Source organism: Sorangium sp. So ce185, from assembly GCF_051526825.1.
Lineage (GTDB): Bacteria > Myxococcota_A > Polyangia > Polyangiales > Polyangiaceae > Sorangium > Sorangium cellulosum_D.
Genome location: NZ_CP150316.1, coordinates 3,452,386 through 3,495,000, shown reverse-complemented (window position 1 = coordinate 3,495,000; position 42,615 = coordinate 3,452,386). Strand labels below are relative to the sequence as shown.

Sequence of the window (42,615 nt, the reverse complement as noted above, 5' to 3'; positions counted from 1 at the left end):
GACCCACCTCGGGCTGGTGCTCGTGCTGGGCGTGCTGCATGTGCGCTTACCGCCCGGAGGATGGGTGGAGCGCGCGGTGGGTTATTATGGCGCGCTCTCCGGGGCCAGCAGCGCGTATTCCTTCTTTGCTCCGAGCGTCGGGCCCTTGCCCTGGGCCACCTTCGAGGTCAGGGATCGCGCGGGAACGCTGACGACCGATGTGCTGGAGACAGGAGCGAGCCGGGAAGCGGACCTCCGCGTCAAAAATATCATCGGTATGTACTGGGATGAGCAGGACCCGGCCGTGAGGCGCTCCCTGGTCGCGTCCTGGGTAGCGAAGGTGTTCGCCAAGCACCCAGAGGCGGACAGCGTCGTCGTCCGGCTCGAGAGCTACGACCTGCCCTCGATGGCGGAGGTTCGCGCGGGCAAGCAGCCGCAGTGGTATGTCGAATATCGGGCCAAGTTCACCCTGAAGGCGCAGCTCGCCGCCGGCGAGGTCAGCAAGGAGGCGACGCCATGAGGCAGCGGACCCATACCCTGCGCCTGCCGAACGCTAGAGAGGCAGCGGCGCGCCTGTGGTGCTCGATGGGGCGGTTCGCGTTCGCCCCCGCGTCGGCGCGGCCCCTGGCGGCGCTCCGGATAGGGCTCGCGTCGGTCCTCTTGACGCAGGCGGCGCTGATCGCGCCCATCGCCTCCGAGCTGTACTCGCGTTCGGGCATCGTTCAGGGACAGCTCCTCGACGGGTCTGGCGCGATCGGCTTCCCCCGGATCGGCCACCTCGTGAATGCATTTTCGCGCATCGGGGTCGGTGAGAGCTCGGTGATCGCTGGGGTGGGTGTCCTCTACGTGCTGTCGCTGGCTGGCCTCCTGCTCGGCTGGAGGACGAGGTCCTCCGCGGCGTGCGCGTGGCTCGTGCATTTCACGTTGATGGTGACCGCGGAGCGGACGAACTACGGAGCAGATCAGTTCGCGAACATCTTCCTGTTCTACCTCATATTCATGCCTTCTGGCGCTGCGCTGTCGCTCGATCGTGTCTTCGGACGAGCGCCGCCCGAGCCGAGCGCGACTGCGCGTCTCGCGCTGCGGGTGGTGCAGCTGCACCTCTGTCTCGTCTACCTTTCGAGTGGTCTGGAAAAGGCGGTGGGCTCAGCGTGGTGGGACGGCGACGCGATATGGCGCTCGCTCATGCTGCCCGAGTACCGGCGGTTCGATTTTTCGTGGCTCGCTCACCACGCGTGGGTCGCCATGGCCGCGGGGTGGATGGTGCTGCTCGTGGAGATCGGGTACCCGTTCTTCATCTGGCCACGTCGGACCCGGCGGCTCTGGGTAGCAGCCACGGTCGGATTGCACGTCGGGATCGCGGTCTTCATGAGGCTCGATGTCTTCGGTGCGATCATGTCGGTCTTCACCATTGCCGCGTTCGGCGTGGAGGCGGACCCTCGACGGGCGCGGGCGCCCTCGGCTGTGGGCGCTCTTCGGCGATGGGTTCGCGGGTCCCGTCCGCGAACGTGATCCTCCGCTCGACCGCGGTCCCGGTGGGGGTCGCCGCGTGGGCCTGGTCACGTGCCGAGCGCGGCGAGCCAGCGCAGGGCGCGCAGCCCGGGCATGAAGCAGTATTCTCCGCCGCGCGTGACCACGAACCGGGACAGACCCTGGACGCGGCGGCGGACCGGCCAGCGCGGGATGGTGAAGCCGCCGCCCCCCTCGCCGGTGCTGGCGATGGGATCTCGGTCCGCGCCGGCTCCGATGAACTCGCTGTCGTTGAGCCAGACCGACTGCACGAACTCGAACTGCCGACGCAGGTGCGCGCCGATGAACAGGAGCACCTGGCCCCGGTCGGCGCCGTCGTCCTCCAGCGCGCCGTCCGGCAGCGGCGGGCCGTAGGTCGTGCGGCGCCGGAGCACGCGGTGGATCCGCACCGTGTCTCCGCCCCCCAGCGCGTCGCGCGGGTTCGCGCGCCGGATGTGCGAGCCCGGAGGGGTCTTGTACCCCTTCGGATCGTCACGGTAGAGGAAGGCGTTGTTGCGCGTCGGGTCGGCGCCCAGGGCGGGATCGTCCTTCTCCGGGCTGAGCGCCAGCGGCGCGCCGCTCCGCCAGCGCCCCATCATCTTGGCGGCGAGCCACTCCTCTTCCTCGGGGTTCGCCGAGCTCTCCTTCAGGAACTGGCGGAACGCCGCGACGCGCTGGCGCACCTTGCGCAGGACCGCGTAGGTGCCGTTCCTGCCCAGCACCTCGGGCGTGGGCATCGGCGGCAGGCCGCCCAGCTCGTCGGGATAGCCGAGGACGAACTCACCCGGCTTCAAGGGGGGCTCGTCGGGGTTCGTGCCCGGGATGCCGCTCCCCTCGATCGCGGGCTGGCTGACACCATCCATGAACCCGAAGGGCTCCTGCCCGCTGGCGAGCACGTGGCAGTCCTCGCGCCAGATCGCCGCGAGCCCCGACAGCGCGCCGATCGCCTTCAGCGCGCGATCGATCCGCGTCGCGAGGCGCTCGGCGTCCGGCGCGATGGCGGCGAACACCACATGGACGTCCGGCGTGCCGAGCGGCGCCTCCCAGTGGGCAGGGGCGCTCTCGCCGGTGTCGCCCAGCACGGCGGCGCGCGCGGCCATCCCTTGCTGAAACTCCGGCGGGAAGCTGTCGAGCGAGGCCTGCGGCACCCCCAGCGCCCTGAGGCCCTGGAAGGTGAGGCCCACGTTCACCCACGCATCCCTGTCCGGGCTCGTCGCGCTCGCGGCCGACGCCACCAGCTCGCTCGCGCGCTGCATCAGCCTCCGCCCGTCGACCGGGTCGTCGATGCGGACGAGGAGGTAGGTCGCCGCGTAGGGGGTCGGCCGGGGGCGGAGGATGCCGCTCTGGATGTCGTCGAGCTCGAGCGTCATTGCGCGCCGCCTCCCCTCACGATGTTTCGCCAGAACTGCTTCAGGCTGTTCGTGACGCCGTACAGCGAGCTGAAGAGGGTGGAGTCTGCCACCAGCACGTCGCCGGCGCGGTCGCCGCCCGGAGGCACCCAGACGACCGCGTTGAACTCCCGGTTGCCCGCCTCCGTGAAGGGGTGCGGCGGCCTCGTCATGTCGATGGGCCGCGTGGCCAGGACACGCACTGACCTCGGGTCGTCGGTGGTCACCGCATAATGGGGCAGGTGAGGATGGTAGTTGAACACCGTGACGCCCTCGAGGAAGCCGCGCGTGTCCAGATCCCTCAGGACGCACAGCGGCGTGACGTCGCGGGTCCCCGGGACGACCGCGGACCGGAGCCCCCAGCGGTTCTCGACGGGCACCCCGAGCCCCTTCAAGAGGGCCCGGGCGTAGCCGCCGAAGCGTTGCCGGCGCGGCGTCGCGACGTCGCCGTGGTGGTGGAACTCCTTCTCGCGCTCCTCGGGGTCGTCGGATCGTCCGATGTCGTGGTGCGGGCCGACGACCAGGCAGGTCCCCTCGCGCGCCAGGAAGCGTCGGACCGCCTCGACCTCCTCCGGGGAGGGCTCCATCTGGGCGCGCAGGATCTCGGTGCCGAACACGAGCAGCGTGTCCGCGTCCGCGAGCACCCGCTCGTCGAGCGGGAGCGGGTAGCCGGCTTGATCGATCCCCTGGAACAGGGGGACCGGCTGTCCGGTGACCTCCGCGGCGAACTGCTGGAACGGCGCCCAGGTCCGGAGGATCAGCTCCAGCACCCCCGCGATGCCCTGCTGGTACGAACGTGGGCTCGCCGCCCATTCGAACTCGGGATAGAACACCCGGCGGAACTCGAACATGGTGTTGTACCGGTCGTCCAGCACGTTGACGTCCAGGTTCGCCTCCCCCGGGTACGTCCAGGAGGCGTAGATGCTGACGCGGCGCCGACCGGCGGCGTAGCTCCGGGGCGCGTGGGTCTGGTTGTAGGTCCGCGGCGCCGTCGGTGCGGTCATCTCGGCTCCCTCCGGTCTCTCACTGCATGGCGTCGAGCATCGCCGAGAACCCCTCTTCGACCTGGAGCGCCCGCTTGATCTCCTTCACCGTGACCCCCTCGTACTCCGAGTATTCGAGGAAGCTCGGGCGATGGTGCTCGCGGACGAACTTCTTGAACGCCTCGGGGTCCTTCATCCCGTTCTCCGGGAACCCCACGAGGTTCAGGAAGAGCGAGCCCATGCCGACCTGGTTGAAGATCCTGATCGCGTCTTCGGTGTACTGATCGAAGTCGGTGTCGAAGATGGCGATGTACAGGAACTGCGTGTCATTGTTGACGAGGACCCACCGCGCGAAATGGAGGGTCAGCGGCCCGAGCAGCTCGTGCAGCGGCAGCGCCGCCATCCTCCCCGCCTGCGCGCGGATCTCCGCGATCTTGTCCGGCTTGACGTCGGCAAGGATGGTGAGGCCGTTGGCCGGCGTCCTCTCGCTCGTGGACATGATCATCTCCTCAGGAAGGGGCGTCGCCGCTCCTGGGTGGCATGTAAGACGGCGTGGCGGCCGGTCAACCATGCCTCGGCGGCTGCCCGACCCGACGTCGTGACGGGGCGGAACCTGGAGGATGGGGGCGCCGATCTTCCGGACGTCATGCCGGGATCGCGCGGGCGCCCCATCCAGTCCGGGGGCGGCTCAGCGCACCACGACGGCGCGGCCATCGGCGGTGTAAATGACCGCCTCTGCCGCGGCGAGCGCGGCCGCCGTCGGCGCTGGCTCGATCGACGGGCGACGGGCCGCCACCTTCTCCACCTTCTTCGTCGAGCTCGTCGAGCGCACGAACGGCCAGAAAAGCTGCTCAGCCCAGGGCTCGACCGGCGCGTCGTCGGGCAGCCCGAAGCCCTCCTGCCGGGCATGCGGGATCATGAGCGTGCCATGGATGACATCGAAGCAGATGAGGGCGACGCCATAGTTCTTCATGGCGTTGCCGTAGCGGCCGACGCCGTGGTGGACATGGTGGGTGTCGGGCAGCGAGACGACGCGCTCGATCACCCACATGAAAGGACGCGTGAAGCGGTTGCGCTGGAGCGGCAGATCCCAGCGGAGATCGGAGTGCTCCATCAAGACCATCAGCGTCCTGAAGGCCAATCCAGCCGCGTAGGCGCCAGGCTGGCCGAGCCAGACGACGGCCGGGGCCAACCACGCGCCAGGCACCAGCACATGCCACAACCAGTTTTGCCGGTACCCGACGCCGATGTTCATGTTGCGCGGGGCGTGGTGCGGTTTGTGGACACGCCACAGCCACGGCCATTCATGGCTCTTGCGGTGGAACCAGTATACCGCGTACTCCTCGACGAGCACGTAGATCGGGAAGGCGAGCCAGAAGCTCACGCCCGCGAGCGCCCCCTCGGAGCGCGGCCAGAGGGCCTTGAACGCCCAGATCAAGGCTGCGAAGGATGCGCCACGCACCAGCAGGAAGCTGCCGAGCCCCACGAGGCTCGCGCCGAGCTCCCGCATGGTGAGCACGCCGGGGCGACGGTACAGGCCGAACGCGGTCTCCAACGCGGCGAAGATCGCGATGAGCGCGAAGGCGATCAGAGCACTTCCGAGCACGATGACCCTCCTTCCGCGCGCGGTGTCCGGGCTCTTCCGCCCGCCCGGGTGGCGAGGGCGATCGAGCCGCGGTCCAGGAACCTGTCGTAATGCAAGTGGTCCGGCGGGATCACGCCGCGCAGCACGTCGAGCGCGGCGTCGATCATCCCGGGCGGACCGCACAGGTAGGCCGCGCGATCGGCGTGGGCCGCGGCGACCTCACGGAGGTAGTCCGTGACGTGCCCCTCCCGCCCTGTCCAGCTCGAGCCTGCGGGCTCTCGCGAGAGCACGGGAACGAAGGCGAACCGCCCTCGCCATCGCTCCTCGATCGAGGCGATGGTGTCGAGCCCGTAGAGGTCCTCTTGGGTGCGCGCGCCGACGACCAGCGTCACGTCGCGAGCCAGCCCGTCCGAGATCCCTTGCTCGAGGATCGCGCTTATCGGCGAAAGGCCGGTACCTCCTGCCACGCAGAGGAGCGGCCGTTCGGCCTCGTGGTAGCGGAAGCCGCCGTGGGGCCCCGAGAAGCAGAGGCGCGATCCCGTCCGATCGGCGGCGAAGAGCCAATCGGTGAAGGCGCCGCCCGGGACGTGGCGGATATGAAAGAGCGCCCTTCGCGGCGAGGCTCGGGCCGGCGCCTCGGCGAACGAGTAGCAGCGCGGCTCGCCAAGCCCAGGGACGCCGGGCGACGTGAGCTGCGCATACTGCCCGGCCACGTAGCGGATCTCCGCGGCGAGCCCGACCTCGATCGCGAGGATGCCGGGCGCGAGCGGCGTCGCGCGCGTGATGCTCGCGTCAGTCTGCACCGGCTGCACCGACGCACGGCGCGTCGAGCGCTCGCGGCCCACGCCCGGGACCTCGACCGCCACGTCCTCCGACTCGGCCAGGCTCTGGCAGGCGAGGATGAAGCCGGCAGAGAGCTCCTCGGGCGTGACGTGGCCAGAGATGTCCTTTTTGAGGCGGACACGCCCCTTGGTGAGCCGGCACTTGCAAGTACCGCACTCGCCCACGTTGCACAGCCGGGGGAAGGGGATATTTGCGCGCGCGGCTGCGCTGAGCAGCGTCTCTCCGGGCTCGATGGCCGCCGCGCGCTCGCTGCCCAGGACATGAAGCGTCCCGCCTCGACCTCGCTTTCGGCGGACAGATGACAATCCGAACATGATGTGTTCTCTCCGTGTGGATGGCCCCCCAGGTCCGCGGCACCTGGCCGCGAGCTCGGGTCGCTCTTCGCTCGGCCGCCGCTTGCTCGTGCGGCCCTGAGCGCGCGGATTTCATGGGCGGGGACCCACGCAAAGCCCAATCAAGAAACGGTATGAGTCAGTTAACCGGCGCGAATATTCCGCGGAATCCGGGGTCGCGCCGCTTCGTGAACCAGCCCGCCCGCCGAGGACGGGTCAGACGCGGCTGCAGAGATCGGCGAGGGATCGCCGGAGCCACTGATGGGCCGGGTCGGCCTCCTGACATACGTGCCACATCATGAACAGCGGGATCGGCTGGATGGGCAGCGGACAGCTTACTACCCGGACGGGGAAGTGCTGCTCGAACAGCCGGGCCAGGGGGAGCGGCAGCGTGCAGACGAGGTTCGACTGCGAGACGATGAACGGCATCGATAGATAATGGGGAACCTGCACCTGCACGCGCCGCGATCGCCCCACGACGGCCTGGGTGTGCTCCGCCAGGTCGGTCTGGCCCTCGCGCGGCTCGAGGATGACGTGCTCGAGCGCCATGTACTCGTCGACGGTCAAGGATGGCCCCACGGTCGGGTGATCCTGGCGCACCAGCGGGACGAGCTCGACGTCGAGCACGCGCTCTCGCCGGAACCCCTCGCCCGGGATGACGACGTGATCCAGGACGAGCTCGACCTTGCCGAGCCGCATTTCATTCTGCAGCAGCGCCCCGGGCTCGCGGCAGATCTCGATCCGGACGCGAGCGCCGAGCTGCTCGAGCCACCGCAGAAACCGGGGCAAGAGAACGGCCTCTCCGAGGTCGCCGATCCCCAGCTTGAAGGTGTGGCTCGCCGTGTAGTCGAAGGCGTCAGGCTGAGCGAGCGAGGCCTGGATCAGGTCGAGCGCCCTCCGGATCGGGCCGGCGAGCGAGAGGGCGCGCGGCGTCGGAGCCATCTCCTTGCCGCAACGCACGAAGAGGTCGTCGTCGAACAGCAGCCGCATCCGGGCCAGAGCGCTGCTCACGGCCGGCTGGGTCATGCCGAGGCGCTCGGCTGCCCGTGTCACGTTGCGCTCGGCGAGCATGACGTCGAGCACGGTGAGCAGGTTCAGGTCCACGGCGCGCAGGCGCGGGAGCGGCGGTGCGCTCATGCGGAAAGGGTAGCGCGGCCCCACCACGTGCCGCGGTCGGCCCGCGGGGGGGCGAGCTCCTCCGCGCCTCCTTGAGGTCGGCGGCTCAGGGTGCTGGCCAGCGAGCCGGCCAAGGCGGCGGGCGTCGTGGGGTCGATGGCGCGATCTCTCCAGCCTGGGGGCTGGGCCGGCCGGGCCGCGCCCCGGAGCGCACGCGCGCTCCGGAGCGCCCGCCCTCGGCTCGGCGACCCTACTTCTTCGCCTTCTCGTCGAGGAAGCCGGTCACCCACGCGAACGGCGCGTTCCAGTTGATCGTGATCTCGTTGACGCTCCAGGCCTCGATGTGGTCGACGAAGCACCGCTGCGCGACGCACCCCTTGAGGCCGGCGCTCTGGACGTGAGGGTCCTGCAGCGAGGAGTTCGGGCCGCCGGACACGGCGCCGGGCGGCGCCTTTGGGTACTTGCCGTTCGCCTGGTGGGCCCAGAACCGGTGGTGCGGGTTCTCGAGCGGCTTGTCGCCATAGCCGGTCACGTACGACTGCCCGAGCGCGTTGCGCCCGAGGAGGTAGTCCATGCCGAGCACCACCCCGTCGAGGTACTTCGGCTGCTTGGTGAAGTCGTGGGCGAGCGCGACCACGAGCATGTTGTTGAGCACGAAGGAGTTCGAGCCCCACTCGTACTTGCCGGCGGGCGTCCGCTGGACGAGCGTCCGGTAGCCCTCCTTCTCGGCGACCGCGAGGTACTGGTCGGCGGCCTTCGCGATGCGGCCGCGGATCTGCTGCTGCCACGCCGCGTCGACGTGGCCGGGCACGATCGCCATCGAGATCTGGCCGAGCGCGTCCGTGACCTTCCAGTTCATCGACGAGGCCACCCCGTCGACCTCCGTCGGGAACCGCGCGTTGAGCGGCGAGGCCTGGAGGTACTGCTTGTACTCCGGCTTGCCGGTGGTGACGAAGAGCTCGGCCGCGGCCCAGTAGAAGTCGTCCTTGACGTCGGTGTCGTCGTACGGCCCGCCGCCCTTGTCGCCGCCGGGCGGCGCGTACAGGGCCGGGTTCTGCTTCGCCGCCGCCCACGCGCGCTCGGCGGCCTTGAGGCACCGCGCGGAGAACGCCGCGTCCACCGTCTTCCAGACGCGCGCGCACTGCGCCCCGACCGCAGCGACGTTGAGCGTCGCCGCCGTGCTCGGCTTGTGCAGCGAGCGCGTCATCTTGTCCTCGTGCGGCGCGAGGCCGAGGCCCGTCCACGCGTCGTCGTGCATCTTGTGGTGCACCATGCCGGCGAGCGGCTTGCCTTCCGGCACCTGCATCCCCAGCAGGAACTCGAGCTCCCAGCGCGCCTCGTCGAGGATGTCGGGCACGTTGTTCTTGCCCTCGGGGATGCTCAGCTTGCCGTCGCCGAAATCGGCGCTCGAGCTGCCGAGGTGCTTCGTCCGCTCGTGCCAGTTGAGCAGCGTCCACACCGAGATGCCGCCGTTGACCACGTACTTGCCGTGATCGCCGGCGTCGTACCAGCCGCGGGACGCGTCGAGCGCGTAGTCGCAACCGCTGCCCTTGAGGCAGCGCGTGCTCTTGTCCTGGAGGTGCCCGGCCGGGCGCGCCAGCTCGGGCTTGCCGGCATAAGGCATCTTGATCTCGATGCCGCTCCGGTTGTGATAGAAATACGCGAGCGCGTCGTACTTGAGCTTCTGGTAGATGTCGGCGCCGATGTCGAACGGGTAGCTCTTCTCCTCGCCGACCTTGAGCACGTAGCCCTGGCCCGGCGCCTTGTGGGCGGTGAAATCGACGAGGTGGACGTGATCGCCGGAGGCGCCGTCCTTCCCGAAGACCTTGGTCTGGCCGCGCGCGACCGGCTTGCCCGAGCCGTCGAGCAGCTCCCACGCGAGCGGCGCGGTCGCGGCGTTGCTCACGCTCGCGATCTTGATCGCGCCCGGCAGATACCCGACCTGGTTCACGGCGACCTTCGGCGCCGCCGCCGCCGCGTCGCCCGCGGGCGCCGCGGCCCTGAACTCCGGGTCGTCGAGGCGGATGTCGTCGATGCAGACCTCGAACGGCTCCTTGGCCGACGCCATCGCGCCGCCGATGTGGAACGCGAGCTCCGCCGTCGCGTCGTCGGCCTTCGCCATCGAGAACTTGCCGGAGAAGGTCTTGGGCTCGGTCCCGAGCTCGACGGTCTCGAACCAGTACTCGTCGTACGGCGGCCCCGACATGCCGACCTTCGGGCGCGCCTTCGTGGGCGCGGACGCCCAGGCCTTGTACTGGATCGTGTAGCTGTGCCCCTTCTGGATCACCATCTCCCGGTGGCGGAACTGGGCGTCCCAGTTGTTCGACCCCTTGTTCGTCACCGTCACGCAATAGGCGCCGTTCTTCACCTCGGCGCTGCCCGCGCCCGGCGCGGTGAACGAGGTGGTCCAGGGCAGGCTCTTGTTGTCGTTGAAATCGGAGGCCTTGAGCAGGTTGGTCTGCGCGGGCCCGGCGCTCACCGCGGCGCCCGTGTCGGCGCCCGGGGCGGCGCCGGCGGAAGGAGCCTCCGCGGAGGGGCCCTGCGAGGTCGCGCATCCAGCGCTCGCCGCGAGCGCGCCGAGCACGAGCGCGGACACCCGCCCCGCTCGGCGGAGGATCCACGGCTTGAGAAGAGAGTCGTTCATAAGTCCTCGGTTCACGGATGGGGGCAATCCGCGCTTAAAAAGCGGCAATTATGTCCATCTTGTCAAGCGCAATCCTCGCCTGCGCGTCGAATCGGCGGGCCGCTCCGTCCTGCGGATCCCCGCCCGGCTCCCCGCGGCGCGACACGGCGGCGCTGCGCCGGAGCCACGCCGGAGCCCCACGGAAAGCACGCCGGAGATCGCGAGCGCGCCGGAGGCCGGGGCGGCGCGCGTTCCATCCCCCGGGTGCTCCGGCGCCGGTCGATTCGCGCTGGTACCCCCGGCGCGGGCGCACTAGGCTCTGCGGCGCCTCGTCGCGTCCGGATCGCGACCGAGCACCCCAACGAGGAGACGACATGGCAAAGCACAGCTTCTCAGTCCCCTTCCCCGGCTCCGCTCAAGACATCGTCGCGAAGGCCAAGGCAGCGATCGAGAAGGCCGGTGGTCAGTTCAGCGGCAACGAGGGCAACGGCACGTTCTCGGTGCCCACGCCGGCGGGGACGGTGAAGGGCTCCTATGCCATCGCCGCGCAGAGCTTCTCGGTCGACATCACGGACAAACCGTTCATCGTCCCCGGCAGCGCCATCGAGTCCCAGGTGCGCAAGTTCCTCGAAAAGGCCTGACGCCCGGCCGCCTACCTACCCGCGCGCGCCCGCCTGCGCGCTCAGCCGTCGCCGCGCGAGGCGCGGAGTCGATGGCCGCGCCGCCCTGGCGCGTCGGGCTTCCTCCGCGAAGCATCCATCCACTCTGGAACGCGCCCCCCTTGGGGCGCGGGGCGGCCGGCGTCGCCCCCCCCGGGCGGGAGCTCGCCTGTCACGCGCCGTCGCCGGCGAGGTGCACCTTGAGCACGCTCTCCTCGGCGGGGACGCCGAGCCGGAGGGGGAAGCCGTAGTGCCCTGTCCCGCGGTGCACGTAGAGCCGGTCCGGGCCGCGGGCCCACAGGCCGTGATCGGGCATGTTCACGAAGAGCCGGAGGGCGGTCCACGAGCCGCCGAGGCTGACCAGGCCGAGCTGCCCGCCATGGGTGTGACCGGAGAGCACGAGATCCCCCTCGCCCTCGCCGAGGAGGCGGAACGCACCCGGATCGTGGAGCAGGACGAGCCGGAGCGCCCCGGGCGCGCGCGGGTGCCGGGCGCAGACCTCGGCCATGCGCTCCGCGCGATCGCGGTAGTGGAAGTCCATCCCGAGCACCTGGACCGGCCCCGCGGCCGTCTCGACGAGCGCCGCCTCGTCGACGAGCAGGCGCACCCCGGCCCGGGCGAGCGCGGTCGCGACGAGGCGGGGCGACTCGTGATCGTGGTTGCCATGGCACGCGAACACGCGGCCCTCCAGGGCGCGGAGCGGGGCCAGCGCCTCGGCGAGGTGCTCCGCGGTGTCCTGCGACTCCATGGTCAGGTAGTCGCCGGTGAGCACGACGAGATCCGGATCGCGCGCGACCGCGCGCTCGCAGATGCCGCGGAGCCGCGCGACGGACATGAACGGGCCGAGGTGAGGGTCGGTGATCTGGACGATGCGGAGCGGGCGGCGCGCGGGGGGCGCGCCCTCGCGCGGGAGCGGGTGGCGCTTCAGCCCGTCGACGCGCGCGCGGTCGACAACGAGCTCGACCTCCTCGCGGCGGGCGGTGAGCGACTGGAGGATGCCGACGCCGGCGAGGGCGAACGGCGCCCAGAGGCCGTACGGCGTCGCGCCGAGGGCGCCCGCGATGGCCCACGGGAACGACAGGAAGGTCGCGGCCACGAAGTAGGACGCCGGGATGCTCACGAGCGCCCGGTAGACGAGCGGGCGCATCCGCGGGCGCGAGAGCAGGAGGAAGTGCAGGTAGACCGCGCCGTGGAGGTACGCGAACGCCGGCGCGAGCGGGCCGACGTGGCGGAAGAGCGCGCACGCGATCAGCGTGTGGATGCCGAGCAGCACGCCGACGAACCGGGCGTAGAGCCGGCCGCGGCGGCGCCGCGCCGCGACGACGACGAGGAGCCAGGCCAGGAGGGAGGCCACCCAGAACAGGACGACGGGGGAGAGGGGCTTCAAGCGACGGCTCCAGGCGACGCGGGCGCGCAGAGCCACCGCGGTCTGCCCTGCCCGGTCGGACGGGCGAGTCTCCCGCGTCCGGCGCGCCCGCGCCAGGCGCCCGGGTCCGGTCGTGCGACGGGCGGGCTTACCCCCTTGGGGCCCGCGGCGTTGCGGCATAGGCCCCCTGCTGGTACGGAGGCGCGATGCGCTGCGGGGAGCGCCGCCAGGACCGCGCCCGATGATCCCGTACCCGAGGAGCGAATGGATTCACCTGCTGGTGTCCCCGCGCGGCTCCTTCTCGCCGGGCGTCATGCGGCGCGTGCTGGCCTTCGGGGTCATCGCCGCGGCGCTGTGGCTCGCGGACCGCTACATCCCGCGCGTTGGGCTCTCGATCGGCTTTTACGAGGTCGCGGGCGCGGTGATCGCCCTCATCCTCGCGTTCCGCACGAACACGGCTTACAACCGCTTCTGGGAGGGCCGGACCCTCTGGGGCTCGATCGTGAACGCGAGCCGCAACATCACGCGCATCGTGAACGCGCACGCCGCGGTGGACCCGGCCGAGGCGCGCGAGCTCGCCGTGTGGGTGGTGGTGTTCGTCCACGCCTCGCGGCGCTCGCTGCGCGGGCAGGCCGAGCGCCCCGAGATCGAGCGGCTCCTCTCCGCGGGGCAGGTCGAGGCCATGGCGGCGCACCCCCACCCGCCGCTCTACGCCGCGCAGCAGGTCTCCGAGCGCCTCGCGGCCTTCGCGCGGGCCGGGAGCCTCGAGCGCAACATGGCGGTGTGCGCCGAGGAGGAGCTGAACGTCCTCGTCAACTGCCTCGGGGGCTGCGAGCGCATCCTCAAGACGCCGACGCCGCTCGGCTACGTGCTGCTCCTCCGGCGCGGCGTGGCGCTCTACCTGGCGACGCTGCCCCTCGCCCTCATCAACGCGATCGGGTTCATGACGCCCTTGGTGACGATGATGGTGGCCTACCCCGTCCTGATGATCGAGGCGCTCGGCGGGGAGCTCGACGACCCCTTCGGCCACGAGCCGAACGACCTGCCGCTCACGCGCATCTGCGACACCATCGAGCGCAACCTCCTCGGCTCCTCGCCGCTCGTCCTGGTGATGGCGTCGAAGGCCGAGAGCTATGTGGACTGAGCGCCACGTCCCGCAAAATTCGCCCCGGCTTGCGCGGGAGCGCTCGAGCGCATGAAATCGACGCCGTCGATGTACGATCGAGCGACGGAACACCGAGGCAACTGGCATCCACCAGGCAATCGTGCGCGCGCCTTGACGGAAAGAGGCATCATCGCATCCACGCTGGAGGGCTCCTTGTTCCATTCATCACGGACCGTGCTGCTGTCGCTGGCGCTCTTCGCCCTGACCCCGCTCGCCTGCACCGAGCCCCGGTCGCCGGCGACGCCGGCGCGCACCGAGACGCAAGGCTCCGCCGCGGCGGCGCGGCTCGCGGCGCTCGCCGGCGAGTACTGGGACGGCCGGCTCGCGGCCGAGCCCGTTGACGCGACGTTCCTCGGCTTCCGCAGCCACGACGACCGCCTCCCCGACGTCACCGAGGCCGGCCGCGCGCGCGAGATCGCGCGCCTCGAGGCGCTGCTCGGGCGGGCGCGCGCGATCGACGCGGCGTCCCTCGCGCTCCCCGATCGCGTCACGCACGGGATGCTTGTCCATGAGATCGAGAGCGACCTCGCGTGGCGCGCGTGTGACCTCTCGGCGTGGACGGCCGACCAGCTCGGGGGGCCGCAGGTCGAGCTCTTCCAGCTCGCGCGGGTCCAGACGGTGCGCACGGTGGAGGAGGGCCGCGCCCTCGTCGCGCGCTGGAGCAAGATCGGCGCGTACGTGGACGCTCGCACCGACCGGCTCCGGCGAGCGCTCGAGCAGGGCAAGGTGGCCCCGCGCGCCACGGTGGAGCGCGTGATCGACCAGCTCGACGAGCTGCTCGCGAAGCCCTCGGGCGAGTGGGCGCTCATGAGCCCCCGCGACGCCGCGCACCCCGACTGGCCGGAAGCGGAGCAGAAATCGTTCGCGGCGGCGGTGGAGCAGGCCGTCGAGGGCGGCGCCCGTCCGGCCTTCTCGCGCTACCGAGAGGCGCTCGCCCGCGAGATCCTGCCGCGCGCCAGGGACCAGGCGCGCGCGGGCCTGTCCCACGTGCCCGGCGGCGAGGCGTGCTACGCGCGCCTCATCCAGGCGAGCACCTCGCTCCCGCTCTCGGCCGACGATGTCCACGCGATGGGCCTCGAGCAGGTCGCGCGCATCCGGGACGAGATGAAGGCGCTCGGCGCGAAGGCGCTCGGCACCGCGGATCTCGCGGAGATCCAGCGCCGCCTCCGCGAGGACAAGGCGCTCGCCTACGCCACGCGCGACGAGGTCGAGGCGGCGGCGTCGGCGGCGGTCGCGCGGGCCAGGGCCGCGCTCCCTGCGTGGATCGGCGCCCTGCCCCGGACCCCGCTCGTCGTGAAGCGCATGGAGGCGTTCGAGGAGAAGCACTCCCCGCCCGCCTTCTACCGCGAGCCCGCGCAGGACGGGAGCCGCCCCGGGACGTACTTCGTCAACACGTATGCGCCCGAGACGCGCCGCCGCTTCGAGTCCGAGGTCGTCGCGTTCCACGAGGCGATCCCTGGCCACCACGTCCAGGTCGCGCTGGCGCAGGAGCTCGGCGAGGTGCCCGCGTTTCGCAAGCACGCGAACGTCATGGCGTTCACGGAGGGCTGGGGGCTCTACAGCGAGCGGCTGGCGAACGAGATGGGGCTCTACTCCAGCGACCTCGATCGGCTCGGGATGCTGAGCGCCGACGCCTGGCGCGCGTGCCGGCTCGTGCTCGACACGGGGCTCCACGCGAAGGGCTGGAGCCGCGCGCAGGCCGTGACGTACATGATGGAGAACACGATCCTCGGCGAGGGCGTCGTCGTGAACGAGGTCGATCGCTACATCACCTGGCCCGGGCAGGCGCTCGCGTACAAGGTCGGGCAACTGGAGATCCTGCGGCTGCGCAAGGACGCCGAGCAGAAGCTCGGGCCCCGGTTCGACATCAAGGGTTTCCACGACGCGCTGCTCGGCGCGGGCGCGGTCACCCTGCCGATCCTCGGCGACCAGATCGCGCGCTGGGTCGCGTCGCGCGCGCGCCTCCCCTGAGCCGATCGCCACCTCGGACCGGCGTCCAGCCGTGAGGTGAGGCAAGGCGGCGCGCGCGAAGGGGCCGCTGTCGCGGGCGCCTCATCTCCCCCGGGTGGCCCGCACGATGTCGTACTGGTTTTCGGGCGAGAGGCCGGTCGGGCCGTAGAGCACGCACCCGTCGTCCGACACCCAGCCGACGGTGCGCACCTTCGGGGTCAGCGAGGGGTCGTTGAGCTCGGCGATCGGCTCCACGTCACGGAATTTCGGCACCTCCGTGCTGGGCCGCGTGGCGCGGTAGAACGTCGTGCTCCCGTCCCCGGACATCGCCGTGGAGTAATAGAGCGTCAGCCCGTCCGGGCTGATGTGGAACCCGCCTCCCGGGCGCTCTCTCCTGCCGTCGTACTCGACAGCTGGATACGGCTCGCTGAGCGGGTCTGTCGGGTCTGCGAGGAAGTAGAGCTCGTTATCGCCGGCCTGATACGCGGTCACGTAGTAGATCCCGCCGCTGACCACCTGCAGGCCGTTGAGGAAAACATCATCCGAGGTCATCAGCTCACCGGGCCCGAACTCCTCCGCCGTGGAAGCGCGCCTCGAGACGTAGGCCTGGGCGGTCGATATGTAATAGAGCGAGAGGCCGTCCGGCGACATGGAGGCGCCGTACTCGGCCGACCTCGTGTTCACGCCGGTGAGCGGCCGCGGCGCGCCGAACGCCGCGTCGCGCGACGGCCGGGTCGCGATGAAGAGCTCGTTGTCGTTGTCCTCCGTCTGCCTGGAGAAGAGGATCGTGAGCTCGTCGGCGGTGAGCCAGGGCGACAGGACGTCGCCTTCGATCTCCTCGAGCACCTCGCGCGCCCCGAACGGCTTGCCAGGGTCGCACCGCGCGCCCTGAGCATCGCCGCCCCCGGCGCCGTCGCCGCCGGCGCCTTCGTTTCCACCGCCGGCCGTCCCCGCGGAGCTCGTGCTCCCCGGGTCGTGCTCGCCGTCCGACGAGCACGCGAGGAGGCTCGCCGCGAGCAGCAGCGAGCCGCCCAGACGCAAGGGGAAGATGGATTGGATCTGGACCGTTTTCATCAGCAACCTCCGGTGAGCCTGGGCCCTGGACCGCGCTGGCGCCGGGTCGGCGCGGCGGGTCCTCGTGGAGCCTGGACGTGCCAGGCGCCTGCAACTCGTGCGATGCGCGACGTGCGACGCGCCCGGCCAAAAAAAAGTCTGGACGTGCGCGTCAGGATGCTGCTCCGCCACGCAGCGCCTGGCGGCGCCCCCTCGCGTCACGCGTTCGGTCGTCCGACTCCGTAGCGGTCTACTACGGAAGGATACGAGTCCAGCATGGAGATGAAATGCTCCTCGACGCTGCTCTTGCGCGTCGCTCCGGCGTACACGGTCTTCAGCCGCTCGCGATCGAGCTGCATCCGCGGCGCGCCCTCCAGCGCTGGGGGATCGGCGGCTCGCTTCCCGGCTCGACTCCCCGCAGCAGCGACAGCACTGTTCCACCCCTCGAACGCCGCCGTTCCAGCGCGCTGGCTGGCGACGCCCATCATGCCGCCGCACACTCTGCGCATCCAATTGCCATTTCCATCTCAACCAGAGATATCCATGAAAACGGAATGCTCGTTTCGACGTTGACAGAGTTTCCACCTGTGCAAATGATACCTCCGCGCCGGCCGACGGAGCACGGGACGGGCGCTCCGCTGCGGAGCCCGCAGCGCATCTTGCGGCATGCCCGAGATGCACCGATAAACCCCTGCGCCGACCACGCGCCTGGCTTGGAAACATAACCCATCACAACCCATTGGCGGACAAATGAAACACACCTGTCGCACGACGATCATGCGCGCCCTGACCTGCGGCCTCGCCGCCGGAGCGATCTCGCTGGGCGCACCCGCGCAAGCTCAGGCGGTGGAGTACGAAGTCTACGAAGGAGATGGTTGCCCCGTAGGATACGCACCGTTGACCCCGGTGGATGCCTTCTGGACGTTCGTCGGCCGCTGCGACGAGCTCCCCTATTCAGGAGTCTTTCGTATCGCGGACGGGGGTTCGATAGATGGCCCCTGGAACAGCTGCCAGCAGCATGCGAACGATACCCGCGAGCTGGACTACACGCTCTGCAAGCCCAACTACGAGCTCTTCGACATCGGCGGGACCACCTTTGCGGTGGTGAGAGGCGGAGAGCAGTGCATCGAGGGCTTCGAGCACGTGGATTTCGCGACCGCCTCCGCCTACGCGGAGGAGATATGCCCTCACGTCGGGCTGTGGGGAATTGCGAGGATCGGTGGAGGTGGCTCCATTGACGGTGCAGGGTACGATTGCAACGTCCGCGCGACCGACTCTCGCTCGCTCGGCGATGCCATCTGCGTAGAATCCGAGTAAATATCCCGAACCAGAGGCGGCTCCCGCAATCCCCGCCAGTCGGCCGCCGAAGAGGTGCCCGAGCAGGCTCCGTGCTCGCAGGGCTGGCGGTCCGCGGTCCCCAGGCGGGGCGCGGCGTGCCCTCGGCGCACGCACGCGCCGGCAGCGACGAGCAAGGATCCCCCGACTCCTCCGGTCTGCGGTCCGGCCCTGGCGCGCGGTCTTCGGTTATCCTGGGCGACCGATGCGTGTGTGTCGCTCCCTGCCGCTCCTTCTGGTCCTCGCCGCGTCCGGGTGCCGCGACTGCGCGCCGGATCCCTCGGCCGCGCCCCAGCCGGCGCCCGAGGCGCTCGCCGGCGCCGCGGCTCCGGCCGCCGCGTCGAGCGACGCGGCCGTCGCCCCGCTCGCCTCGGGCGGCGCCGCGGCGCTCGCCCCCACGCCCAGCGGCTCGGCCGCCGCGCTGCCCGGGTCACCTCGCGTCGACGCGGCGCCGGTGGATCGCGCGGCGTACCTCGGCGCCCTCGGCCGGGGCCGCGCCGCCGCGCGCGAGGGCCGGTACGCCGAGGCGATTGCCGCCTTCGACCGCGCGCTCGCCGCGATGCCGCACGAGCCGCGCGCCCTCGCCGAGCGCGGCCACGCCCGGATGCGCCTCGGCGCGGACCTCGACGCGGCCGCCGCCGACCTGCAGCGCGCCGAGCAGCTCGGGCCCGACGACAAGCTCGCCGCCCAGATCTGGTACAACCTCGGTCTGCTCGACGAGCTGCGCGGCGAGGCCGAGCTGGCCCGCGCCGCCTTCGCCCGGTCGTTCTTCCTGTCGCCCACGGCCGCGGCCAGGGCCAAGGCGGGCCCCGGCATGCCGTGCGGCGTGCTCGTCGAGCGCCGCGAGGCCCCGTCCAGAGGCGACTTCCTCGCGCCGAGGCTCGTCGTCGCGCGGGGCTGGCTCGACGCCTACGAGCAGCTCTACCGGGACAACGACCCGAAGGTGGAGCCGAAGGAGCCCGCGACGGAGGCCGAGGCGCAGCGCTCGCTCTGCGATCGCCACGGCGCGGATCGCTGCACGGGCCCTTCGCCGTGGCTGCTGACGCGGTACCTGAACAGCACCCAGGGCGAGATCGAGGATCACGTCCTGTCGCGGCCGGACGGCGCGCTGCTCGTGTTCCATGCGGGCATGGTGTTGCGGACGACGGACCTCACGGCGATGAACCGGATGGCGTGTATCCCCGAGGAGCGGCTCGACGTGCGGTTCGCGCCCGACGTGGTGCACGTGACGGTCGAGGCGGAGCTCCGCGCCTGGAAGAGCGCGGACGAAGCGGGGGCCGACGCGTGCGACCCCGGGCGGCTCGAGACCGAGGAGCTCTTCTACGACGCGAAGACGGGCCGGGAGCTCGTGCGGCTGAGCCGCGCGGGGGGCCGGGACGCGGCCAGGGTGAAGCTCGCCGGGCGCACGGTGGAGGTCGCGGCGGGGACCTGCACGACGACCGTGCCGCTCGACGCGCCCGCCGCCGGCGCGGGGAGGCCGGCGGCGCCGAGATGAGCGGATCGACGCTCCCCCGCGCCGCCCCCGGCGCCCTCACTCGGCGCGCAGGAACCCCAGCGTGTTGCTGCCCGGCCTGGTCCAGATGAGGCCAGGCTCGAGGAAAATGGGGTGGATGGAGTCGATCCCTCCGATCCTACCCGGCCCGATCTCGCGCACCACGGGCGCGGCGAAGCTGGTGCCGCCGCCGGTCTGGCGCAGGATGGAGATGCGCGCGTCGCAGTCGAGGGTCGCCGCGCTGCACGTGGCCACAGCGATGTCGAGCATGCCCGCGCCGGCCGTATTGAAGTCGTCCACGACCAGCCCGTGGACCAGCTTGAATCCCTGCGACACCCCGCTGTCCCGCGAGACCGGAGCGAGGAAACCGTTGGCAGCGCCGCGCAGGATGCTCACGTCCGGGCAGCTGCCGTCGATGCCCGAGAAGCACGGCCAGCTGAGCGGATTGGCTTTGCGCGGCAGGTTCGCGGTCACGATGTCGTCGAAGCCATCACCGTTCATGTCCGCGGCCACGACCTTCACAGGGTGGCCCATGCGCAGCCCGTCGAACGGCGCCACCTTGTAGGAGGCGGCGGCCAGGAAGGAGCCCGTTCCGGTGCCGCGCCGCACGGTGACGTAGCCCTCCTTGCCAGGGGTGAGGCCGTCCGCCTCATGCTGGTTGGCAGTCACCACGTCGAGGTGACCGTCGCCGTTGAAATCGCCGAGGGCGACGTCGTGGATGTAGGTCGTCCCCATGCCATAGGCGAGCGGCGCGCCGAGGTTGCCGCTGGCATCGCTGAGCCGGCGAACGATCCTGTCGTTGCATACCTCGACCACGACCACGTCATCGCGGCCGTCGTGGTTGAGGTCGCCGATGGCGACAGGCCCCGGACAGGCGGCGGCGTAATCCACGCGCGGCAAATTGCTGGCGAACTGGATGCCGTGGAAGACGGCGAGCCCGCCGGCGTGAGATACGATGAACCGATCGGGAGCGTTGCTGATGGCGATGTCCCGCCCCTCGGCGGGCAGCGCGTTGGACGAGGTATAATCGGAGACCAGCTTGCCCGCGTCATCGCCCGCCCGCTGCATGAGCGCGTCGTCGCACACGTAGGCCACGTCCTCGGCCACCTCGTCGAAGTAGGCGGCTTGCAGGGCGCCGGGCTCGGCGCAGAACGATGACCAGGTGGTGGTTACGCCGCAGCCCGCCTGGGTCAGCGCGCATCCGGCCACGTTGGCGATGCCCTCCGCGGAGATGCCGTGGGCGGCGATGCCCTCGGCCTCCTCCACCTCGTCGGCGAGCTGACACGCGCCAGCCCCGAGCGCCAGACCCGCGGTCACGGCCACCGAGAGCGCGCCGCGCAGCGAATTGCCGGTTCTCGATTTGTTGGTTCCCTCGATTGTCGTCGTGTTGGTCATACCGCGCAGCATCCGCAGCTTCCGTGCCAGCGCGAGACATGCTCGCAGCGCGTCCTCCCCGAGCGCGTCGGCGGCTGCTGTCACGCGGGCATTACGCCCAGATGTTACCGCTGCATCTCAGTGTCACGACCGCGTGACGCGGGCGCTCCCCTGCGCGAGGTCGTGCACAGCGGTGGACATCGGGGATCACGCGTCCGGTCGCCGGCCGTCGCCGATGTAGAGCGGGTCGTCGTCGGGCCGAAGCTCGATCGGCCGCGGCGACGCGCGATGGCCGTCCCGCGCGTCGTTCGCGTCGAGCGGCCTCGAGACGGCGGCGGCGCCCGCGACGAGCACGGGCTGCCCCACCTCGATGACCGTCTCCCGGTAGCGAACCGCGCCGTGAAAGCCGGCGAAGAACGACGCGCGCTCGTGCCCGTAGCGCTCGCGAAAGGCGTCGACGTGGCCGGCGGCGTCCGGGGGCGGTTCGGCGTCCGCGAGGTCGAAGCGCACGTGGCCGCTCGGTCGGACGAGCGCCTGGCCCGTGCCGTCGTCGAGGGCGAAGTCGGGGGCCCACTCGGCGTCGTCGTCGACGACCCAGACGAAGCCCAGGTTGTTGCGGCCGAAGCCGCCCTTGCGCTCCTGCCGCCAGCGCACGACCCGGAAGGCGACGCACGGGCGCCCGCTGAAGGGCGCGACGAGCGGCTCGCCGACGGGCACCGCTCGGCCCCTCGCGGCGGTGAAGCGGGCTGGCCGCAGCTTCGCGATCGCGTCGACGCACGCCCGGCGCAGCCGCTGTCGCTCGGCGCGCCGCAGCGCCCATCGCAGCCCGGCCCCGCCGAGGCCGAGCGTCAGCGCGACCCCCAGCGCGGAGAGGAGCAGGGCTTCCACGAGGGCATGATCGCTCGGATGGCCTCGCCCGGCCAGGGCCACGCCCGTTCGTTCGAGGCGCGCCGACGGGAGCCGCGCCAGGATATAGTCGCCGCCCATGCTCGATCGCCAACAGGTGTTGCTCCAGACGCGGGCTCAGCTGCACCCGGAGCGCATCGCCCGGCGGGAGGACGCGCTCGCGCGAGCGCGCGCGCTGATCGAGGGCTCCCTCGGCAAGCTCGACGAGGCCGGCCTCCGGCGGTTGCTCCAGCTCTTCAACGCCGACCACGTCGACGGCCGCGACGTGAACAACCGCTTCGCCACCGGCCTGATCGGCAACAACGCGAACCTGCTGGCCGCCGCGCTCGACGGCGTCAACGCGGCGGTGCCTTCTTTATGGCGAGCCGACGACGCCTGGCTCGCCGAGCACCTGGCCGAGCTCCGCCGCGGGCGCAGCCTGCCGGGCGGCGGCTGGCTGTTCCCGTCGATGATCTTGCACACCCGCGATCCCATGCGCTTCCCGCCGGCGACCACGACGATGGCGCGGGGGCTCGCCGCGATCGACGGCGGCCCGCCCATCGCGCTCGGCAGGCCGACCGGGTACCTCGACTACAGCGCACGCGTCCGCAAGCTCCTCGCGGAGCACACGATCTCGCCCCACGGCGCCGACGTGCTGCTCTGGCAAGGGGCCCAGCTCGCCGGAGAAACCGCGGACTCGGACGCGGGCGAGCTCGAAGAAGCCCCGCCCGCGCCCCCCGCGCCGGAGCCCGCGCCCCCCGCGCCGGAGCCCGCGCGGCCGACTGCCCGACGCGACGCGACGACCGTCGCCCTGGCCCCTCGGGGTCCCGACGCCTCGGCCAAGCTGTCGCGCTCGACCCGCCCTCCCGAGGAGGACGCGAGCGCCCCGCGGCCGGCGCCGTCCACGCCCGCGAGGCCCGCCTCGCTCGGCTGGCTGCACCTCACCGATCTCCACCAGGGCATGGGCGGCACGAGCTGGCTGTGGCCGAACGTCATGACCGCGCTGTTCGACGACCTCGCGCGCCTGCACGACGTGTGCGGCCCGTGGGACCTCGTGCTGTTCACCGGGGACCTGACCCAGTGCGGCACCCGCGACGAGTTCCAGAAGCTCGACGCTACCCTCGACAGGCTGTGGCGGCGCTTCGACCAGCTCGGCTCGCAGCCGCGGCTGATCACCGTGCCCGGCAACCACGACCTGAACCGCCCCAGGGACCTCGACCCGTACGTGCTCGCCCTCTCGCAGTGGCACGCCAATTCGCGCCTGCGCGACCAGGTGTTCGACGCGCAGGACTCCCTCGGCTACCGCGAGCGCCTCGCGCAGATCTTCAGGCCCTACACCGACTGGGTCGATTCCTGCCGGTGGCACGTCCGCGACCGCCGGAGGCTCGGCCTCCTGCCGGGCGACAGCGCGTACTCGCTGTCGCTCCACGGCCTCGAGCTCGGCGTCATCGGCCTCAACTCGGCCTTCCTGCAGCTCACCGGCGCCGACTACCAGGAGCGCCTCGCCGTGGACCCGCGCCAGCTCCACGCCGTCTGCGACGAGTACGCCCCCGAGTGGTTGCAGCGCCACCACATCAACCTGCTGCTCACCCACCACCCGCCCGAGTGGCTCCACCCGCAGGCACGCCAGGATTTCCGCCAGGAGGTCGACCCGGCCGGTCGCTTCGCCGCCCACTTCTTCGGCCACATGCACGAGGGCACCGCCACCTCCACCGCCCACGGCGGCGGCCACGCGCGCCACGCCCTGCAGGGCGCCTCCCTCTTCGGTCTCGAGGAGCACGACGGCCCCGGCGGCCGCGCCGTGACCCGCCTCCACGGCTTCAGCGCCGGCCGCTTCGAGCTCCTCCCCGGCGCCGCGCAGGCCCGCGTGCGCGTCTTCCCCCGGCGCATGTTCACGAGCGCAGGCGGGCGGCGGATCGACCGTGACGTCTCCGCCTACCACCTCGATGAGCGCGGCTCGTTCGCCTACGAGGTCCCGACCGCCCGCCGCGCATGACGCCCTTCACGCTGTTGCCGCCGGGCAAGGGCGGCAACCGCGGGGACCAGGAGGGCAAGAGGATCTCGGGCGAGGACGGCATCGACGCCGCGCTTCCAAACGACACTCGCCAGCTCTGTACAAATGAGCTGGTCGAGCGTCGAACCATGTTCATGCTTCCCGAGCGGCGAGAGGTTACTCGGGCGCAGGCAGATGTGGGGGCTTATCGCGCACCGAAGGTCCGCGACCCCTGCGGCGCCTCACGACGTCTCCCCCGGCGCCACGCGACCAGGCCAAGGCCGAACAGCGCGGCGAATGGCCAGCGCTCCGACGAAGCACGAATGAGACTGCAGGAGCAACCCGAGCTGCCCTGGTCCGTGGTGCCATCATCCGCGCCCCCCGAGCCACCGGAGCCGCCCTCGGACGCGCCGCCGGTGGATCCGTTGCTCGTCGCTCCGCCGCCAGTCGCTCCGCTGCCTGTCGCTCCGCTGCTTGTCGCTCCGCTGCCTGTCGCTCCGCTGCCTGTCGCTCCGACGGTTTCCGAAGGCGAGACGCTATCGCACAGCTTGCCAGTTCCAGGAGGGGGCGAGCACTCGCCGTCGTCTGGGATGTTTTCACCCGCCGTCCCGGTGAGGCGGAAGTAGATGCCGTACCTATCTTCGTATCGCTGATAGTGCGGAGTGAACTTCAACGTGTTATTGGAGTCCGTGTTCCGCAGCGTGAACTCCACCGTACCCGGGGTTTGAACCAGGTTGTTCTCGATGTCGGCGATCCACTCGTTGATCGTGATACCGTTGTTGATGCCGATGGTGTCTTTGATGACGACACCAGGGGGGATAGTAGCCTTCGCGGATGCCCACTGGGGCTCCGACAGCATCCTCTCCGTCCCGAGACCGGCGCTCAAGACGACCGGTCCGTAGACGAACGCCACCGCATTGGGGTTGTCGGGGAGCCTCGACACCTTCACCTCCATCGGCAGCGTGAGCTCCACCTTGTCGCCGGGCTTCCAGGCGCGACTTACCGCAAGATAGCCGTTCGCCTCCGTTGCGTCGCACGCCTGACCGTTGACCGTGATCGTCACGGGCTGACACCGAGCAACCCAGGAGGGCTTTCTGAAGTTGATCGTGACCGCATCGTCCGGGGCAGCGGCGATCTCGAAAACCGCCTTGTCGGAAACAGGGAAATTGGAGGTCTGTTTCAACGACAGCCCCCGCGCGGACCAATTCAACGTCGAGCTGAGGAACATGTTGACGTACAGATCCGTGTCGTCATGGAAGTACAAGCTGTCATTGAGCTTGGTATAGTTCTCCATGCCGGTTCCGTTGCAACACCAGAAAGTGTCCTCCGGTTTGCCGAACAGCTTGAAGTACCCTGTCCCCATCGGCTTGAAGTAGGTCGTCATTCCGTTCGTCGGATTGACGGCAGACATGATCTCGTTGATATGGGTCTGCTCGTAGTAGTCGGCATACTTGACGTCCCCCGTGGCCTTGAAGAGCCCCCTCGCCAGCTTCAGCATGTTGTACGAGTTGCACGTCTCGTTGTTCACGTTGTCCCTTTGCGCGTCCAGCTGCCTGGGTTCGTGAAAATGCTCGAGCTGGCTATTCCCACCGGTGACATACGTGTGATCCCTCAACACGATGGTCCAGAATTTTTCTGCCGCGGTGTAGTAGAAGTTCTCCGTTTGGCCCAGCGTCCGGTAGCGGTTCAGGGCGCCGATGAACTTGGGGATTTGCGTATTGGCGTGCTTGCCTGGCAGGACGTTGTTGCCTTGAGAAATCGGAGTGAAGAGCGTGTCCTCGTCGAAAACGTGGGCTGCCGCCAGGTGGTTGGCCTTGTTCGTCAGCCTGTACAGATCGTACAGGCAGTCGTTCATGCCGCCGTACTCAACGCCCAGGACCTTCTTTCGAAGGTCCGCATTCCAGGTTGAGCTGCGATTGTAGGCCCAGTCCCCCAACCTGCTCGCGATCTCGAGGGCCGTCGCATTTCCCTCGAACTCGTAGACGTCGATGAGGCCCGCGATGATCTTGTGCATCGTGTACCACGGCGCCCAGCTGGAGCCGCTGGCCTTCCCCTCGATGACGTCGAAATGCGTCTCCGGCGACGCGAACAGGTACCCTTTTGGACTCGCGTCTTGGAATGATTTCAACTGGCCGATCGTGTAGTCGATCTTCTGCGCGATGGCGGCGCTCTGCCCCGCGTCGGAGCCACTGAGTTGTTTGTACGCTCGCGCCATGGCGGACAGATAGTGGCCTATCGTGTGCCCGCGCAGAAGGCTCCAGCCGCCCTCCCACCCGCCGTAGAGATTGAGGCCCGTCGCATTCCCAGGGTCCTTTCCTTGCGACACCGCCTTGAAGCCCGCCAGGAGCCGGTTGGGGTCGAGGCTCATGATGTACGCGATCTCTTTCGAAGAGATGTTCTGGTAGTACGCGTCGGTCACGCTCACCTCGTCCAGCGCGAACTCCTGCAGCTTCTCGACGGGGTCCGCGGCGGACGCCGCCCCTGGAGCGAGGGCTCCAAGCAGAAGCGAAACAGTCAACGCGGCGGCGCCCGAGAGCGAGCGCCGGGTCTGCAGGATTCTCTTACTCATGACAGTTCCCTTCAGATCTCGAATGCGTTGTATCTAGGAGATTCGAGACGAGACTACGCCGCGCCAAACAGCGACGAGGCCTCCTCTCTATTCGCTTGTCGACCGTCGCACCATCGCGCTCAAGCACTGCCCAGACCGCTCTTCGAGGTTGGTAAATTGACCATGTGATCGATGCCGATGGGCTGCATGCTGACGAGGAACGCCGCGCCGCGGGCGAAGGACATGCCCGCGAGCGTCACCAGGAGCGGGGGCAGAGAAAACCGATGGATCAGGTGCCCCGTCATCGCGCCGAACGAGACAGACACCGCGAGGCGTTGTGACCCGGCCACGTGGCCAGCACCGCCGCATCTTTGAGGGGATCATCTCCGGTGAACAGCAATCGATATTTCACGACAGCCGCCGAACGAGCGCGGTATGCCGTGTTCTCTGGTGGAGCCCCCTCGGCCCGATGCCCATCCCCATCGTTCAGCGACCGCTGCCGCGACGACCGAGCGAACGGAGCTGGTGCAAAAAAATCGATCAGATGACGAAGGCCTCGGTACGCGTGGCGACCCGAGCAATGCGCAGCGACAAGGACACCCGTGGACGGCAATGTGAACGTTAACATTACCGCTGTCAATTCCAATCGACAGGTTTGTAAGTATCTCGATCCCGCGGGATCACGGGGCTGGCGGGCTCCTCCGCAGCGCCGCGGCAGGAGGGGCGGGCGCCTTGCCGCGATCGTCGCCGGACCGGCGACGAACTGGAAGCCCATCAGCCCATCGGCGGCTGGCGCGCGTCGCGACGCGTCGCGTCGCGACCGCATCGCCGGCGTGAGATCGCGCCGCCGCGCGCCGGTGATGGCGCCGCTGCAGCGCCTGCATGACCGCAGTCCGATGCCCGCCATATTGACGCGTCGCGCCGAATTAACGCGGCGCGCTCGGAGGAGACCTGTCTGCCATCGGGGCGCGAGGACGCGCCGTTCCGAATTGACATTCGATTTGTTAACGTTAACATTTCGCTCCGAGGCGCCGCTTCAGCGCGGTTCGGGACCAGGGTCGTCATGCTGGGGCACGAGCAGCGGGAGGCCCGACGGAGCCCGTTTTTTACGTTTTCCTATCAGCGGGGAGCGGGTGGAGGCGTTCATCGTTCGCTTCGCTTCGCCGCCCACTTCTTCGGCCACATGCACGAGGGCACCGCCACCTCCACCGCCCACGGCGGCGGCCACGCGCGCCACGCCCTGCAGGGCGCCTCCCTCTTCGGTCTCGAGGAGCACGACGGCCCCGGCGGCGCCGTGACCCGCCTCCACGGCTTCAGCGCCGGCCGCTTCGAGCTCCTCCCCGGCGCCGCGCAGGCCCGCGTGCGCGTCTGTCCCCGGCGCATGCTCACGAGCGCAGGCGGCCGCAGGATCGACCGTGACGTCTCCGCCTACCACCTCGATGAGCGCGGCTCGTTCGCCTACGAGGTCCCGACCGCCCGCCGCGCATGACGCCTCGCTCGCGGCGGGGTCAGCCGCCTCATGCGCCGATAAAGGCGGCCAGCTCGTCAGGCTTTCCCATGGGAAAGGCTTCCTTCAAGTGGTCGAGGAAGGCGGAGACACGAGCGCTCAGCAGCCTCCGGGACGGATAGAGCGTCCACAGGACGATGTCTGGGCCGTCCACATCGCCCCAATGCACAAGAGCTCCAGCGGCCAGATCATGACTTACGAGTGAAATGGGGAGGCGTCCGGCGCCGACGCCCGCTCGGACAGCATCGCGGACCATGATGAGCGACGACAGGCGCAGGACTGGATCGACCACGATGCGTGATCTTCCAGCTGGCGCCATGACGTCCCAGGCTGCGGTCCGGTCGCCTGCCCCCCGCACGACAGCCGGAACAGCGAGGCTGTCCGCCGGTCGAGCGAGGCCCGGGCTCGCGACGACGACCAGCCGATCGCGCATCAAGATCCGTCCGACGAGGCTCTCATCCGGATCCGGATTGACCCGGATCACCAGGTCATAACCTTCCTCGACCATGTCGACTTTCCGATCTTCCGTCGTGACCTCGAGCCGGACCTCCGGATGTTTCAGCGCGAACCCGGCCGCGATCTTGCCCATCGCGATCTGCGAGAAGAGCAGAGGCGCGCTGATTCGCAGCTTGCCTCGCGGCCGGCCCCCGCCCGAGGCGATCGCCGCCGCGGTCTCGTCGAGCTCGGTGAGCAACGCTCCCGTTCGCTCGAAGAGCGCCCGTCCCTCCTCGGTGAGCTTCAGTGTGCGCCCCCCGCGCTCGAAGAGCCGCAGGTCGAGGGCGGCCTCCAGCTCCGCGACCCGGCGGGACAGGGTCGCTTTCGGGCGCCCCGCGGCGCGCGCGGCTCGTCCGAAGCCCCCGTGCCGGGCGACGAGGCTGAAATCAGCGAGAGCGAGCAAATCCATGCGTTCCACCAGCGAGACGGTCTGTCCCAAGGTAACGTCTATCGGCATGGCTGTGAACCACTAATTTGCAGGGTGTCTTTCGACCCAAACCGGAGCGACCCCCATGACCATCCTCGTTACCGGCGCGACCGGCACAGTCGGCCGCCACGTCGTCGAACAGCTCGCGAAGCGCGGCGCCGGCGTGCGCGCGCTCGTCCGCGATCCCGCCAAGGCCAACTTCCCGGCGGGCGTCGCCGTCGCGCAGGGCGACCTGCTCGACGTCGACGCGCTGCGGAACGCTTTCTCGGGCGTCTCCACGCTCTTCCTGCTCAACGCCGTGGTGCCTGACGAATTCACCCAGGCCCTGATCGCGCTCAACCTCGCCCGCGAGGCCGGCGTCGAGCGGATCGTCTACCTGTCGGTGATCCACAGCGACCGCTACGTGAACGTGCCGCACTTCGCGGGCAAGTTCGCCGTCGAGCGCATGATCGAGCAGATGGGCCTCCGCGCCACCATCCTGCGCCCCGCGTACTTCATGAACAACGATGTCACGGTCAAGGACGTGGTGACCGGAGTCGGTGTCTACCCGATGCCGATCGGCGGCAAGGGGCTCGCCATGATCGACGCGCGCGACATCGGCGAGATCGCGGCCATCGAGCTGCTCCGCCGCGAGCGGGCCGCCGCCCCGCTTCCCCTCGACCGGATCAATCTCGTCGGGCCCGACACGCTGACCGGCGCGGATGTCGCGGCCATCTGGACGGAGGTCCTGGGGCGCCCGATCGCCTATCCTGGCGATGACACCGCCGGGTTCGAGCAGAGCCTCCGGCGGTTCATGCCGAGCTGGATGGCCTTCGACATGCGCCTGATGAGCGAGCGCTTCCTCAGCGAGGGCATGCTCCCCGAGGCCGGCGACGTGGCGCGTCTCACCACGCTCCTGGGGCGCCCCCTGCGCTCCTACCGCGACTTCGCCGCCGAGATCGCGACCTCGGGCTGACGGCCGAGCGAACCTCGACACGCACGACAAGGAACATCCTCATGATCTATTCGACCGCCACCGTCCCCGTGAACCCCGAAGGCGAGACCGCGCTGACCCGCGCGCAGGCATGGGAGGGCCTGGTCCTCAAGGCCCGCGACGCCCGCCTGTTCCTCCCGCCCGGCCTCTGCACCCGTTGCGACGTCGTCGAGGAGAGCGCTTCTCACATCGTGCGAGAGGCCACGATCGCGGGCGAAGACCTGCGCGAGATCATCACGTTCGAGCCGCAGAGCAAGGTCACCTTCTTCCAGGCCACCGGTCCCCGCGAGGGCGCGATCATCAACGAGCTGTTCGAGGACGCCGACGGCGCGCTCCAGCTCCGCTTCTACTGCTACCTCGGCCTGCGCGGCAAAGCGCCGAACGGCCCCGAGGAGCAGGCCGAGCAGGCGTGGATGAACGGCGACAAGGGCTACAAGAGCGCCTTGCTGTCGACGCTGAAGCGCACCCGCGAGCTGCTCGCGGAGGGCCGGCTCTGATCACCACGAGGGGCATGAACGACGGGACCGCCTCTCAGGAGGCGTCCCGCTCTCCGAGGTAGCTACCATGCAAACAACCTGATTTTCCCGCTCCTCTTGCGCAAGGTGTACGCCGACAAGGACCGGCAGGAGGCTATCGTCAGAGACAGCGGGCTCGACTGGGTTCTCGTTCGCCCCTCCGTCCTCAACGACAAGCAAGGCCGCAACACGATCCGCGCGCTCACGGATCTCTCGAGCTTCCACGGCGGAACGATATCGCGAGGAGACGTCGCGAGCTTCGTCTTGGACCAGGTGCGCGACGACACCTGGGTGCATCGTTCCCCGTTGATCACCTGGTGAGAGCAACTCAGCGCGTTCAGACCTGTGGTTCGGCGCTCGGCGTCGTGCGTCGGCCTCCTGTGCGGCCCGCCGGCCCTCCTGGACGAGCCCCGGCCGCGGCGTCGTCTCGCGCGCCCTTTGCGGTCGCTGCGCAGCTCTATCTCCCGGGCGCGGCGCCGAAGCGCGTCGCCGCGAGGTAGTCGCACCAGCGCTCGACGCTCGTCCGGATCGGCGGCATCGCCAGCCCGATCGCGCGGGCGTGGGCGTCTGCCGCGCGGGTGTCATAGGCATCCTCGGCGAGGAACGACAGGCTCTCTCGCGGCACGCCGGTGAGCGCCTCCGGCAGCAGGCGTACCAGGCCGACGGGCAGCACCCACCTCGGGGGGCGGCGCTCCAGGTGGGCGGCGATGCCGCGGACCAGCGCGGGCAGCCGCGGCGTCGCCTGATCGAGGACGCAGAGGTCCTGTTCCGCGGTCTCGGGGCGCTCGGGCACGCTCGCCAGGAAGCGCGCCAGGTAGTCGACGGTCACCAGCGGCAGGAAGGTGCGCTCGCTGCCGACCAGGGCCGGCAAGCGGCCCTGCCAGAGCCGCTCGACCGTCTCGCCGAGGCCGGTGAGCTGCGTCGTCTCGCCGCTGCGCGAGTCGCCGATGACGCTGCTCGGATGCACGGCCGTCCAGCGCAGCCCGCGCTCGGCCGCGAAGCGGCGCACGGCGAGATACGACTCGTGCTTCGACGCCTCGTAGGCGCCGAGCCGGCGGTAGAGCCGGCCCCGCGCGCGCTCGGTCAGCGCGCTCTCCGCGCCCGGCCGGGTGCTCGCGTGCAGCATGCGGTAGCCGCCGAGATAGACGAAGCGCCGCAGGCGGGGCCGCGAGAGCGCCCACCCGGCCGCGTGCAGCGAGCCCTCGACATTGCAGCGCCGCGCCTCCTGCGCGCCGAGCCCGAAGGCGAAGCGCGCCGCCAGGTGATAGACATCGCGCACGTGCTCGAAGCGGTCCGAAAGGCCGAGCGACGCCTCTTCCACATCGCCCTCGACCACCAGGAGCCGCCGCGAATCGCCGCCGTGCGCGTCGACGAACGCGGCGAGCGCCGCGGCCCGCTGCCGCGCGCGGCGCACCGGCGCCGCCACGACCTTCGTCCGGGTCAGCTCGGCCAGCAGCCAGCGCCCGATGAACCCCGTACCCCCCGTCACCAGAACCTCGACGTCGCTCACGTTCATAGGCCGCCCAGCATGCGTCGCTGGACCCATGATGAAAATTGGATGTATCTCATACCAGGCATGAGCGAGATCGATGTCCGCAGCATCAACCTGAACCTCCTTCCCGCCCTCGAGGCGCTGCTCATCGAGGGCAGCGTCAGCGCTGCGGCGCGCCGCGCCCACGTCAGCCAGTCGGCGATGAGCCACTCCCTGGCGCGCCTGCGCGAGCTCTTCGGCGATCCCCTGCTCACCCCCCTCGGCCGCGGCCTCGCCCCCACGCCGCGCGCCCTCCAGCTCCGGGCGGCCCTGCCCGCCGCCTTCGAGCATCTCCGCCGCGCCCTCGCTTCCCCCGAGCCCTTCGATCCGCGCACCTCGACGCGCACCTTCCGTATCGCCACCATCGACCACTTCGAGCTCACGACCCTCCCCGATGTGCTCGCCCACCTGGGCAAACACGCCCCCTTCGTGCGCCTGGAGATCGAGCGCTTCTCCCCCGACGCCGTCCCCGCGCTGGTCCTCGGCGACGTCGATCTGGCCCTGATCGGCGCCTCCCAGCCCGTGCCCGCCGCTGGCCTCCGCCGCGCGCCGCTCTACGAGGAGCCGTTCGCCGTCGTGGTCCGCAAGGGCCACCCGGCGATCGCGCGCCGCCTCGACCTCGAGACCTACGTCTCCGTCGGCCACGTCCTCGTCAGCGTCGAGGGCCGCCGCGACGGCGCCGTCGACCGCGCCCTGGCCCGCCTCGGCGAGAGCAGGCGCGTGGCCCTGCGCGTGCCTCACTTCATGGCCGCGCCCCTCGCCGTTCGCAGCTCCGATCTCATCTGCACGATCGCGAGCAGCGTCGCCCAGCGCGCCCGCGAGCTGTTCGGACTGCGGGTCTTCGCGCCCCCCTTCGAGCTGCCCGCCGCGCAGGTCGTGGCCCTGTGGTCGCAGCGCCACGACGACGACCCGGCGCAGCGCTGGTTCCGGGACCTCTTCTTCTCGGGCCGTGCCCTCTCGCCGCACCTGCGGGCCCTGGTCCGCCGGGGCGCGGGGGAGTCCGGCTGACGGTCGGGCGCTACCTGCCCGGCGGCACGGAGGACGGTCGCGACGGCGAGCCCACCCCGACGCCGAACCCCAGCAACTACGGACGGCGAGGACGCGGGGACGGGGCCGACGTGGGCTGCACGGAAGGAAGCTACGGGAGCTACGGCGCGCGAGGCACCGTCGGCGCCCCCGGCCAGGTTATCGGGCGCATCGGCGAAGCCGGCTGGGAAACGGACCGGGGCGGCGACGGCGGCTGGGGCACGCCGGGCCAGCGCGGCGGCGGAGGCGGCGAGGGGGGCGAGAAGCCGGTCACGACGGGCAGGGACGTTCGCGCGTGCCACGGGCGGCGAGATTGCGCTCCAGCGTGTCCTTCGCCGGGACCTTCAGGCGGGCGACGCGCAGCCGCCGAAGCGTGGGCTACGGTTGCAGCGCACCATTTTTTGCGGCAAGAGGAGGCCGGGAGATTTTTCCTCCCAAGAAACGAAGACACACGAGAACATGCAAATTCCGAGCAACCTCACGTCGCTGGTCGACGAAGGGCTCATCGACGAGGTTGTGCGGCCGCTGATGAGCGGAAAGGAAGCGGTGGTCTTCCTCGTCCGGTCGGGCGGCGAGCTGCGCGTCGCGAAGGTCTACAAAGAAGCGCAGAACCGCAGCTTCAAGAACCGCGCGGCGTACACCGAGGGCCGCAAGGTGCGCAACAGCCGCGACCAGCGCGCGATGGACAAACGGTCGCGCCACGGCCGGGCTCAGGACGAAGCCGCCTGGCGCTCGACCGAGGTCGACATGATCTACCGCCTGCGCTATGCAGGCGTCCGCGTGCCGACGCCGTACCACGCGATCGACGGCGTGCTCCTGATGGAGTTGGTCACCGACGCCGACGGCAGCCCCGCGCCTCGCCTCGCCGAGACGAGCCTCGACCGAGAGCAGGCCACGTGGGTCTATCATCGCCTGATCGGCGAGGTCATGCGGATGTTGTGCGCCGGCGTCGTGCACGGCGATCTGTCGGACTTCAACGTGCTCATGAGCGCCGACGGGCCAGTGATCATCGACTTCCCCCAGTCGGTGGACGCCGCGAAGAACCAGAACGCCAAGCAGCTCCTGCTCCGTGACGTCGACAACCTCCATCGCTTCCTCACGCGCTTCGTGCCCGAGCAACGGCGAGCCGCGTATGGTGAGGAGATGTGGGAGCTCTACGCCAGCGGCGCGCTTACCCCTGAGACCCGATTGACCGGCCGCCATCGGGTCTCCGAGCGAAGGGTGGATACCCGCGCCGTGCTCGACCTCATCGGCGACGCGAACTACGACGAGCGCAAGCGCCGCGAGCGTCAGGGCCTCAGCATGCGGGGAGCGCCGAAGACCACCCCATCGCCCGCGCCCGCGCCCGCCCCCGAGGCGCCCACGACCGAGGGGCGAACGACCGATCCGCGGGACCGACCGCGGCGGGCGGAGAGGCCGGCTGCGCATGCCGGGAATGGGGGCGGGCCAAGGCCGCGGCAGCACGGACCAGGGCGAGGGCCGCAAAACGCCGGGCCTGATCAGAGGCCGCAGCACGCGGGCAACGCGCCTGCCCAAAGGCCACCGCAGCACCCATCAGGACAACCGCCGGTGCAGTACGAGGCGAGGCAGCGACCACAGCGGCATCGGCCAGACCATCGACCGGCCCAGCATGCGACGGCGCAAAGGCCCGCGCAGCACGAGGCGCCGCACAGGCCGCAGCAGCACGAGGCGCCGCGCAGGCCGCAGCAGCACGAGGCGCCGCACAGGCCTCAACAGCACCAGGCGATGCAAGGGCCGCCGCAGCAAGGGGAGGCTCAGGCGGCGTCGCGGCCACGCCGCCGTGTCGTCATCTCGGTGAGCACCAGCGATCGGCGTTCGGGCACGCGCCGGAACCCCTGATAGGCCCCGCGTGGGGTCGCACGCGGCGGGTCCGCGCGTCACCGCGTCTCAGCGTGCTGGACGCGCACGGCGGTGAGGTGATCGCGGAGCTGGGGATAGGCGGAGCGGCAGCTCGCCGGCCCTCCTGTGCAGTCCGTCGACCCTCCTGCGAGCTCGGCGAACGCTTTCGGGCCGACCCCGACCGCGTCGCGGAACACGCGGCGGCGGTGGCGCTCGCTCACGCCGAGATCGTCGCCGATGGCATTCACGTGGCTCGACTCAAAGAGCGCTTCGAGCCCACGCGGCCGAGGTGCGTGTCGCCGAACGCCGTCCCGTACTTGAGCCCATAGCCCAGCATCCGATCGAAGCCGATGTGCCCGACCCAGATCGCCGCGCCGAGCAGCAGCGCCGGCGAGCCGAGCGCGACCGACGCGACCGCGAGCAGCGCCGGGGCCAGATGGCTGTGCCCCGCGTTGTAGACCGCCGCGCCCACGCGCGGGCCCGCGAGGTAGCCGAGCAGCGACAGGTCGGGCAGGAGGAACAGCGCCGCGAACCATCCCCAGCGCCCGCCCAGGTGCTCGTAGGCGAGCAGCGCTGCGCCGAGCACGAGCGCGCCCTCGAGGCGCAGGAGCGCGCGCGGCATGCCCTTGGCCCCGCCCGCCGAGATCTCGCAGATGGGCTGCGGCGCGGGGCGGCGGGTCGAGGGAGCAAGGTCGAGCGCAGGGAGCGTCGCGGCGGTGGTCATGGTCGTTCTCCTCGTCGTGCGCACCGGCGCGGGTGCCGGCGACGTGGAGAGCATGGTCGCTGCGGGTGCTCATGAACATTGTACAAATGCGTCCATCCGCTCATCATCTTTTGATGAGCCCAGCCGAGCCCTCGTGGGACCTCTACGGTGCCTTCCTCGCCGTCATGCGCACCGGCAGCCTCTCCGCCGCCGCGCGCGCCCTCGGCGTCGCGCAGCCCACCGTGCGCCGCCAGATCGAGCACCTCGAGGCGCAGCTCGGCGTCGTGCTCTTCACCCGCGCGCCGAACGGCCTGGTGCCGACCGAGCTCGCGCTCGCCACGCTGCCCTACGCCGAGTCCATCGCCGCGAGCGCGCGCGCCCTCGTGCGCGCCGTGTCGAGCCCCGCCGATGCCGACCGCGGCACCGTGCGCGTCACGTGCAGCGAGGTCGTCGGCGCCGAGGTGCTCCCCCCGATGCTCGCCGCGCTCCGCGTCGCTCATCCGCGCCTTCAGATCGAGCTCGTCGCCACGAATCGCACCGAGGATCTCCTGCGCCGCGACGCCGATGTCGCCGTGCGCATGGCGGAGCCGACGCAGGCCGGCCTGGTGAGGCGCTGCGCCGGGCGCGTCGAGCTCGGCCTCTTCGCCACCAAGGCGTACCTCGCCGCGCGCGCTGCCCCGACGTCGCTCGCGGGGCTCGTGCCGGACCACGCCCTCATCGGCGCCGACCGCTCGCGCGCCATCATCGACGGGCTCGCCGCCGCCGGGCTCGTCACCACGCCGCGCGATTATGCGTTCCGCAGCGACAGCGACGTCGCGAAGCTCGCCGCGGTGCGCGCCGGCCTCGGCATCGGGGTGTGCCAGCTCCCGCTCAGCCGGCGGCCGGTGCCGCTCGTGCGCGTGCTGCCCGCGCTCGCCTTCCACCTGGACGTCTGGGTCGTCATGCACGAGGATCTGCGCGCCGTGCGCCGCGTCCGCCTCGTCTTCGAGCACCTCGTCGCGCAGCTCGGTGCCTACGCGACCCAGGCAGGCGAACCACGGCCGGTGGCGGCGAAGGCCCGGCCGCCGGGCGCGCGGGGAAGGCCCAGCTCGGGCTGAGCGGCGAGGACCCGTTCATGACGACGGAGGTGGGGTCTCCCCCAAAACGTACGGGGTTCGGACCTACGAACACGCGGAGGTTGCCATCGACCACGCGCTCGGGAACCTGCCGGAGCCCGAATGGCTCACCCACGAGTTCTACGGAGGAGGCAGAATCACTCGTATTTGATGCCGACGCACGCGCCGTCGACGCACGCGGGGCGCCCCGTCATGGTTTGCTCGCTGCTGCATTGGGGCTCCGCCGGGATGCAGTCCGGGCAGGTCTCCTCGGCCGCGAGGCGCAGCGTCTCGTACGTCGAGCCGATGGCGTTGCCGGCGATGGGGACCGGACAGCTGGGGCCGCAGCGCGTCCACAGCAGGGTGAACGTACAATCCAGGTCCGTCTTGCAGGCGCGCGCCAGCGCGAGCGTCGCGGCTCGCTCGGGCTCGAAGGCGTCGCGCTGCTCGAAGCAAGCTGCAGACTGCGTGATGCACTCGGCGCAGCACCCGGCACCGGAGTAGACCAGCTCCTGCCCTTCCGGACAGGCGCTGGGACACTCGACGTCGGCGCACGGGTGGGCCGGCACCGGCGGCGGCTCGACGCACACCGGGCAGCAAGCACCTGCCACCGAGCGCGGCTCCTGGCCGTCCGGGCACGCGAGCGGGGCGCATTGGCGCAAGTCGCACCCGTCGCTGACGGGCGAAAGCTCGGCTTCGCACGCCAGGGTCGAGGACGGACCGCCAACTTTGCGGCTGACAAAGCAGCTCAGTTTGTACGTGTCCTCGGCGTCCGCCTGCTTTTTCGCGGTGCATTCGCGCTCGATGCCGTCTGCCTCCTCGGCCCGCAGGGTGAACCCCGAGCTCAAGCCATTGCTGCTGTGCCCCGAGCGAGGCAAGCCCGTCTGGTCCCCGCTCACGCTGACCGAGCACGACGCATCCCCCAGCTCGATGGTGACGACGCCAGCAGGACCGCAATCGCCGGTCACGTTGACGGTGATGCTCTCGGCGTCGTTCAGAACGCACGTCGGGATGTCCCCGCCGTGCGCCACCAGCGAGGCGCCCGTCGCGATCAGCGCCACCAGCTCGAGCTTCTGAGCTACCCACCTCTTCATCGTTTTCTCCCCTGATTGTTCGACCACCAGCACGCGAGCAGCACCATCGGCAACGCGAGCAGGTCGGTCGGATCCACGCGATTGGCTGGTGACCGCAGCGCCACGAGCGAGCCGAGCGCGGCGCAAAAGCCGTCGAGCACGGCCGACGCCGCTGCGTTCGTCTTCACCAGCGTGAATACAAGCGCCGTCGTGACGGCCCCGAGCGCCACCCGCCGCGCTCGCGACCAGCGCGTGACGCGAGCGAGCAGCGCCGCCACGAACAGCGGCAAGAAAAAGCAGGCGGCAAAGTCGCTGAGCTTGCCGGCGAGCACGACCGGCGCCCGCCCCTTGAGCCAGAAGTTATTGAACGTGAACAGCGCGACGGCCGCCAGCGGCGCCCACGCCAAGAACTCGGGCGCGCGCCGCCCTTTCTGAAGGGTCCCTTCCATCTCGACGTCGGTTCCCACCCTGGCAAGCTTCGCTCGCGAGCCTGGCAAGCTTGGGACCAGCGGACTTTCCGCGAAATTGTTGGTGCGCGGCCTCCGATACGGCCTGACAGCTGCGCCCTACCTGTGTGAACTCGCCAGCGGTGACGGTGAGGTGTGCCTGCGGCCCCGAATCGCCCCGGCTCGCGCGCGTCGCGCCCTGCCCGAAGGCGCTCCGGCCCGCCGTCTCATTGCCAAGGCTCGCGCGCGCCGCCCCCTGCCCGAAGGCGCTCCGGCCCCCATCTCGCTCCCTATCGGACGATATAGCGCTGCCGCGGCACGCCTGTGCAGCCCCGCCGCCCCTCCTGTGCAGCCCCGCCGCCTCTCCTGCGCAGCCCCGCCGCCCCTCCTGTGCAGCCCATTGACCCTCCTGGACAAGCCCCGGCGCCCTTCTGCGCAGCGCCGTCGGCCAGCCTGCGCAGCCCATTGGCCTTCCTGAACAAGCCCCGGCGCCGTCCTGTGCGGCCCCGGTGGGTCTCCTGCGCAGCCCCGCAGGCCCTCCTGCGCGGCCTGGGCGCGCTCCTGCGCACCCCCAGTTGGTGTCCTGCGCTACACTGGCCCCCGTCCTGCGCGGCCCTCGCGACCCTCCTGCGCGCCCCCGCTGGGGTCCTTCGTCATCATCGTCTGGCGCCTGCGCAGGCCCGATCGGTCTCCTGTGCAGCCCCGGCGTCGCCTCGCGCGCCTTTTGTGGTTGCAGCGCAACTCTTTTTCATTCGTGCACCACCTCCGCGGCCCGCTGCCCGCGGCGCCAGGCACGCCGCCCCCCTCGATTCGATGCGCGGCGGGGGCCGGCGGCTGCGGTGGCTGCGTGGCCGAGGCGACAAGGGGGGCGAGAACGGCTCCCCGAGCGTCGGCCTCGTCGCGCTGCACGCCACGGTGACGTGCGCGACAGCGCGATCGAGATGTCCGACGGCGGCCCGGGCGGCGACGGCGGCTAGCCCCAGCGAGGCGGACGAGGCGTAACCACCCAGCCAGGGGCATCGTGACCATCCGCGCGGTGCCGGTTACCTATTCACATCAGGGGCCTGGCTGCGGCGCGGCCTGGCACGTGCCGGCCACGCACGCGAGCTGCGGCGGTGGCGGGCACGGGGCGCACTGGAGGTTCCGGCACGCGGGGGCACTACGGGCGTTGAGCTCACGGAAGAAGTCTCCGCTGCCGTCGTAGATCACCAGGTTGGACGCACTCGCGACCGCCCTCGACGAGATCGTGCCGCAAGAGCAGCAGCGGTCGGTCGCGGCCACGAACACGCAGTCCGACGCGGCAGCGCAGGTCGCCGGGCCGGGCGGCAGGGGCGCCCCCGTCGGCCCGCCGGCGACGGTCGCCGTCGATGCCGCAGTCGGCGTCACGGCGGCTTCGGGCGGCTGCTCCGCGCCCCGCGGGGGCCCACCCGGACGGTGTGCGTCGCCGCACGCGGCCAGCAGCGCGGCGACGGCGATCACGAGACGACCAGCTCCTCGACCCAAGCTCGTATGCATTCCGGGGGAACGGTCGACCTGCCTGCCGCCTTACAGTGCTTCACTGCGGCTACGGCGGCCCGGGGCGCGGGGCCGATTCGATCGGCATCGCCTACCTCGACGAGGACCGGCTCACGGCCCTGGGCGTCACCTTCACGCTGGGGCCGCCGGTCAAGGGCGGCATCGGCTGGGCGAGCAGGGCGAGATCATCACGGGGGAGGATGGCGTCGCCCTGGAGACGCGCCGGTTTGCTGAATCGCTGGATTGGAGCTCGCCCAGCGAACCGCACAAGCTCACCTGCCCGGCGGGCGGGGGGCGCGGGGGAGCCACGAATCTGGGAAATCCTACAGGCCTGCCAGGTCAGGTGCAGCGCCTGGTTCGGCCCTAAGAGCCCTTCTCCGCGAACCAGCCGTTGTAGTCAAAGAACGGGTGCCCCCGAACCCGGTGCCCACCCCGTAGCTCGTCCAGCGACCACAGGTGCGCGGTGTAGTCGTCCATCGCCGCCCCGCTGAACCGGGCCAGCAGCCCGGCCACGAACCCGGCCACCTGCTCGTCGCCGGGGTGCCGCCCGGACACATCGGCGATCACGCAGGCCGCCGGCTCACCGCCGAAACGATGGACGATGTCGGCCCAGTCCTCCGACTCGTGCTCACGAGGGCCGTCCCGGTACAGGTTGATGTACAGGCAGGGGTCACCCTCCACGAACACGACCCACGGCGCCCGCTGCTCCGGGTAGGCGGCGTCGAGGTACGCCGTGACCGCAGACTCTATCGTGTCCCGCAGGAAAACGACGACCGATCTCATCGCACCTCTGCCGCCTCCGCTCGCCGAGCGACTTGGGCTTCTGCCGCGTGTGGGTGCGCTGCGCGCCCCCACACGTCGGTCAGCAGGCCCTTGTTGGGCGGAGCTATCGCCCATCGCCTCGTCACGAGGCTTTGCGAACGAGCGTCGCCTCGCGCGGTGGCAGCCGTACGAGCTTCCGCCCGCTCTTGGCCTCACGCGCCTTGAGCGCCTCGGCGAGCTTATCAATATCATCGTCGTGCTCCTTGGCGATGGCGTCGCGGGTAGCACGGACCTCGTCGATGATGGAATCGGAATAGCGCATGATATTACTCCTCCACGAGCTCCAGCGGTCCGGCGCCTCCGCAATACGGATCAATGCTGCCTCGATCCCTTCGGCGAACCGTACCGCTACGCGTGGATCCCGTTCGCGTACCACGCCGCAGCCTCCTCGGCTTCCGCGAGTGCGGCTGGCAGAACCTCAACGAGCCTCACGACGGCCGTTTGCAGCCGCCAGGATGCGGCGTCGGGCTTCCGGCCAGGGGACCGGCGTGACGACCCCGGCGTCGACGTTGGCGAGACGTTGCTGGATCTCCTCGGCCCGCGCAGCCTCGGCCTCCTCGGTCGTCTGCTCGGGCTCGTCGAGGCTCTCTGGCTGAGCCGCCGCCCATACGCCGGCGTCTGGCGACCCCTGAAGCGCCTCTTGCTGCACCGAGTCCGCGTCGTGGCCGAGCTGCACAAGCGCCTCGACCAGGGAAGTCGGCAGATTCTCGTCCAGGTTGATGCGCCTCAGAACCCGACGACCTTGGGCGCCGGTAGATCTTCCCGGACGGAATCCGCGGCGAACGCGATCACTGCGCGCACGTCGTCCGCGGTCAGGGTCGGGTAGTCCCGAAGGATGTCCTCGATCGAGTCGCCGTCCGACAGGCTGGTGAGCAGCGTCCGGAGCGTGACCCGCGTCCCCTTGATGACCGGCTCGCCCCCACAGACGAGAGGATCTCGCACGATTCGATCGCGGTGGTTCATGACGTGAACGCTGCCACAATTTCGGCTCGGCTTCAGCAGTATCTGCTGCCGGCCCCGGTCGACTTCGACGTCGAGGGACGGGAGAGACCGTGGCCGGCGGGCCTGCCGTGGTGAACCCGTGCGAGGGCGGGCTCCCGAGTGTCGGCGGCAAGAGCGGTGACGGATTGCCCGCCAGCGCGGCTGACGGCCCTCGCGCCGGAGCCCTCTCCCGCTTCGCGCTGCCCCCGCGTGGCTGTCCGTAACACTGATGCCAGGCGACCACACCCCCCCTGCCGCCGCCCATCGCTCCCCGCACCCCCGAACCCCGCGCCTCCCGGGGCCCGCCGCGCGCCCCCGCGCCCCTGCGCCCGCGCACGAGCCTTGCTCTTGCTCGGCCGCGCGCCGTCGACTCCCCGACAGCGTTCTGGGTTTGCTGTTGCTCGCGCTCGCCGAGCAGCCCGCCACCTCCGGAGGCCTCATGCATCGGAACCTCTCCCGCACGACACCCCACCTGGCCCTCGCGGCCTTGAGCGCGATCGCCGCCGGCGTCGCGGCCTGCTCCTCTCACCCCGACGACTCCGCGAACCGGTTGCCGTCGAGCCCCGCGATCGACGAGCCCCCGCCGCCCATCGGCGGCGGCACGCTGCTGATCGCCCGCGACGGGCACACCGCCGTGGCGGCCGACCCCGATCGCGACGGCGTCTGGGTGGTCGACACCGACGGCGGCGAGCCCCGCGCGATCCCCCTCGCGCGCGGCGACGAGCCCGGGCGCGTCGTCGAAGACGGGGCCGGCCGCGTCCACGTCGCCCTGCGCCGCGCTGGCGAGCTCGCGACGATCGATGTCGGGACGGCAAAGGTGCTCGACCGGCGCGCCGTCTGCCCCGCGCCGCGCGGCCTCGCCTACGACGCGTCGCTCGACGCGATCCATGTGGCCTGCGCCGGCGGCGAGCTCGTGACGCTCCCGGCCCAGGGCGGCGCCGCGCTCCGGAAGCTACGGCTCGACGCCGACCTGCGCGACGTGATCGTCGAGGGCGATCGCCTGCTCGTCAGCCGGTTCAAATCCGCGGAGACCCTCGTCGTCGGCCCGGACGGAGCGGTGCTCTCGCGGCGGTCGCTCCCGTGGTTCAGCGCGCACGCCGCCATCACCTCGGACTACCGCCCCTCGGTCGCCTGGCGCATGGTCGCCCTCCCCGGCGGCGGCGCGGCGATGGTCCACCAGCGCGCGTTGACCTCGCCCGTCGTGCTCGCCCCCACGGGCTACTACGAGGCCGCCGGCTGCGATGGCGGCATCCTGCACGGCGCCGTCAGCGTCCTGCCCCCGGCCTCGACGACTCCAGGGGACGGAGCCGAGCTCCCGACGCCGGCCCTCTGGCAGATCGCGCTCCCGGTCGACATCGCGGTCGCGCCGGACGGAAAGCGCGCCGCGGTCGTGGGCGCCGGCAGCTACACGACCGAGCTCATCGATCTCGACACCATCACGAGCGAGGACGCCTCGGGCACGTGCGGTG

At 70.6% G+C, this 42,615-nt stretch carries 39 protein-coding genes and 2 pseudogenes (2 of these 41 cut by a window edge); 16 read left to right on the top strand and 25 right to left on the bottom strand.

Annotated features, from left to right (window positions below; translation table 11 throughout):
- A protein-coding gene (locus tag WMF26_RS13040) for a hypothetical protein (RefSeq protein ID WP_438000589.1) crosses the window boundary here: on the top strand, positions 1-499 show its 3' portion. 56 nt of this gene lie to the left of the window's left edge; 499 of the gene's 555 nt are visible here — the last part of the coding sequence; the start codon falls outside the window, past its left edge; it ends in the stop codon at positions 497-499.
- Complete coding sequence (locus WMF26_RS13035; RefSeq protein ID WP_438000588.1) at positions 496-1,491, top strand: HTTM domain-containing protein; 996 nt, start codon at positions 496-498, stop codon at positions 1,489-1,491. Before WMF26_RS13040 ends, WMF26_RS13035 begins: the two co-directional genes overlap by 4 nt.
- A gap of 47 nt (positions 1,492-1,538) precedes the next feature.
- On the opposite strand, the gene WMF26_RS13030 is transcribed toward WMF26_RS13035, so the two are convergent.
- The 7 genes from WMF26_RS13030 to WMF26_RS13000 form a co-directional block, all read right to left on the bottom strand.
- Complete coding sequence (locus tag WMF26_RS13030; protein WP_438000587.1) at positions 1,539-2,858, bottom strand: Dyp-type peroxidase; 1,320 nt, start codon at positions 2,856-2,858, stop codon at positions 1,539-1,541.
- On the bottom strand, positions 2,855-3,880 hold the full coding sequence (locus tag WMF26_RS13025; RefSeq protein WP_438000586.1) for a hypothetical protein: 1,026 nt from the start codon (positions 3,878-3,880) through the stop codon (positions 2,855-2,857). Before WMF26_RS13025 ends, WMF26_RS13030 begins: the two co-directional genes overlap by 4 nt.
- A gap of 19 nt (positions 3,881-3,899) precedes the next feature.
- Positions 3,900-4,358 carry a hypothetical protein gene (locus tag WMF26_RS13020; protein ID WP_438000585.1) on the bottom strand — a complete coding sequence of 153 codons (459 nt, stop codon included), beginning with the start codon at positions 4,356-4,358 and terminating at the stop codon, positions 3,900-3,902.
- A gap of 189 nt (positions 4,359-4,547) precedes the next feature.
- Positions 4,548-5,465, bottom strand: a complete 918-nt coding sequence (locus WMF26_RS13015) for a sterol desaturase family protein (RefSeq protein WP_438000584.1) — start codon at positions 5,463-5,465, stop codon at positions 4,548-4,550.
- Complete coding sequence (locus WMF26_RS13010; protein ID WP_438000583.1) at positions 5,447-6,601, bottom strand: 2Fe-2S iron-sulfur cluster-binding protein; 1,155 nt, start codon at positions 6,599-6,601, stop codon at positions 5,447-5,449. Before WMF26_RS13010 ends, WMF26_RS13015 begins: the two co-directional genes overlap by 19 nt.
- A 234-nt stretch (positions 6,602-6,835) precedes the next feature.
- Positions 6,836-7,756, bottom strand: coding sequence for a LysR family transcriptional regulator (locus WMF26_RS13005; RefSeq protein ID WP_438000582.1), 921 nt, complete (start codon positions 7,754-7,756; stop codon positions 6,836-6,838).
- Between the two features lie 229 nt (positions 7,757-7,985).
- Positions 7,986-10,379 (bottom strand): glycoside hydrolase family 9 protein, encoded by a 2,394-nt coding sequence (locus WMF26_RS13000; protein WP_438000581.1) that lies wholly within the window; start codon positions 10,377-10,379, stop codon positions 7,986-7,988.
- A 353-nt stretch (positions 10,380-10,732) separates the two neighbouring features.
- Between WMF26_RS13000 and WMF26_RS12995 the strand changes: the two genes are divergently transcribed.
- Positions 10,733-10,999 carry a hypothetical protein gene (locus WMF26_RS12995; protein WP_020734582.1) on the top strand — a complete coding sequence of 89 codons (267 nt, stop codon included), beginning with the start codon at positions 10,733-10,735 and terminating at the stop codon, positions 10,997-10,999.
- A gap of 190 nt (positions 11,000-11,189) precedes the next feature.
- On the opposite strand, the gene WMF26_RS12990 is transcribed toward WMF26_RS12995, so the two are convergent.
- A complete protein-coding gene (locus tag WMF26_RS12990) occupies positions 11,190-12,404 on the bottom strand; it encodes a metallophosphoesterase (protein ID WP_438000580.1) in 1,215 nt (404 codons plus the stop codon).
- A gap of 220 nt (positions 12,405-12,624) precedes the next feature.
- On the opposite strand from WMF26_RS12990, the gene WMF26_RS12985 reads away from it, so the two are divergent.
- Both WMF26_RS12985 and WMF26_RS12980 read left to right on the top strand, forming a co-directional pair.
- Positions 12,625-13,527, top strand: coding sequence for a bestrophin family protein (locus tag WMF26_RS12985; protein ID WP_438000579.1), 903 nt, complete (start codon positions 12,625-12,627; stop codon positions 13,525-13,527).
- 174 nt (positions 13,528-13,701) lie between these two features.
- The gene (locus WMF26_RS12980) at positions 13,702-15,519 is read left to right on the top strand and encodes a DUF885 domain-containing protein (protein WP_438000578.1); all 1,818 of its coding nucleotides are present in this window, start codon (positions 13,702-13,704) and stop codon (positions 15,517-15,519) included.
- A gap of 81 nt (positions 15,520-15,600) precedes the next feature.
- Here the strand turns inward: WMF26_RS12980 and WMF26_RS12975 are convergent, their stop codons facing one another.
- Both WMF26_RS12975 and WMF26_RS12970 read right to left on the bottom strand, forming a co-directional pair.
- On the bottom strand, positions 15,601-16,572 hold the full coding sequence (locus tag WMF26_RS12975) for a hypothetical protein (RefSeq protein ID WP_438000577.1): 972 nt from the start codon (positions 16,570-16,572) through the stop codon (positions 15,601-15,603).
- Between the two features lie 197 nt (positions 16,573-16,769).
- A complete protein-coding gene (locus WMF26_RS12970; protein WP_438000576.1) occupies positions 16,770-17,060 on the bottom strand; it encodes a hypothetical protein in 291 nt (96 codons plus the stop codon).
- A gap of 388 nt (positions 17,061-17,448) precedes the next feature.
- Between WMF26_RS12970 and WMF26_RS12965 the strand changes: the two genes are divergently transcribed.
- On the top strand, positions 17,449-17,868 hold the full coding sequence (locus WMF26_RS12965) for a hypothetical protein (protein ID WP_438000575.1): 420 nt from the start codon (positions 17,449-17,451) through the stop codon (positions 17,866-17,868).
- A 223-nt stretch (positions 17,869-18,091) separates the two neighbouring features.
- Positions 18,092-19,381, top strand: coding sequence for a tetratricopeptide repeat protein (locus tag WMF26_RS12960; RefSeq protein WP_438000574.1), 1,290 nt, complete (start codon positions 18,092-18,094; stop codon positions 19,379-19,381).
- 36 nt (positions 19,382-19,417) lie between these two features.
- Here WMF26_RS12960 and WMF26_RS12955 read toward each other — a convergent pair whose 3' ends face one another.
- Entirely contained in the window at positions 19,418-20,773 is a 1,356-nt protein-coding gene (locus WMF26_RS12955; protein WP_438000573.1) for an FG-GAP repeat domain-containing protein, read from the bottom strand.
- Between the two features lie 186 nt (positions 20,774-20,959).
- The gene (locus WMF26_RS12950) at positions 20,960-21,739 is read right to left on the bottom strand and encodes a hypothetical protein (protein ID WP_438000572.1); all 780 of its coding nucleotides are present in this window, start codon (positions 21,737-21,739) and stop codon (positions 20,960-20,962) included.
- Here WMF26_RS12950 and WMF26_RS12945 point away from each other — a divergent pair.
- Complete coding sequence (locus WMF26_RS12945) at positions 21,738-23,633, top strand: metallophosphoesterase family protein (RefSeq protein WP_438000571.1); 1,896 nt, start codon at positions 21,738-21,740, stop codon at positions 23,631-23,633. The two genes, WMF26_RS12950 and WMF26_RS12945, sit on opposite strands and share 2 nt — an antisense overlap.
- 202 nt (positions 23,634-23,835) lie before the next feature.
- On the opposite strand, the gene WMF26_RS12940 is transcribed toward WMF26_RS12945, so the two are convergent.
- Entirely contained in the window at positions 23,836-26,199 is a 2,364-nt protein-coding gene (locus tag WMF26_RS12940; RefSeq protein ID WP_438000570.1) for a beta-L-arabinofuranosidase domain-containing protein, read from the bottom strand.
- Between the two features lie 119 nt (positions 26,200-26,318).
- Positions 26,319-26,504 carry a hypothetical protein gene (locus tag WMF26_RS12935; RefSeq protein ID WP_437337390.1) on the bottom strand — a complete coding sequence of 62 codons (186 nt, stop codon included), beginning with the start codon at positions 26,502-26,504 and terminating at the stop codon, positions 26,319-26,321.
- Between the two features lie 857 nt (positions 26,505-27,361).
- Here WMF26_RS12935 and WMF26_RS12930 point away from each other — a divergent pair.
- A complete protein-coding gene (locus WMF26_RS12930) occupies positions 27,362-27,667 on the top strand; it encodes a hypothetical protein (protein WP_438000569.1) in 306 nt (101 codons plus the stop codon).
- Between the two features lie 28 nt (positions 27,668-27,695).
- Here WMF26_RS12930 and WMF26_RS12925 read toward each other — a convergent pair whose 3' ends face one another.
- Positions 27,696-28,589: a LysR family transcriptional regulator gene (locus WMF26_RS12925; protein ID WP_438002403.1), complete on the bottom strand. Its 894-nt coding sequence runs from the start codon at positions 28,587-28,589 to the stop codon at positions 27,696-27,698.
- A gap of 103 nt (positions 28,590-28,692) precedes the next feature.
- On the opposite strand from WMF26_RS12925, the gene WMF26_RS12920 reads away from it, so the two are divergent.
- From WMF26_RS12920 to WMF26_RS12910, 3 genes and pseudogenes are all read left to right on the top strand, one after another.
- Positions 28,693-29,562 carry an NmrA/HSCARG family protein gene (locus WMF26_RS12920; protein WP_438000568.1) on the top strand — a complete coding sequence of 290 codons (870 nt, stop codon included), beginning with the start codon at positions 28,693-28,695 and terminating at the stop codon, positions 29,560-29,562.
- A 41-nt stretch (positions 29,563-29,603) separates the two neighbouring features.
- Positions 29,604-30,077, top strand: a complete 474-nt coding sequence (locus tag WMF26_RS12915) for an SRPBCC family protein (protein ID WP_061628614.1) — start codon at positions 29,604-29,606, stop codon at positions 30,075-30,077.
- Positions 30,078-30,149: 72 nt separating this feature from the next.
- A pseudogene (locus WMF26_RS12910) lies at positions 30,150-30,416 on the top strand (NAD(P)-dependent oxidoreductase); the annotation flags it as partial.
- A gap of 136 nt (positions 30,417-30,552) precedes the next feature.
- Here the strand turns inward: WMF26_RS12910 and WMF26_RS12905 are convergent.
- Positions 30,553-31,611, bottom strand: coding sequence for an SDR family oxidoreductase (locus WMF26_RS12905; protein WP_438000567.1), 1,059 nt, complete (start codon positions 31,609-31,611; stop codon positions 30,553-30,555).
- A 42-nt stretch (positions 31,612-31,653) separates the two neighbouring features.
- Between WMF26_RS12905 and WMF26_RS12900 the strand changes: the two genes are divergently transcribed.
- Both WMF26_RS12900 and WMF26_RS12895 read left to right on the top strand, forming a co-directional pair.
- Complete coding sequence (locus WMF26_RS12900; RefSeq protein ID WP_438000566.1) at positions 31,654-32,634, top strand: LysR family transcriptional regulator; 981 nt, start codon at positions 31,654-31,656, stop codon at positions 32,632-32,634.
- Between the two features lie 477 nt (positions 32,635-33,111).
- Positions 33,112-33,993, top strand: a pseudogene (locus tag WMF26_RS12895) (PA4780 family RIO1-like protein kinase); the annotation flags it as partial.
- A gap of 557 nt (positions 33,994-34,550) precedes the next feature.
- Here WMF26_RS12895 and WMF26_RS12890 read toward each other — a convergent pair.
- Both WMF26_RS12890 and WMF26_RS12885 read right to left on the bottom strand, forming a co-directional pair.
- Positions 34,551-34,760: a hypothetical protein gene (locus WMF26_RS12890; protein ID WP_438000565.1), complete on the bottom strand. Its 210-nt coding sequence runs from the start codon at positions 34,758-34,760 to the stop codon at positions 34,551-34,553.
- A complete protein-coding gene (locus tag WMF26_RS12885) occupies positions 34,757-35,236 on the bottom strand; it encodes a DUF4260 domain-containing protein (RefSeq protein WP_438000564.1) in 480 nt (159 codons plus the stop codon). The genes WMF26_RS12890 and WMF26_RS12885 overlap by 4 nt, the downstream gene beginning before the upstream one ends.
- Before the next feature lie 113 nt (positions 35,237-35,349).
- Between WMF26_RS12885 and WMF26_RS12880 the strand changes: the two genes are divergently transcribed.
- Positions 35,350-36,312 (top strand): LysR family transcriptional regulator, encoded by a 963-nt coding sequence (locus WMF26_RS12880; protein WP_438000563.1) that lies wholly within the window; start codon positions 35,350-35,352, stop codon positions 36,310-36,312.
- Positions 36,313-36,467: 155 nt separating this feature from the next.
- On the opposite strand, the gene WMF26_RS12875 is transcribed toward WMF26_RS12880, so the two are convergent.
- The 7 genes from WMF26_RS12875 to WMF26_RS12845 all read right to left on the bottom strand — a co-directional run bounded on the left by WMF26_RS12875 (position 36,468) and on the right by WMF26_RS12845 (position 41,107).
- A complete protein-coding gene (locus WMF26_RS12875) occupies positions 36,468-37,403 on the bottom strand; it encodes a hypothetical protein (protein ID WP_438000562.1) in 936 nt (311 codons plus the stop codon).
- Positions 37,400-37,849, bottom strand: coding sequence for a hypothetical protein (locus tag WMF26_RS12870; protein ID WP_438000561.1), 450 nt, complete (start codon positions 37,847-37,849; stop codon positions 37,400-37,402). Before WMF26_RS12870 ends, WMF26_RS12875 begins: the two co-directional genes overlap by 4 nt.
- 1,035 nt (positions 37,850-38,884) lie before the next feature.
- The gene (locus WMF26_RS12865; RefSeq protein WP_438000560.1) at positions 38,885-39,307 is read right to left on the bottom strand and encodes a hypothetical protein; all 423 of its coding nucleotides are present in this window, start codon (positions 39,305-39,307) and stop codon (positions 38,885-38,887) included.
- Positions 39,308-39,706: 399 nt separating this feature from the next.
- Positions 39,707-40,126: a hypothetical protein gene (locus WMF26_RS12860; RefSeq protein WP_438000559.1), complete on the bottom strand. Its 420-nt coding sequence runs from the start codon at positions 40,124-40,126 to the stop codon at positions 39,707-39,709.
- A gap of 121 nt (positions 40,127-40,247) precedes the next feature.
- Positions 40,248-40,427, bottom strand: coding sequence for a hypothetical protein (locus WMF26_RS12855; protein WP_438000558.1), 180 nt, complete (start codon positions 40,425-40,427; stop codon positions 40,248-40,250).
- Positions 40,428-40,583: 156 nt separating this feature from the next.
- Complete coding sequence (locus WMF26_RS12850) at positions 40,584-40,880, bottom strand: DUF5615 family PIN-like protein (protein WP_438002402.1); 297 nt, start codon at positions 40,878-40,880, stop codon at positions 40,584-40,586.
- A gap of 11 nt (positions 40,881-40,891) precedes the next feature.
- Complete coding sequence (locus WMF26_RS12845; RefSeq protein WP_438000557.1) at positions 40,892-41,107, bottom strand: DUF433 domain-containing protein; 216 nt, start codon at positions 41,105-41,107, stop codon at positions 40,892-40,894.
- 478 nt (positions 41,108-41,585) lie between these two features.
- On the opposite strand from WMF26_RS12845, the gene WMF26_RS12840 reads away from it, so the two are divergent.
- Positions 41,586-42,615, top strand: the 5' portion of a protein-coding gene (locus tag WMF26_RS12840) for a cytochrome-c peroxidase (protein WP_438000556.1). It continues 776 nt past the right edge of the window; only the first 1,030 of its 1,806 coding nucleotides appear in the window; it begins with the start codon at positions 41,586-41,588; its stop codon lies beyond the right edge, outside the window.

What these genes read in the sequence shown, in the direction of transcription:
- WMF26_RS12915 (WP_061628614.1), top strand. Translation starts at nt 29,604, where the DNA reads ATGATCTATTCGACCGCCACCGTCCCCGTGAACCCCGAAGGCGAGACC.
- WMF26_RS12985 (WP_438000579.1), top strand. Translation starts at nt 12,625, where the DNA reads ATGATCCCGTACCCGAGGAGCGAATGGATTCACCTGCTGGTGTCCCCG.
- WMF26_RS12855 (WP_438000558.1), bottom strand. Translation starts at nt 40,427, where the DNA reads ATGCGCTATTCCGATTCCATCATCGACGAGGTCCGTGCTACCCGCGAC.
- WMF26_RS12875 (WP_438000562.1), bottom strand. Translation starts at nt 37,403, where the DNA reads ATGAAGAGGTGGGTAGCTCAGAAGCTCGAGCTGGTGGCGCTGATCGCG.
- WMF26_RS13030 (WP_438000587.1), bottom strand. Translation starts at nt 2,858, where the DNA reads ATGACGCTCGAGCTCGACGACATCCAGAGCGGCATCCTCCGCCCCCGG.
- WMF26_RS12955 (WP_438000573.1), bottom strand. Translation starts at nt 20,773, where the DNA reads ATGACCAACACGACGACAATCGAGGGAACCAACAAATCGAGAACCGGC.
- WMF26_RS13010 (WP_438000583.1), bottom strand. Translation starts at nt 6,601, where the DNA reads ATGTTCGGATTGTCATCTGTCCGCCGAAAGCGAGGTCGAGGCGGGACG.
- WMF26_RS12860 (WP_438000559.1), bottom strand. Translation starts at nt 40,126, where the DNA reads ATGAGATCGGTCGTCGTTTTCCTGCGGGACACGATAGAGTCTGCGGTC.
- WMF26_RS13020 (WP_438000585.1), bottom strand. Translation starts at nt 4,358, where the DNA reads ATGTCCACGAGCGAGAGGACGCCGGCCAACGGCCTCACCATCCTTGCC.
- WMF26_RS12920 (WP_438000568.1), top strand. Translation starts at nt 28,693, where the DNA reads ATGACCATCCTCGTTACCGGCGCGACCGGCACAGTCGGCCGCCACGTC.
- WMF26_RS12945 (WP_438000571.1), top strand. Translation starts at nt 21,738, where the DNA reads ATGCTCGATCGCCAACAGGTGTTGCTCCAGACGCGGGCTCAGCTGCAC.
- WMF26_RS13000 (WP_438000581.1), bottom strand. Translation starts at nt 10,379, where the DNA reads ATGAACGACTCTCTTCTCAAGCCGTGGATCCTCCGCCGAGCGGGGCGG.
- WMF26_RS12900 (WP_438000566.1), top strand. Translation starts at nt 31,654, where the DNA reads ATGTATCTCATACCAGGCATGAGCGAGATCGATGTCCGCAGCATCAAC.
- WMF26_RS13005 (WP_438000582.1), bottom strand. Translation starts at nt 7,756, where the DNA reads ATGAGCGCACCGCCGCTCCCGCGCCTGCGCGCCGTGGACCTGAACCTG.
- WMF26_RS12885 (WP_438000564.1), bottom strand. Translation starts at nt 35,236, where the DNA reads ATGACCACCGCCGCGACGCTCCCTGCGCTCGACCTTGCTCCCTCGACC.
- WMF26_RS12930 (WP_438000569.1), top strand. Translation starts at nt 27,362, where the DNA reads ATGCACGAGGGCACCGCCACCTCCACCGCCCACGGCGGCGGCCACGCG.
- WMF26_RS12995 (WP_020734582.1), top strand. Translation starts at nt 10,733, where the DNA reads ATGGCAAAGCACAGCTTCTCAGTCCCCTTCCCCGGCTCCGCTCAAGAC.
- WMF26_RS12975 (WP_438000577.1), bottom strand. Translation starts at nt 16,572, where the DNA reads ATGAAAACGGTCCAGATCCAATCCATCTTCCCCTTGCGTCTGGGCGGC.
- WMF26_RS12970 (WP_438000576.1), bottom strand. Translation starts at nt 17,060, where the DNA reads ATGCGCAGAGTGTGCGGCGGCATGATGGGCGTCGCCAGCCAGCGCGCT.
- WMF26_RS12940 (WP_438000570.1), bottom strand. Translation starts at nt 26,199, where the DNA reads ATGAGTAAGAGAATCCTGCAGACCCGGCGCTCGCTCTCGGGCGCCGCC.
- WMF26_RS13035 (WP_438000588.1), top strand. Translation starts at nt 496, where the DNA reads ATGAGGCAGCGGACCCATACCCTGCGCCTGCCGAACGCTAGAGAGGCA.
- WMF26_RS12960 (WP_438000574.1), top strand. Translation starts at nt 18,092, where the DNA reads ATGCGTGTGTGTCGCTCCCTGCCGCTCCTTCTGGTCCTCGCCGCGTCC.
- WMF26_RS13025 (WP_438000586.1), bottom strand. Translation starts at nt 3,880, where the DNA reads ATGACCGCACCGACGGCGCCGCGGACCTACAACCAGACCCACGCGCCC.
- WMF26_RS12925 (WP_438002403.1), bottom strand. Translation starts at nt 28,589, where the DNA reads ATGGATTTGCTCGCTCTCGCTGATTTCAGCCTCGTCGCCCGGCACGGG.
- WMF26_RS12950 (WP_438000572.1), bottom strand. Translation starts at nt 21,739, where the DNA reads ATGGGCGGCGACTATATCCTGGCGCGGCTCCCGTCGGCGCGCCTCGAA.
- WMF26_RS12905 (WP_438000567.1), bottom strand. Translation starts at nt 31,611, where the DNA reads ATGAACGTGAGCGACGTCGAGGTTCTGGTGACGGGGGGTACGGGGTTC.
- WMF26_RS12880 (WP_438000563.1), top strand. Translation starts at nt 35,350, where the DNA reads ATGAGCCCAGCCGAGCCCTCGTGGGACCTCTACGGTGCCTTCCTCGCC.